Source organism: Variovorax sp. Soil_C_17 (assembly GCF_057657265.1).
Genome location: NZ_JBDGIT010000006.1, coordinates 109,355 through 164,965, shown reverse-complemented (window position 1 = coordinate 164,965; position 55,611 = coordinate 109,355). Strand labels below are relative to the sequence as shown.

General features: G+C 68.1%; 53 protein-coding genes and 1 other RNA gene (2 of these 54 only partly in view). 31 read left to right on the top strand and 23 right to left on the bottom strand.

All coding sequences use genetic code 11. The features are described from left to right. From AC3A6Y_RS25600 to ompA, 15 genes are all read right to left on the bottom strand, one after another. Positions 1-106: the beginning of a hypothetical protein gene (locus AC3A6Y_RS25600; RefSeq protein WP_487871047.1), read on the bottom strand. The gene continues 404 nt to the left of window position 1, outside the view; only the first 106 of its 510 coding nucleotides appear in the window; it begins with the start codon at positions 104-106; its stop codon lies beyond the left edge, outside the window. Positions 107-247: 141 nt separating this feature from the next. Then, positions 248-1,663 (bottom strand): type I glutamate--ammonia ligase, encoded by a 1,416-nt coding sequence (gene glnA / locus AC3A6Y_RS25595; RefSeq protein ID WP_487871046.1) that lies wholly within the window; start codon positions 1,661-1,663, stop codon positions 248-250. A gap of 152 nt (positions 1,664-1,815) precedes the next feature. Next, complete coding sequence (locus tag AC3A6Y_RS25590; RefSeq protein WP_487871045.1) at positions 1,816-2,616, bottom strand: competence/damage-inducible protein A; 801 nt, start codon at positions 2,614-2,616, stop codon at positions 1,816-1,818. Positions 2,617-2,731: 115 nt separating this feature from the next. After that, positions 2,732-3,604, bottom strand: a complete 873-nt coding sequence (locus AC3A6Y_RS25585) for an EI24 domain-containing protein (protein ID WP_487871044.1) — start codon at positions 3,602-3,604, stop codon at positions 2,732-2,734. 67 nt (positions 3,605-3,671) lie between these two features. After that, a complete protein-coding gene (locus tag AC3A6Y_RS25580; RefSeq protein ID WP_487871043.1) occupies positions 3,672-4,643 on the bottom strand; it encodes a sterol desaturase family protein in 972 nt (323 codons plus the stop codon). 19 nt (positions 4,644-4,662) lie between these two features. Then, a complete protein-coding gene (locus tag AC3A6Y_RS25575; RefSeq protein ID WP_487871042.1) occupies positions 4,663-5,463 on the bottom strand; it encodes a polysaccharide deacetylase family protein in 801 nt (266 codons plus the stop codon). Further along, positions 5,450-6,436 carry a YVTN family beta-propeller repeat protein gene (locus tag AC3A6Y_RS25570; protein ID WP_487871041.1) on the bottom strand — a complete coding sequence of 329 codons (987 nt, stop codon included), beginning with the start codon at positions 6,434-6,436 and terminating at the stop codon, positions 5,450-5,452. The genes AC3A6Y_RS25575 and AC3A6Y_RS25570 overlap by 14 nt, the downstream gene beginning before the upstream one ends. A 30-nt stretch (positions 6,437-6,466) precedes the next feature. Further along, positions 6,467-7,225 (bottom strand): pseudouridine synthase, encoded by a 759-nt coding sequence (locus AC3A6Y_RS25565; protein ID WP_487871040.1) that lies wholly within the window; start codon positions 7,223-7,225, stop codon positions 6,467-6,469. Next, on the bottom strand, positions 7,225-8,940 hold the full coding sequence (gene ggt / locus AC3A6Y_RS25560; RefSeq protein ID WP_487871185.1) for a gamma-glutamyltransferase: 1,716 nt from the start codon (positions 8,938-8,940) through the stop codon (positions 7,225-7,227). Before ggt ends, AC3A6Y_RS25565 begins: the two co-directional genes overlap by 1 nt. 49 nt (positions 8,941-8,989) lie before the next feature. Then, positions 8,990-10,585 carry a methyltransferase regulatory domain-containing protein gene (locus tag AC3A6Y_RS25555; protein WP_487871039.1) on the bottom strand — a complete coding sequence of 532 codons (1,596 nt, stop codon included), beginning with the start codon at positions 10,583-10,585 and terminating at the stop codon, positions 8,990-8,992. Between the two features lie 159 nt (positions 10,586-10,744). Further along, positions 10,745-11,674 carry a phytanoyl-CoA dioxygenase family protein gene (locus AC3A6Y_RS25550; RefSeq protein ID WP_487871038.1) on the bottom strand — a complete coding sequence of 310 codons (930 nt, stop codon included), beginning with the start codon at positions 11,672-11,674 and terminating at the stop codon, positions 10,745-10,747. A gap of 168 nt (positions 11,675-11,842) precedes the next feature. Continuing rightward, positions 11,843-12,228, bottom strand: a transfer-messenger RNA (tmRNA) gene (gene ssrA / locus AC3A6Y_RS25545). 13 nt (positions 12,229-12,241) lie between these two features. Next, positions 12,242-12,910 (bottom strand): HAD-IA family hydrolase, encoded by a 669-nt coding sequence (locus AC3A6Y_RS25540; protein WP_487871037.1) that lies wholly within the window; start codon positions 12,908-12,910, stop codon positions 12,242-12,244. Further along, entirely contained in the window at positions 12,907-13,629 is a 723-nt protein-coding gene (ubiG, locus tag AC3A6Y_RS25535; protein ID WP_487871184.1) for a bifunctional 2-polyprenyl-6-hydroxyphenol methylase/3-demethylubiquinol 3-O-methyltransferase UbiG, read from the bottom strand. Before ubiG ends, AC3A6Y_RS25540 begins: the two co-directional genes overlap by 4 nt. A 115-nt stretch (positions 13,630-13,744) precedes the next feature. Beyond that, positions 13,745-14,401: an outer membrane protein OmpA gene (gene ompA, locus AC3A6Y_RS25530; protein ID WP_487871036.1), complete on the bottom strand. Its 657-nt coding sequence runs from the start codon at positions 14,399-14,401 to the stop codon at positions 13,745-13,747. A 225-nt stretch (positions 14,402-14,626) separates the two neighbouring features. On the opposite strand from ompA, the gene gyrA reads away from it, so the two are divergent. From gyrA to mnhG, 21 genes are all read left to right on the top strand, one after another. Beyond that, positions 14,627-17,275, top strand: a complete 2,649-nt coding sequence (gene gyrA, locus AC3A6Y_RS25525; protein ID WP_487871035.1) for a DNA gyrase subunit A — start codon at positions 14,627-14,629, stop codon at positions 17,273-17,275. Next, positions 17,272-17,847: a DUF2059 domain-containing protein gene (locus AC3A6Y_RS25520; protein ID WP_487871034.1), complete on the top strand. Its 576-nt coding sequence runs from the start codon at positions 17,272-17,274 to the stop codon at positions 17,845-17,847. Before gyrA ends, AC3A6Y_RS25520 begins: the two co-directional genes overlap by 4 nt. Positions 17,848-17,849: 2 nt before the next feature. After that, complete coding sequence (gene serC, locus AC3A6Y_RS25515) at positions 17,850-18,965, top strand: 3-phosphoserine/phosphohydroxythreonine transaminase (protein ID WP_487871033.1); 1,116 nt, start codon at positions 17,850-17,852, stop codon at positions 18,963-18,965. A gap of 20 nt (positions 18,966-18,985) precedes the next feature. Next, positions 18,986-20,104, top strand: a complete 1,119-nt coding sequence (pheA, locus tag AC3A6Y_RS25510) for a prephenate dehydratase (RefSeq protein WP_487871032.1) — start codon at positions 18,986-18,988, stop codon at positions 20,102-20,104. An 8-nt stretch (positions 20,105-20,112) separates the two neighbouring features. Beyond that, on the top strand, positions 20,113-20,991 hold the full coding sequence (locus AC3A6Y_RS25505) for a prephenate dehydrogenase (protein WP_487871031.1): 879 nt from the start codon (positions 20,113-20,115) through the stop codon (positions 20,989-20,991). Between the two features lie 3 nt (positions 20,992-20,994). Beyond that, a complete protein-coding gene (locus tag AC3A6Y_RS25500; RefSeq protein ID WP_487871030.1) occupies positions 20,995-22,992 on the top strand; it encodes a bifunctional 3-phosphoshikimate 1-carboxyvinyltransferase/cytidylate kinase in 1,998 nt (665 codons plus the stop codon). Positions 22,993-23,161: 169 nt separating this feature from the next. Continuing rightward, positions 23,162-24,850: a 30S ribosomal protein S1 gene (gene rpsA, locus AC3A6Y_RS25495; RefSeq protein WP_068685144.1), complete on the top strand. Its 1,689-nt coding sequence runs from the start codon at positions 23,162-23,164 to the stop codon at positions 24,848-24,850. A gap of 56 nt (positions 24,851-24,906) precedes the next feature. Then, a complete protein-coding gene (locus tag AC3A6Y_RS25490; RefSeq protein ID WP_487871029.1) occupies positions 24,907-25,227 on the top strand; it encodes an integration host factor subunit beta in 321 nt (106 codons plus the stop codon). A 32-nt stretch (positions 25,228-25,259) separates the two neighbouring features. After that, positions 25,260-25,574 carry a LapA family protein gene (locus AC3A6Y_RS25485; RefSeq protein WP_487871028.1) on the top strand — a complete coding sequence of 105 codons (315 nt, stop codon included), beginning with the start codon at positions 25,260-25,262 and terminating at the stop codon, positions 25,572-25,574. After that, positions 25,564-26,748: a lipopolysaccharide assembly protein LapB gene (gene lapB, locus AC3A6Y_RS25480; RefSeq protein WP_487871027.1), complete on the top strand. Its 1,185-nt coding sequence runs from the start codon at positions 25,564-25,566 to the stop codon at positions 26,746-26,748. Before AC3A6Y_RS25485 ends, lapB begins: the two co-directional genes overlap by 11 nt. 130 nt (positions 26,749-26,878) lie before the next feature. Next, positions 26,879-27,235 carry a ComEA family DNA-binding protein gene (locus AC3A6Y_RS25475; protein ID WP_487871026.1) on the top strand — a complete coding sequence of 119 codons (357 nt, stop codon included), beginning with the start codon at positions 26,879-26,881 and terminating at the stop codon, positions 27,233-27,235. A 174-nt stretch (positions 27,236-27,409) separates the two neighbouring features. Then, positions 27,410-28,378 carry a TRAP transporter substrate-binding protein gene (locus AC3A6Y_RS25470; protein ID WP_487871025.1) on the top strand — a complete coding sequence of 323 codons (969 nt, stop codon included), beginning with the start codon at positions 27,410-27,412 and terminating at the stop codon, positions 28,376-28,378. Between the two features lie 6 nt (positions 28,379-28,384). After that, positions 28,385-28,918: a TRAP transporter small permease gene (locus AC3A6Y_RS25465; protein WP_487871024.1), complete on the top strand. Its 534-nt coding sequence runs from the start codon at positions 28,385-28,387 to the stop codon at positions 28,916-28,918. Between the two features lie 34 nt (positions 28,919-28,952). Continuing rightward, positions 28,953-30,248, top strand: coding sequence for a TRAP transporter large permease (locus AC3A6Y_RS25460; protein WP_487871183.1), 1,296 nt, complete (start codon positions 28,953-28,955; stop codon positions 30,246-30,248). 18 nt (positions 30,249-30,266) lie between these two features. After that, complete coding sequence (gene crcB, locus AC3A6Y_RS25455) at positions 30,267-30,638, top strand: fluoride efflux transporter CrcB (protein ID WP_487871023.1); 372 nt, start codon at positions 30,267-30,269, stop codon at positions 30,636-30,638. Between the two features lie 42 nt (positions 30,639-30,680). Next, a complete protein-coding gene (locus AC3A6Y_RS25450; RefSeq protein WP_487871022.1) occupies positions 30,681-33,623 on the top strand; it encodes a monovalent cation/H+ antiporter subunit A in 2,943 nt (980 codons plus the stop codon). Beyond that, complete coding sequence (locus AC3A6Y_RS25445) at positions 33,623-33,976, top strand: Na+/H+ antiporter subunit C (RefSeq protein ID WP_487871021.1); 354 nt, start codon at positions 33,623-33,625, stop codon at positions 33,974-33,976. Before AC3A6Y_RS25450 ends, AC3A6Y_RS25445 begins: the two co-directional genes overlap by 1 nt. Continuing rightward, positions 33,973-35,682 carry a monovalent cation/H+ antiporter subunit D gene (locus AC3A6Y_RS25440; protein WP_487871020.1) on the top strand — a complete coding sequence of 570 codons (1,710 nt, stop codon included), beginning with the start codon at positions 33,973-33,975 and terminating at the stop codon, positions 35,680-35,682. Before AC3A6Y_RS25445 ends, AC3A6Y_RS25440 begins: the two co-directional genes overlap by 4 nt. Further along, positions 35,682-36,173 carry a Na+/H+ antiporter subunit E gene (locus AC3A6Y_RS25435; RefSeq protein WP_487871182.1) on the top strand — a complete coding sequence of 164 codons (492 nt, stop codon included), beginning with the start codon at positions 35,682-35,684 and terminating at the stop codon, positions 36,171-36,173. Before AC3A6Y_RS25440 ends, AC3A6Y_RS25435 begins: the two co-directional genes overlap by 1 nt. Then, positions 36,170-36,448, top strand: a complete 279-nt coding sequence (locus tag AC3A6Y_RS25430) for a K+/H+ antiporter subunit F (protein WP_487871019.1) — start codon at positions 36,170-36,172, stop codon at positions 36,446-36,448. Before AC3A6Y_RS25435 ends, AC3A6Y_RS25430 begins: the two co-directional genes overlap by 4 nt. Next, the gene (mnhG, locus tag AC3A6Y_RS25425; RefSeq protein WP_487871018.1) at positions 36,445-36,798 is read left to right on the top strand and encodes a monovalent cation/H(+) antiporter subunit G; all 354 of its coding nucleotides are present in this window, start codon (positions 36,445-36,447) and stop codon (positions 36,796-36,798) included. The genes AC3A6Y_RS25430 and mnhG overlap by 4 nt, the downstream gene beginning before the upstream one ends. Before the next feature lie 87 nt (positions 36,799-36,885). Here the strand turns inward: mnhG and AC3A6Y_RS25420 are convergent, their stop codons facing one another. Next, positions 36,886-37,077, bottom strand: a complete 192-nt coding sequence (locus tag AC3A6Y_RS25420; protein WP_487871017.1) for a hypothetical protein — start codon at positions 37,075-37,077, stop codon at positions 36,886-36,888. A 167-nt stretch (positions 37,078-37,244) separates the two neighbouring features. On the opposite strand from AC3A6Y_RS25420, the gene AC3A6Y_RS25415 reads away from it, so the two are divergent. The 4 genes from AC3A6Y_RS25415 (at position 37,245) to AC3A6Y_RS25400 (ending at position 40,345) form a co-directional block, all read left to right on the top strand. Continuing rightward, on the top strand, positions 37,245-37,562 hold the full coding sequence (locus AC3A6Y_RS25415) for a hypothetical protein (RefSeq protein ID WP_487871016.1): 318 nt from the start codon (positions 37,245-37,247) through the stop codon (positions 37,560-37,562). A 175-nt stretch (positions 37,563-37,737) separates the two neighbouring features. Then, a complete protein-coding gene (locus AC3A6Y_RS25410) occupies positions 37,738-38,535 on the top strand; it encodes an SDR family NAD(P)-dependent oxidoreductase (protein WP_487871015.1) in 798 nt (265 codons plus the stop codon). A 22-nt stretch (positions 38,536-38,557) separates the two neighbouring features. After that, positions 38,558-40,036, top strand: coding sequence for a DHA2 family efflux MFS transporter permease subunit (locus AC3A6Y_RS25405; RefSeq protein WP_487871014.1), 1,479 nt, complete (start codon positions 38,558-38,560; stop codon positions 40,034-40,036). Positions 40,037-40,105: 69 nt separating this feature from the next. Continuing rightward, entirely contained in the window at positions 40,106-40,345 is a 240-nt protein-coding gene (locus AC3A6Y_RS25400; RefSeq protein ID WP_487871013.1) for a hypothetical protein, read from the top strand. On the opposite strand, the gene AC3A6Y_RS25395 is transcribed toward AC3A6Y_RS25400, so the two are convergent. Next, entirely contained in the window at positions 40,342-41,571 is a 1,230-nt protein-coding gene (locus AC3A6Y_RS25395) for an NAD(P)/FAD-dependent oxidoreductase (protein WP_487871012.1), read from the bottom strand. The two genes, AC3A6Y_RS25400 and AC3A6Y_RS25395, sit on opposite strands and share 4 nt — an antisense overlap. Positions 41,572-41,683: 112 nt before the next feature. Here AC3A6Y_RS25395 and AC3A6Y_RS25390 point away from each other — a divergent pair, with 112 nt between their 5' ends. From AC3A6Y_RS25390 to AC3A6Y_RS25370, 5 genes are all read left to right on the top strand, one after another. Then, the gene (locus tag AC3A6Y_RS25390) at positions 41,684-42,571 is read left to right on the top strand and encodes a LysR substrate-binding domain-containing protein (protein ID WP_487871011.1); all 888 of its coding nucleotides are present in this window, start codon (positions 41,684-41,686) and stop codon (positions 42,569-42,571) included. A gap of 79 nt (positions 42,572-42,650) precedes the next feature. After that, positions 42,651-44,648 carry an aconitase family protein gene (locus tag AC3A6Y_RS25385; RefSeq protein ID WP_487871010.1) on the top strand — a complete coding sequence of 666 codons (1,998 nt, stop codon included), beginning with the start codon at positions 42,651-42,653 and terminating at the stop codon, positions 44,646-44,648. Positions 44,649-44,730: 82 nt separating this feature from the next. Beyond that, entirely contained in the window at positions 44,731-45,402 is a 672-nt protein-coding gene (locus AC3A6Y_RS25380; RefSeq protein WP_487871009.1) for a glutathione S-transferase family protein, read from the top strand. 27 nt (positions 45,403-45,429) lie between these two features. Beyond that, positions 45,430-46,311, top strand: coding sequence for a hypothetical protein (locus tag AC3A6Y_RS25375; RefSeq protein ID WP_487871008.1), 882 nt, complete (start codon positions 45,430-45,432; stop codon positions 46,309-46,311). Between the two features lie 23 nt (positions 46,312-46,334). Further along, a complete protein-coding gene (locus AC3A6Y_RS25370) occupies positions 46,335-47,231 on the top strand; it encodes a RibD family protein (protein ID WP_487871007.1) in 897 nt (298 codons plus the stop codon). 50 nt (positions 47,232-47,281) lie between these two features. Here the strand turns inward: AC3A6Y_RS25370 and AC3A6Y_RS25365 are convergent, their stop codons facing one another. The 6 genes from AC3A6Y_RS25365 to AC3A6Y_RS25340 form a co-directional block, all read right to left on the bottom strand. Next, positions 47,282-49,162: a WD40/YVTN/BNR-like repeat-containing protein gene (locus AC3A6Y_RS25365; protein ID WP_487871006.1), complete on the bottom strand. Its 1,881-nt coding sequence runs from the start codon at positions 49,160-49,162 to the stop codon at positions 47,282-47,284. 85 nt (positions 49,163-49,247) lie between these two features. After that, on the bottom strand, positions 49,248-51,209 hold the full coding sequence (locus AC3A6Y_RS25360) for a WD40/YVTN/BNR-like repeat-containing protein (RefSeq protein WP_487871005.1): 1,962 nt from the start codon (positions 51,207-51,209) through the stop codon (positions 49,248-49,250). A gap of 252 nt (positions 51,210-51,461) precedes the next feature. Continuing rightward, positions 51,462-52,331: a class I SAM-dependent methyltransferase gene (locus tag AC3A6Y_RS25355; RefSeq protein ID WP_487871004.1), complete on the bottom strand. Its 870-nt coding sequence runs from the start codon at positions 52,329-52,331 to the stop codon at positions 51,462-51,464. Next, positions 52,328-53,401, bottom strand: coding sequence for a glycosyltransferase family 4 protein (locus tag AC3A6Y_RS25350; RefSeq protein WP_487871003.1), 1,074 nt, complete (start codon positions 53,399-53,401; stop codon positions 52,328-52,330). The genes AC3A6Y_RS25355 and AC3A6Y_RS25350 overlap by 4 nt, the downstream gene beginning before the upstream one ends. Next, positions 53,398-53,796: a 6-pyruvoyl trahydropterin synthase family protein gene (locus AC3A6Y_RS25345; protein WP_487871002.1), complete on the bottom strand. Its 399-nt coding sequence runs from the start codon at positions 53,794-53,796 to the stop codon at positions 53,398-53,400. Before AC3A6Y_RS25345 ends, AC3A6Y_RS25350 begins: the two co-directional genes overlap by 4 nt. Positions 53,797-53,826: 30 nt before the next feature. Beyond that, positions 53,827-54,825 carry a zinc-dependent alcohol dehydrogenase gene (locus tag AC3A6Y_RS25340; protein WP_487871001.1) on the bottom strand — a complete coding sequence of 333 codons (999 nt, stop codon included), beginning with the start codon at positions 54,823-54,825 and terminating at the stop codon, positions 53,827-53,829. Between the two features lie 45 nt (positions 54,826-54,870). On the opposite strand from AC3A6Y_RS25340, the gene AC3A6Y_RS25335 reads away from it, so the two are divergent. Then, positions 54,871-55,611, top strand: the 5' portion of a protein-coding gene (locus AC3A6Y_RS25335; protein ID WP_487871000.1) for a CDP-alcohol phosphatidyltransferase family protein. The gene runs 33 nt beyond the window's last position; the window shows 741 of its 774 coding nt (coding positions 1-741); it begins with the start codon at positions 54,871-54,873; its stop codon lies beyond the right edge, outside the window.

The window sequence follows — 55,611 nt, the reverse complement described above, 5'->3', positions numbered from 1 at the left end:
TGTATTCGTTGCCGCAGCGCCAGACGCGCTCCTGCTGCGCCTGGGCCTGCACATGGACGCCGGCCACTGCCAGTGCGGCCAGCAGGTAAACGAAAGAAGTCTTCATGATCGTCGTAGGAAAGTGGGCAACCGGATGGCATTTTCATGCAATTCGATGGTGCTGCCACAAGGGGCCGGCGCCCCAAGAAAAAAGGACGGCAAGCCGTCCTTTATTTCACTGAAAGGCGCCCCGTGAGGGCGAGAGCCCTTACAGGCTGTAGTACATGTCGAACTCGACCGGGTGGGTGGCCATGCGGAAGCGCGTGACTTCCTGCATCTTGAGGTCGATGTAGGCGTCGAGGTAGGCATCGGTGAACACGCCGCCCTTGGTCAGGAAGGCGCGGTCCTTGTCGAGGTAGTCGAGCGCCTGGTCGAGGCTGTGGCACACGGTCGGGATCAGCGCGTCTTCTTCCGGCGGCAGGTGGTAGAGGTCCTTGCTGGCGGCCTCGCCCGGATGGATCTTGTTCTCCACGCCGTCCAGGCCGGCCATCAGCATGGCGGCGAAGCCGAGGTAGGGGTTCATCATCGGATCGGGGAAGCGAGCCTCGACGCGGCGGCCCTTCGGGTTGGCCACGAAGGGGATACGGATCGAGGCCGAACGGTTCTTGGCCGAGTAGGCCAGCTTCACCGGGGCTTCGAAGCCGGGGACCAGGCGCTTGTAGCTGTTGGTGCCGGGGTTGGTGATGGCGTTGAGCGCACGGGCGTGCTTGATGATGCCGCCGATGTAGTGCAGTGCGAAGTCGCTCAGGCCCGCATAGCCGTCGCCGGCGAACAGGTTCTTGCCGTCCTTCCAGACCGACTGGTGCACGTGCATGCCGGAGCCGTTGTCGCCGACGATGGGCTTGGGCATGAAGGTCGCGGTCTTGCCATAGGCGTGGGCGACGTTGTGGATCACGTACTTCTGCAGCTGGACCCAGTCGGCGCGCTGGATCAGCGTGCTGAACTTGGTGCCGAGTTCCATCTGGCCGGCGTTCGCCACTTCGTGGTGATGCACCTCGACCGGGATGCCCAGGGATTCGAGCACCAGGCACATTTCGGAGCGCATGTCCTGGAAGCTGTCGACCGGCGGGACCGGGAAGTAGCCGCCCTTGACGGCCGGGCGATGGCCCGTGTTGCCGTGCTCGAATTCCTTGCCGGTGTTCCACGAGGCCTCTTCGGACTCGATCTTGACGTAGCAGCCGGACATGTCGTTCTGCCAGCGCACGCCATCGAACACGAAGAACTCGGGCTCCGGCCCGAAGAAGGCGGTGTCGCCCAGGCCGGAGGCCTTCATGTAGGCCTCGGCGCGCTTGGCCAGCGAACGCGGGTCGCGCTCATAGGGCTTGCCGTCGGTGGGGTCGACCACGTCGCAGGTGAGGATGAGGGTGGTCTCTTCGAAGAAGGGGTCGATGTTGGCCGTGTTGGGGTCGGGCATGAGCAGCATGTCCGAGGCCTCGATGCCCTTCCAACCGGCGATCGACGAGCCGTCGAAGGCGTGACCGTCGTTGAACTTGCCCTCGTCGAAGTGCGAGACCGGCACGGTCACGTGCTGCTCCTTGCCGCGGGTGTCGGTGAATCGGAAGTCGACGAACTTGACCTCGTTTTCCTTGACGAGTTTGAGTACATCGGCGACGGTCTTAGCCATCAGGCTTCTCCTTGGAATGGTTGGGGTGGGAAATACAACAGCGGGATCGGGAATGCAGTTTCTGTGCCATTGTCAGGGGCACGATGGGGCGTCCAGCCCGCCGCCGGGACCCCAAAAACAGGCAAGTTGTAACCAAATTGGTGCCCTGCGAATCAACGCACCAATTCGGGGCCGAGTGGCACACCAAAGCTGTGCAGCCCGTCCATCAACTGGGCATAGGCCGCGTCGACGCGCTCGGCATCGCCCTTGACGCCCAGCTCGATGTGGCGCCCATGCTCCACATGGTCGACGCTCGGCAGGCTGAACACCTTGATGCCCGGATGCGTGCGCTCGACGGCTTCCATCAGCGGCGTCAGCGTGGCCTCCATCGCACCATAGACGATCACGGACTTTTCGACCGACCGGCCGCGGGCGAAAAGATCGCCGTAGCGCTCGTCCAGCACCGATTCGATCATCGGCCAGGCCATGACCGGGAAGCCGGGGACGAAATGCACGTCGGCCACGCTGAAGCCGGGGATCTTGTTGTAGGGGTTGCGGATGATCTTGGCCCCCAGGGGGAACACGCCCATGTTCAGCCGATGCACGTTGTCCGGGTGATCGGGCTCGTAGGCCTTGCCCTGCTCGCGCGCCGTGTCCTGCATGCGCTCACGGATCAGCACCTCGGCCTCGGGATGCAGGGCCAGCGGCACGCCCAGGGCCGCGGCCGCGCACTGGCGCGTGTGGTCGTCCGGCGTGGCGCCGATGCCGCCGGTCGAGAACACGATGTCGCCCGAGGCGAAGGCGCGCCCCAGCGCGGCGGTGATGCGGGTCGGCTCGTCGCCGACGTATTCGGCCCAGCCCAACTGCATGCCGCGTGCGGCGAGCAGCTCGATGAGCTTGGGCATGTGCTTGTCGGCACGCTTGCCCGAGAGGATCTCGTCGCCGACGACGAGCAGACCGATGGAACGTGTCATCTAACAACCTCCGCGCTGCGCGCTGCGGTATTTGCCTTCGGAGCGGCCGTACGGCTCACTGGAGTACCTTCGCCTTCGGCTGCGGCGCTATGAGCCTTCGGAGCGGCCGTACGGCTCATGGCGCTCCCCATTGGGTTGCGACCGCGCGGGCATCCGCCGTCTCGGCCGTCGTGGCGGAAAGGGCCGCCGCCGCGCGTTGCGCCCGCAATTGCGCCAGCGCGTCCAGGCAGTAGTGCGAGAACCAGAGCGCCGAGAAGGCGAACACCAGCGTATAGATCCAGATGGCGAGCGGGGCCAGCACCAGGAAGGCGGCGACGAAGAGCATTCCCGAGGCCCACACGATGCTGGGGGCGGCGCCCAGGTAGCCGCACAACACGCCGATGCCGAGCAGCGGCAGGCGGTGGGCGCGCAGCAGGGCCGAGCGCTCCTCGGCATTCGCGTGCTCGGACAGGGCGTCGAAGCTCATCACGCGGTAGGTCAGCCAGCCCCAGATCAGCGGCGGCAGCACCAGCACCAGCGGCGGGATCAGCCACAGGGGCATCGACACCACCAACGCGAGCAGCGCCAGCACCGTGAGCCCCAGCGAACGGAACACGCTGCCGAGGAAGGAGGCGCCCTTCTTCTGTTCCAGCGCCGGGAAGCGCCGCTCGGCCACGAGGCGCGTGAGCGGCGGCGCCATCAAGCCGGAGACGACCAGCAGCGAGACCACCACGATCAGCGGGGTGGCGGCGATCACCACCACCATCGGCGCGACCACGGCGGTGACGTCGCCGGAGAACAGGCCGCCGATCCAGGCCCAGAAGCTGGCAAGGAGCGGCCAGGCGTCGAGCGCGTCGCGCGTCCAGGCCACGGTGGCATCCCAGTAGAAGTAGCCGAACAGCGCCGCCAGCAGCACCATGAGGCCGAGGGGCAGCAGCGACAGCACGATCACGCGCGGGTGCATGCAATAGGCGACCGAACGCCAGAAGGAATCGAGAAGGAGACGCATGGGGGGCCGAGGATAACGCCAGCGCGCGAACGCGGGTTCAGTCGGCACCCGACGTCGGGGGCCATATTCAGCCTCGGTTGGCCAGGCGCTTCAGCCCCAGCCACTGCTGCGCCCAGAAGCCGCGCCCGTACTCGCGCAGGCGCCCATGGGCATCGGGCTCGACCTGGTCGCGGATGCCGGTCTGGTCGTAGCGCTCCTCGAAATTGCCGGTGCGAAACAGCATGTCCCACCACGGCAGCAGCACGCCGAAGTTGTGGCCGCCGAGGGTGCGAGGGCCCTTCGATTCGTGCCCGATGCCGATGCTGTGGTGCAGGCGGTGAAATCGCGGGCTGATCCAGAGCCGGTCGCCGATCGCGCCGAAGCTCCAGCGCAGGTTGGCATGCTGCAGGCTCTCGCTGAGCTGGGTGAAGGCGACGATGGCGATGAACTGCCCCGGCGCCACGCCGATCAGCTGGGCGACCACCACGATGATCGTGTCGTGGATGACGTCGTCGAGCAGGTGGTTGCGGTTGTCGCTCCACATCGTCATCTGGCGCTGCGAATGGTGCAGCGAATGCAGCGCCCACCACCAGTTGAACTGGTGCTGCCCGCGATGGATGAGGTACTCGACGAAGTCCAGCACCACCAGGTAGATGGCGAAGGCGAACCAGGCGATGTCGGTCACGCCGGGCCAGAGCTGGTCGAGGTGGAGCGAGCCCCAGCCGGCTCCCCGCAGCGCGCCCAGCGCCTCGTCGAACAGCGGATCGAGGGCGAAGAACATGGCCAGGCGGAACAGGCCCAGCCGGTGGATCAGGGTGTAGAGGATGTCGATGCGGATGGCCGGCCGGTCGACCACCGGCTCGACCGGCCGCCAGCGCTGCAGCGGGCCGATGAGGGCGACCAGGATCGCGATCTGGATCAGCCCGACCAGCAGCCAGCCGGTGGCGTCGAAGGCGTCCTCGACCCAGCCGCCGAGGCCGACGGCGTAGACCAGCGGCTGCACCGCGGCTTCGAACAGCCACTGTTGCACGTTGGCGAAGATATCGGTCAGCCAGTCCATCTGCACATCACCACGCGATTCAGGAATGCGATGCGATCCAGGCCCGATACGCCGGGTGCTGGCGCAGTGTCTCGAAGCAGAAGCCCTTGGCCTTGAGCCCGGCGATCAGGGGCTCCAGAACCGCCGGCGCCCACGGATCCTTGCGCGACCAGATGCCCAGGTGCGCGACCAGAATGTCGCCGGGCCGGATGCGTTCGAGGGCCTGCTGCAGCAGCTTCTCGTTGCTGAACTGCTCGCTCGGCAGTTCGTCGCCGAGAAAGCCGGCGGGCGACCAGCCCACGTGCTCATAGCCGCAGGCCTTGGCCGCGGCCAGCAGCTTGGGCGAGGTCTTGCCGCCCGGGGCCCGGAACAGCGGCAGCGGCTTCTTGCCGGTGACGTGCTGCAGGCGCTCCGAGGCCTTGGCGATGTTGGCGCAGTACTGCTCGGCGTCCCAGGTGAACTGCCGTCCGGCGAAGGCCCCGGCTGAAGGCTCGATGCGGAAGCGAGGCGCGATGCCCTTGAGGTCGCCGCGCCAGTAGGCATGGTCGTAGGTGTGGGAGGCGAACTCGTGGCCTTCGGCCGCCCTCGCCTTCCACCAGGGCGCCCACTGGCTGTCCAGGCTGTCGCCGCCGCTCACGGTGCGCTCGGCCGCGGCGAAGAAGGTGACACGCACGTCCTGGCGCTTGAGCACCTCGGCCACCAGAGGCGCCACGCCCATGTGGCCGGTGTCGAAGCTGAGGTAGAGCGGCTTGGCGCAGCTGCCCTGCGCGATCGCGCCCGTCGACAGGGCGCCCGCAGCGACGAGCAGGATGGAAGCGGCCGCAGCCTTAACGCCGGGCATGGTCCAGCGTCCAGACACCGTGCGGCGAACGGCCGACGGGCACTTGCCTCACCACCTTGTGGGCCACCAGGTCGACCACGCTGAGCTTCTTGGCCCAGCGCGAGGTCACGTAGAGCGTCTTGCCGTCGGCCGAGACGTCCATGCAGTCGGGCCCGCCGGGCACCGGGTAGGTGTCGACCACCTGCAGGGTTTGAAGGTCGATGCGGCTGATGCTGTTGGCCACGCGGTTGCTGACGAACACGTTGCGCCCATCGCCGGCCGCGCGGAATGCGTGGGCGCCCTTGCCGGTCAGGATCTTGCCGACCGGCTTGGGCTGTGGGGCCGCAACGTCGAAGACCTGCACGCCGTCGCTGCCCGTCAGGCCGACCAGCAAGGTCCTGCCGTCGTGGATGCCGAATATGTCGGCCGGCATCGGCCCCGTGGGGACGCGCCATCGGATGGTCTGGGTGGCCAGGTCGATGGCGACCAGCTCGTCGCTGTCCTGCATCGTCACGTAGGCAGTGGTGCTCTTGCCGTCGATCCAGATGTGGCTCGGCGTCTTGCCCGAGGGGATGCGCTTGACCAGCTTGGGCTCCTTGCCGTCCCAGCGGTAGATGTCGACGTGGTTGAGCCGGTTGCCGGCGGTGACGAACCATTTCATGTCCGGCGAGAAGCGCAGGTGGTACGGATCGATGATGCCGTAGACCACGCGCTGGACTTCGGCCGTGCGCGGATTCAGGAAGGTCAGCGAGTCGCCGGCCGAGTTGGCGACGATCAGCGAGCTCTCGTCGGGCGAGAGGTAAAGGTGGTGCGGCTCCTTGCCCGTCGGGATGCGCTGCTTCTCGCTCCAGTCGGCCGGATCGACCACGCTCACCGTGGCGTCGAGCGAATTGAGCACGAAGACCGGGGGCGGCTCGGCGGCCAGCGCAGGCAGTGCCGCGCAGGCAAACAAAAAGGCCGCGAGGCGGCCTGGGACGGAGAGCTTGAAGCGCAAGGGGGACGTTCCGGAAGAAGGCTTGGAATTCTAACGATCCACCCTGTACGCTGGCTGACCGGCGCGCGCGTTTCGCAGGGCGTCGACCTGCTCCGCCTCCAGCCACCGCCACTGGCCGGGCGCCAGGTCCTCCGGCAGCACCAAAGGGCCGATGCGGGAGCGATGCAGGGTTTCGACCCGGTTGCCCACGGCCGCGAGCATGCGTTTGACCTGGTGATACTTGCCTTCGGTCAGCGTCAGTCGCAGGTGCAGATCAGCAACCGCCTCGCAGGCCGCCGCCCGCACCGGCTTGGGGTCATCGTCGAGCACCACGCCGGCCAGGAGGCGGTCGACCTGGCTGCGGTCGATCGGATGCTTCGTGCCCACCTCGTAGACCTTGGGGACATGGTGCTTCGGCGAGCCCATGCGGTGGATGAACTGGCCGTCGTCGGTCAGCAGGAGCAGGCCCGTCGTGTCCTGGTCGAGGCGGCCGATGGCCTGCACGCCCTGCACCGCGCCCTTGTTGGGCCGCTGGCGCAGAGGCGGGGGCAGCAGCGTGTAGATGCTCGGATAGGTCGAGGGCTTCTGGGAGCACTCGGTGCCGGCCGGCTTGTGCAGCATCAGGTAGGCCTTCTCGTGGTAGGCCCACTCGGTGCCCTGGACGGTGAAGCGCAGGCCCTGCACCTCGAATTGCTCCCCGGGATCGTCGACGGTGGCCCCGCCCACCCGAACGAAGCCCTGCTGCACCAGCCCGGCGCAGACGCGCCGGGTGCCGAAGCCCTGGGTGTAGAGGATCTCCTCGATCCGCATCAATAGCCGAGCGCCAGGCCGGTATTGCGCCGCGGGTCGTTGGCGCCGTAGAAGCGGTTCTTGCCCACCGGCTTGCCGCCCAGCGAAGGCGCGCCGACGATGATTGCCGCGACGTGGTTGGCCGGCTGGGGCACGCCGAGGTTGTGGCCCATGTCGGTCAGGATCTTGCGGGTGTCGGGGCTGAGCGCGAAGGTCTCGACATTGGTCACGTCGGGCAACCACTGCTGGTGAAAGCGCGGCGCATCCACCGCCTCCTGCACGTTCATGCCGTAGTCCACGACGTTGAGAATGGTGTGCAGCACGACCGTGATGATGCGGCTGCCGCCCGGTGTGCCGACCACGAAGACGGGCTTGCCGTCCTTGGTGAGGATGGTCGGGCTCATCGATGACAGCGGCCGCTTGCCCGGAGCGATGGCATTGGCCTCGCCCTGCACCAGGCCGTAGAGGTTGGGCACGCCCACCTTCGAGGTGAAATCGTCCATCTCGTTGTTGAGCAGCACGCCGGTCCCGGCGGCCGTGACCTTGGCGCCGAACCAGTCGTTGAGCGTATAGGTCACCGAGACCGCGTTGCCCCACTGGTCGACGATCGAGTAATGCGTGGTATTGCTGCCCTCGTGCGGCGCGACGCCGGGCTTGATGTCCTTGGAGACGCCAGCCTTCTTCGGATCGATCACCGCGCGGATCTTCTCGGCATATCCCTTGTCGAGCAGGCGGTCCAGCGGGTTCTTCACGAAATCGGGATCGCCGAGGTAGCTGTTGCGGTCCATGTAGGCGTGCCGCATGGCCTCGATCTGGTAATGCACCGCCTGCGCCGAACGGAAGCCCAGGTCCTTGAGCGGATAGCCCTCGAGGACGTTCAGCATCTCGCAGATCACCACCCCGCCCGAGCTCGGCGGTGGCGCCGAGATCACGTGGTAGCCGCGGTAGTCGCATTCGACGGGCGCCAGCTCGCGTGTCGTGTACTGGTCGAGATCGGCCTGGGTGATGATGCCCTTGCCCTCCTGGCTCGATTTCACGATGGCGGCGCCGACCGGGCCCTTGTAGAAGCCATCGGGGCCTTTTTGGCTGACGGCCTTGAGCGTCTTTGCCAGGTCCTTCTGCACCAGCTTCTGGCCGACCGCGAAGGGCTCGCCCTTGTTGAGGAAGATGGCGCCGCTGGCCGAGTCCTTCTTGAAATCGGCGGTGGCGGTGGCGAGCATGTCGACATCCCCCTGCTCCAGCGCGAAGCCGCGTTCGGCCAGCGTGATCGCCGGCGCGATCAGCGCGGCGCGCTGCATGGTGCCGTATTTCTGGCGCGCCATTTCAAGGCCGGACACGGTGCCCGGCACACCGACGGCCAAGTGGCCGTGGGTGCTCAAGCCCTTGACGACGTTGCCTTCCTTGTCGAGGTACATGTTGGCGGTTGCCGCCAGCGGGGCCTTCTCCCGAAAATCGAGGAAGGTCTTGCGGCCGTCGGCCAGCTGCACGGTCATGAAGCCGCCGCCGCCCAGATTGCCGGCCGCCGGATAGACCACCGCAAGCGCGTAGCCCACCGCCACCGCAGAGTCGATGGCGTTGCCGCCGCGCTTGAGCACATCCACGCCGACCTTGGTCGCCAGGTGCTGGGCGCTCACCACCATGCCGTTTTCTGCCGCCGCGGGCGCTCGCGAAGCCGCGTGCAGCTGGGGCGCGCCGGCGAGCGCCATTGCGACCACGACCGCGCTGCGCGCAGCCATGGTCCACACGAGTTGTTTCACTGCGATCTCCTTCTTGCAAAGGAGTGCATCATGCCTCTATCAGCGCCTTTCGACGAAGGTCGCGCAGGGCCAGCGCCACCTGCTGCTGTGTGAATTCGCGCAGCGCCGCTTCGTCGGTCAGCGGCTTCTCGTCCTTGATGAAGCGCAGGCGGCCGGCGCGGGCCTCGGTGGCCAGGTGCTGGGCCAGGGCCTCGTGCGAATGCTTGCCATCGAGAAGGGGCAGCAGGCAGCGTTCGAGCAGCGAAAGGCCCACCAGTTCATGCCACTGGTTGCAGGCGACGGCCGTCGGTCCCGCGCTCAGTGCAAGGCCTGGGGCATTGCGCGCCACGGCCGGTGCGCGCGGGAAGGCCGACACCGAGACGCTGGCCTGCGGCGGCGTGCGCCGGATGCGCACCGCGCCGAGGATCAGCAGTTCCTCCAGCATCGCCATCACCGGCGGCTCGACGGCGGCACGCGGCTCGCCGGTGCGGGCGGAGACTGCAGCCATCAGCGCATCGGTCGGCGTGCTCGCCGGATAGCGCTCGTCGAGCACCTGGGCCACCGCCTTGTGGACCGGCAGGCGCAACGTGACCTTGAGGTTGCGTATCGCACGGCAGACCTGCTCCCGTGCATCGAGCGTCAGCACCTCGCCATCCTCGGACGAGAACACGCCTGCGTATTCGAGCGCGCGGATGCGCGCCATGTCGAGGCGGTAACGGATGCCCGAAGCGCGCTCCTGCTTGACCAGCAGCGTCTGCCGGAAAGTCCTGTTCACCAGGAAGTCCAGGTACTGCTCCATCATGATCTGGCTGCCGCCGCATTCGCGCAGGAGCGGATCGCGCACCTTCTCGCCGTAGTTCTGCACGAACATGGTCGAGGGCTCGGCGTCCGCCAGGTAAGTGAGGCCCTGGGCGCCGGCGCGCGCGGCGAATTCCTTGAAATAGCAAGGGGCGTTGTGCGGCTCCAGGAACTCGTGCAGGAGGTAGTACGCGCCGGAATTGCGCACGATCGGCATGTTCTCTTCCAGCGTCTTCTTGAGTACGCTGTCCGGCCGCGCGGACTGCTCCAGGAATTCGAGCATGCCGCGCGCGTAGGAAAGCTTTTCGCCGGGCTCGTCGCGCGGGGCGCCGCGCAGGATCATGGCATCGCGCACGATCTCGCGGGCCTTCCAGCCCGGGTACACGTTGTAGCTCACGTAGGCCACGCCCTCCGGCGCCAGGTTCTGGGAGCAGATGCGCAGGATGGCGTCTTGCACCGGCGCCGGGACCCAGCTGTAGACGCCGTGGCAGATGATGTAGTCGAATTGGCCGAAAGAAGCGTCGATGCCCGTGATGTCCAGGGCCCGCAGCTGAATGTTCTTGAGTTGAGCCTTGTCGATGGCCGCCTGGCCCTGGCGGATCTGGACCGAGGACAGGTCCACGCCCACCATCGATGCGCCCGGATGACGGGCGGCCATGGGGATCAGGTTGCCGCCCGCCGCGCAGCCCAGTTCGAGCACACGCGCCTGCTTGAGAGGCGGCGCTGCGAGGTTGAAAAGGAAGGCCAGAGCCTCGAGATGCTCGGCCGTCGATTGCGGAAAGGGATGAGACTCGTACGGAACGACATCGTAGTAATTCGAAGTCGCGGGCGTCGTCGATGATTCCATGGGTGTCCTCCAGCGCGCTGTTCACCGGTGTCTCCGGCACCAGCCGGAAGGCCAGATCTGTCCGGCGGGGGCGCGAGCGAGCGGACTATAGCCCGCGTGCGACAAGCTGCGAGGAACGCGAAAGAAAGAATCAGAATTTGCGGCCTGGATGCCGCACTGCTAGGCGTCGCGCGTGGGCGCCGTGAGCAGATACGCCGCGAGATCGGCGAGGCCCTGCGACAAACCATACATGTGCTGGTACTGAAGGATCTGCCGAGCGACGAGTTGCAGGCGGACGTCGAAGCCTGGACAGGCCTTCTGCTCCAGCCATGGCGGCATGGGCGGAAGATGCTCCCCCCGGTGGAACGGCTGCATGATGGGCCGAACATCGCCGCGCTGAAACTCGAGTGCCATGCTCATGCGCGGATGCTCTGCGAACTCGCTGGTCGGGCCGCCCCAATGCATGACGCACTGGTCCCAGATCAAGTAGTCGCCAGGCTTCGCCGGCAAGGCACGCGCGGCGAAGACGGGCATCGGAGGTTCGGGCGTGCCCGCGGGCTTGCTATAGCCGGGATCCATGTGCTTTGGCACGATGTACATGCAGCTGTTGAGCGGGTTCGCGTCGGACAGCGGGATCCAGCAGGTGAGCGAAAGCGGCGATCCATCCGCGGCAAGCGAGTTATGGCGATTGTCCCTGTGAGGTTTCCAGCCGGTCTCTCCCTTCTTCGGATCGACATGCCATGCCCAGAACGCCGGCAAGGGCTTGAATTCGGCACCCAGGAAATGTGCGAACACGGACCGGAGGCGCGCGTAGCAAGCCCACGGCTCGTCGTAGACCCACGCGAACACGGCGGGCAGCCCGACAGCGACGCAGCGCTTCACGGCTTCGCCGACAAGCGATGCCAGTCGCTCGATTGCTTCGTCGCTGTCGCCGAAATAGCCGTCCTTCGACATCCGTTGCGCGAGCCGTTCATAGCTCTGCCGCGGCGCGGCCTCGGCATCCGACTGCATGCCACCGATGCAAAGCTGCGGCGCGAGCGAGCGCCAGAAGGTGGCGCTGCAGAGGTCAGCCCAGGTGACCGGTAGCGTCGAAGGCGAGGTGATTGTCATTTTGCGTCTCCCAAATTTGCGCGCCGAGTCGACAAGGCCGATTCAGCCTGCCTTTCCTCCGGCGCGGCATCCTACTTGAAGGGAGGACGGAAACAATGGACGATGCCGTGTCGCCCACGGGCAAACCGCGACATCGTGAACGCAAAGAGAGAGTCTTTGCAGTTTGAATGGTGGAGCTGGGGGGATTTGAACCCCCGTCCGCAAGCCTTCTTCGCGCAGATCTACATGTTTAGCGATCTGTTTTGAGTCTCGCCACCGGTGTCGCGCAGTCGCACGCTACACCGGCCGCCAGTACCCTTGGTTCTCGCCTCGACCCAAGGTACCCGGATCGAGGCCAGCCGATGTAGATTATCTTTGCAGCCGGGAGGCGCGAATTGCTCCGTGCCCCCTTGCCCAGCCCATCGGCCTGCTGTTGCAAAGCTCACCGGCAATTAAGCGGCGAGTGCGAAACGTTCGTCGTTTGCAGTTAGTTTGTTTGAATCTGTTTTACGAGCGCATTCAGCTCGACATGCCCCGCTGCGATTCCGAACCCACGTCGAAACCAGTGCAGCCCCAGGAACACCTATTTTAGGCCGGTTCCAGTAGTTGCAAGAGCTCCATGGGTGATGCGATTGCGGCGTCGGCCTCCCAGAGCGTCACATCGGCATCGGCGCCCATGTAGCCATAGGCCGCAGCCACGGTCCGCATGCCGGCTGCGCGGCCGGCCGCCATGTCGCGCTCATCGTCGCCGACGTAGATACAGCGCTCGGGTGGCACGCCCAGTTGCCGGGCTGCCTCGAACAGCGGTTCCGGATGCGGCTTGGCATAAGGGGTGGTGTCACCGCTGACGATCGCGCGCGCTGTGCCGAACAGCGGCAATGCCCGCGTGAGCGGTCCGGTGAAGCGCACCGACTTGTTGGTGACCACGCCCCAATGCAGCCCGCGCGCACAGAGTGCCGCCACGAGTTCGGCCACGCCGTCGAACACCCGGGTGCGCAGCATCCGCGCCTCATAGTTGAGGAAAAACTCCTCGCGCATCGGCGCAAATTCCGGTGCGTCGGGCGTGATGCCGAAGGCCACGCCCAGCATCCCGCGCGCGCCGGAGCCGGCCATGGGGCGGTATCGATCCAACGGCAGCGAGGCCAGGCCACGGTCAGTACGCATCTGATCGGCTGCGGCACCCAGGTCGGGCGCGCTGTCAATCAGCGTGCCGTCCAGGTCGAACAGGACGGCTCGGGTCGCATCGGAAAGGATCATGACTGGGCTGGCGCCGGCTTGCGCGTGGCGAACATGTAGTTGACGCTGGTGTCGTCGCTGAGCCAATACCGCCGCGTGATGGGGTTGTGCTGCAGGCCGCGGGTCTGCCGCAGATCGAGCCCGGCAGCGCGGCAGTGGGCGGCCAGCTCGCTCGGCCGAATCAATTTCCGGTACTCGTGCGTGCCGCGCGGCAACATGCCCAGCACGTACTCGGCACCGACGATCGCGAGCAGGAACGACTTCAGGTTGCGGTGGATGGTCGAGAAGAAAACCCAGCCACCCGGCTTGGCCAGTCGGGCGCAAGCCTGCACGACCGAGGCCGGCTGCGGGACGTGCTCCAGCATCTCCATGCAGGTCACGACGTCGAAGCTCTCGGGCTGCTCGGCGGCCAGCGCTTCGACGCTGATCCCCCTGTATTTCACGCCGCGCGTCGCGGCCTCGAGGGCATGGAGTTGGGCGACCTTGAGCGCCTTGTCGGCCAGGTCGATGCCGAGCACGTCGCCACCGCGTCGCGCCATCGCATCGGCAAGGATTCCGCCGCCGCAACCCACGTCCAGCACCTTGCGCCCGGCGATGGGCGCAATACTTTCGATCCACTCGAGCCGCAGCGGATTAATTTCGTGGAGCGGTCGGAATTCGCTTTCCAGATCCCACCAGCGATGGGCCAGCTCCGAGAATTTGGCGAGTTCCGCCGGATCAGCATTCACGGTTTCAGTCATATGCGGGATTATGAAACGACGCGAATTGCCTTCAAGCCGCCGTGCCGAATCTCCAATGCGTTCGCCCATTAAAAAACCCCGCCGGGGCGGGGTTTGTTTTGAAGATTCTTCCGAATCAACGGTTGGCGCGGGTACCGACCACTTCGATTTCCACGCGGCGGTTCTTGGCGCGGCCTTCCTTGGTGCGGTTGTCAGCGACCGGCTGCTTCTCGCCCTTGCCTTCGGTGTAGACGCGGTTGCGTTCAATGCCCTTCGACACCAGGTAAGCCTTGACGGCTTCGGCGCGGCGAACCGACAGGCGTTGGTTGTACGCGTCAGTGCCGATCGAGTCGGTGTGGCCGACGGCGATGATCACTTCGAGGTTCACGTCGCGGATCTTCGAGACGAGGTCGTCCAGCTTGGCGCGGCCTTCGGGCTTGAGCACGGACTTGTCGAAATCGAAGAATGCGTCGGCAGCGAAGGTGACCTTCGAGGCTGCAACGGCCGGAGGAGCCGGCGGCGCAGCGGGCGCGGGAGCGGGCGGGGTCACAGCGGCGGGAGGCGGCGGAACCAGGGCCCCATCGCAGCCGGCGGCAGCGGTGGCAGGCGTCCAGTTCGCATTGCGCCAGCACAGTTCGTTCGTGCCGTTCTTCCACACCAATTCGCCGGTACCGTTTTGCCAGTTATCGATGACGGGTCCACCGTTCGCGGCGGTAACACGGGTCTGCGCGCCGGCGGCAGTGGCGAGCGCAGCGACTGCAAACATCATCGCCACTTTATTCAGTTTCTTCATGGTTCTCCTCTTGGGGAAAAAGCCGCAGCCGCGCTGCGAATCAAGGACGCTTTAAGTGACCACCACCCAAAACGTTGAGGCGATTGTGCCATGGGATCTTTGGCAAACCGCCCGGGAGGCGCCCCGGAAACGTAGGACGGAGGCGGAATCCCGGCCTTGTGTTGCGGCGGTGCGACATCCTCCGCGGCGTAAAATTTCGGGTTCTCCGCCGCCAGCCTGCCGCCCATGACCTCGTTCGCCAAAGAAACTCTGCCCATCAGCCTCGAAGAGGAAATGCGCCGCAGCTATCTCGATTACGCCATGAGCGTGATCGTGGGACGCGCGCTCCCCGACGCACGGGACGGCCTCAAGCCGGTCCACCGGCGAGTGTTGTATGCAATGCACGAGCTCAACAACGACTGGAACCGCCCGTACAAGAAGTCGGCCCGTATCGTCGGCGACGTCATCGGCAAGTACCACCCGCACGGCGACCAGTCGGTGTACGACACCATCGTGCGGCTGGCGCAGGACTTCTCGATGCGCCACATGCTGGTCGACGGCCAGGGCAATTTCGGATCGGTCGATGGCGACAACGCGGCCGCGATGCGCTACACGGAAATTCGGCTCGCAAAGATTGCGCATGAAATGCTGGCCGACATCGACAAGGAGACCGTCGATTTCGGTCCCAATTACGACGGCAGCGAAAAAGAACCGCTGGTATTGCCCAGCAAGCTTCCGAATTTGCTCGTCAATGGCTCGGGCGGCATCGCGGTCGGCATGGCGACCAACATTCCCCCTCACAACCTGAACGAGGTCGTCGACGGCTGCCTGCACCTGCTGCGCCACCCGGACGCAGGCATCGACGATCTGATGGAGATCATCCCGGCGCCCGACTTCCCAACGGCCGGGATCATCTACGGCATCAATGGCATCAAGGACGGCTATCGCACCGGCCGCGGCAAGGTGGTGATGCGCGCCAAGTGCCACTTCGAGGACATCGACCGCGGCCAGCGCCAGGCGATCATCGTCGACGAGCTGCCCTACCAGGTCAACAAGAAGACGCTGCAGGAGCGCATGGCCGAGCTGGTGCACGAGAAGAAGATCGAAGGCATCAGCCACATCCAGGACGAGTCCGACAAATCCGGCATGCGGCTGGTGATCGAGCTCAAGCGCGGCGAAGTGCCGGAGGTGGTGCTCAACAATCTCTACAAGCAGACACAGCTGCAGGACACCTTCGGCATCAACATGGTGGCGCTGGTGGACGGCCAGCCCAAGCTGTGCAGCCTCAAGGATCTGATCGAGGTCTTCCTGCAACACCGCCGCGAAGTGGTGACGCGTCGCACGGTGTTCAACCTGCGCAAGGCGCGCGAACGCGGCCATGTGCTCGAAGGCCTGGCCGTTGCGCTGGCCAACATCGACGACTTCATCGCCATCATCCGCAACGCGCCCACACCGCCGGTGGCCAAGGCCGAACTGATGGCCCGCCCGTGGGACAGCAAGCTGGTGCGCGAGATGCTCACCCGCACGCGCGCCGATGGCGGCGTCATCAATGCCGATGATTACCGGCCGGATGGGCTCGAGCGCGACTACGGCATGGGCGCCGATGGCCTCTACCGGCTCTCGGACACGCAGGCCCAGGAAATCCTGCAGATGCGCCTGCAGCGCCTGACCGGCTTGGAGCAGGACAAGATCGTCGCCGAGTACAAGGAAGTCATGGCCGAGATCGATGACCTGCTGGACATCCTGGCCAAGCCCGAGCGCGTATCGACCATCATCGGCGACGAGCTGGCCACCCTCAAGCACGAGTTCGGGCAGACCAAGCTCGGCGCGCGCCGCAGCCAGGTCGAGCACAGCGCCTTCGATCTTTCGACGGAAGACCTGATCACCCCCACCGACATGGTCGTGACGCTCTCCCACGCCGGCTACATCAAGAGCCAGCCGCTGGGCGAATACCGGGCACAGAAGCGCGGCGGGCGCGGCAAGCAGGCGACCGCGACCAAGGAAGACGACTGGATCGACCAGCTTTTCATCGCCAACACGCACGATTACATCCTGTGCTTCTCCAACCGCGGGCGGCTGTACTGGCTCAAGGTATGGGAGGTGCCTGCCGGCTCGCGCGGCTCCCGTGGGCGGCCGATCGTCAACATGTTCCCGCTGCAGGAGGGCGAGAAGATCAACGTCGTGCTGCCGCTCACGGGCGAGAAGCGCACCTTCCCGGCCAACCAGTACGTCTTCATGGCGACTTCCATGGGCACGGTCAAGAAGACCGCACTCGACGAGTTCAGCAACCCCCGCAAGGCCGGCATCATCGCGGTCGACCTGGACCCGGGCGACTACCTCATCGGTGCTGCGCTGACCGACGGCGCGCACGACGTGATGCTGTTCTCCGATGGCGGCAAGGCCGTGCGCTTCGATGAGAACGACGTGCGCCCCATGGGCCGCAACGCACGCGGCGTTCGCGGCATGACGCTGGAAGACGGCCAGGGCGTGATCGCCATGCTGGTCGCCGAGGACGAAGAGCAGAGCGTGCTCACCGCCACCGAAAATGGTTACGGAAAACGCACAAGCATTACCGAGTACACCCGTCACGGGCGCGGAACCAAAGGCATGATTGCCATTCAACAGAGTGAGCGCAACGGCAAGGTCGTGGCTGCCACTCTGGTGCACGCCGATGACGAGATCATGCTCATCACCGACAAGGGCGTGCTGGTGCGCACCCGCGTCTCCGAAATCCGCGAACTCGGCCGCGCGACGCAAGGCGTCACGCTGATCGGACTCGACGAAGGCGCCAAGCTCAGTGGCCTGCAGCGCATCGTCGAGAACGACGCGAATGTGGAGAGCGACAACGGCGCCGACGACACTTCCTCATCATCTTCAATGGAGAACCCTCAGTGAAAAAATTCAAGTTCGCGCTCGTCGTGGTCGCGCTCGCCGGCAGCTCGATGGCCATGGCCCAGGACAAGTCGGCCATGGTCAAGCAGTTCCTCGACCTGCAGCGCCCCGGCATCGAAGCGCTGGCGCGCGGACTGGTCGAGCAGTCGAGCGCGCCCATCGCGCAGGCCGGCTCTCAGTACCTGCAGACGCAGGTTCCGGCCGAGAAGCGCGAGGCCGCCGCCAAGGCTGCCGATGCCGAGCTCAAGAAGTACTTCGACGATGCCTATCCCCTCGTGCGCGACAAGGCCGTGGCGCTGGCACCGGACGCCCTGGGCCCGATCCTGCGCGACAACTTCAGCGAGGAAGAGTTGCGCCAGCTGCTGGCCTGGATCAACTCGCCCCTGAGCAAGAAGTACCAGGAGCTCAACCCGAAGATGCAGACCGCGCTGACGGAAAAGCTGGTGGCCGAGACCCGCTCCAGCATCGAGCCCAAGATGCGCACGCTCGACGCCAACGTCGCCAAGGCCCTCGGGGCCCCGACCGAAGGCGCAACGCCGGCCAAGTCCGCGCCCAAGGCGCCCGCCAAGAAGTGACGATGGGCTCGGGTCGACGCCCATACAACTTCTCCGCCGGCCCGGCTGCGATGCCGGAGGCGGTGCTGCAGCGGGCTGCCGCCGAGATGCTGGACTGGCAAGGCAGCGGCATGAGCGTGATGGAGATGAGCCATCGCGGCAAGGAGTTCGGCGCGATCTGCGCGCAGGCCGAGGCGGACTTTCGTGCGCTGCTGGCAGTGCCCGAGCATTTTCATATCCTCTTCATGCAGGGCGGCGGCCTGGGCGAGAACGCAATCGTGCCGATGAACCTGTCGCGCGGCGGCAAGGTCGACTTCGTGATCACGGGCAGCTGGAGCGCCAAGTCCCAGAAAGAGGCGCTGCGCTACTGCCATTCGCACATCGCTGCCTCCAATGGCGACAGCCAGCACACGCGGATGCCCGCGCCCTCGAGCTGGCAGCTCTCGGACGATGCCTCGTACGTGCACCTGTGCTCCAACGAGACCATCCACGGTGTCGAGTTCCAGGAGCTCCCCGACCTGGCTGCGCTGGGCAGCAAGGCCCCGCTCGTCATCGACTTCTCTTCGCACGTCGCCTCGCGCCCGGTCGACTGGAGCCGCGTCGGCCTCGCTTTCGGCGGCGCCCAGAAGAACCTCGGCCCGGCCGGCCTCACGCTCGTGATCGTGCGCGACGACCTGCTGGGCCATGCGCTCGAAATCTGCCCCAGTGCTTTCAACTACCGGATCGTGGCGGACAACAAGTCGATGTACAACACGCCGCCGACCTGGGGCATCTACATCGCCGGACTCACCTTCCAGTGGCTGCGGCAGCAGACCGAGGGCGCGCTCACCGGCGTTGCGGCCATGGAGCAACGCAACGTCGACAAGGCGCGGCTGCTGTACGACTTCATCGACGCTTCGCCCTTTTACGAGAACCGGGTCGCGCCCGATTGCCGCTCGCGCATGAACGTCCCCTTCTTTCTCAAGGACGAGAGCCGTAACGAGGCCTTCCTCGCAGGCGCCCGCGAGGCCGGCCTGCTGCAGCTCAAGGGCCACAAGTCCGTCGGCGGCATGCGGGCCAGCATCTACAACGCGATGCCGCTCGAGGGTGTGCAGGCGCTGGTGGGCTACATGCGAGAATTCGAGCGGTCGCACGCGTAGAACGGCATGCGATCCGACCGATGACCGCTTCCACCCCACAGCCTCCCGCCTCCGACCCCTCCGCCAGCCTCGCCGATCTGCGAGTGCAGATCGATTCGCTCGACCAGCAACTGCTCGACCTCCTCAACCGCCGTGCCCACGTGGCCGAGCTGGTGGGCGAGGTCAAGAAGCGCGAGGGCACGCCCTACTTCCGTCCGGATCGCGTCGCCCAGGTGATCGAGAAGATGCAGCAGAGCAACCACGGCCCGCTCAAGTCGCTGCACGTGGCGGCCATTTGGCGCGAGATCATGTCGGCCTGCCTGGCGCTCGAGTCGCCCCAGCGCGTTGCCGTGCTCGGCCCCGAGGGCACCTTCTGCGAGCAGGCCGCCGTCGAGTACTTCGGCGGCGCCGCCGACCTGATCTACTGCGCCAGCTTCGACGAGGTCTTCCATGCCACGGCAGCCGGCAGCGCCCAGTACGGCGTGGTCGGCGTCGAGAACACCACCGAAGGCGTGGTCACGCGCTCGCTCGACCTGTTCCTGCACTCCCCGACCCACGTGGTGGGCGAGGTCAGCCTGCTGGTGCGCCATCACCTGCTGCGCACGGTCAATTCGCTCGAGGGCATCGAGGCCGTTCTGGCCCACCCGCAGGCCCTCGCGCAGTGCCAGACCTGGCTGTCCAAGCACCTGCCGCACGCCGAACGGCGCGCCGTCTCCAGCAACGCCGAAGGCGCCAGGCTCGCCGCCGGCAACCCGGCCTGGGCCGGCCTGGCCAGCGAGCGCGCCGCCACGCGCTTCGGGCTGCACATCGTCTCGCATGCGATCCAGGACGATTCGTACAACCGCACCCGCTTCGCCGTCATCTGCCTGCCCCAGACCCTGTCCATGCCGCCGGCATCGGGCAAGGACTGCACCAGCCTGGTGGTCTCCGTGCCCAACCGGCCCGGCGCCGTGCACGACCTGCTGGTGCCACTGAAGGTCAATGACGTCTCGATGACGCGCTTCGAGTCGCGCCCCGCGCGCACCGGCCAGTGGGAGTACTACTTCTACATCGATCTCGACGGTCATCCCTCGCAGCCCAACGTGGCCGCCGCCCTCGCCGAACTGCGCAAGCTCTGCGCGTTCTACAAGGTCATCGGCGCCTACCCCGTCACCGCCTGAGGCCGCGCATGTTCGAACAGCTCGGCTTGATCGGCTGCGGCCTGATGGGCGGCTCCTTCGCGCTGGCGCTCAAGCGCGCCAAGCTGGTCAAGCGCGTGGTCGGCTACAGCAAATCGCCCTCCACCACCGAGCGCGCGCGGCAGCTTGGCGTGATCGACGTCGCGGCGCCCTCCGCCTTGCTTGCCATCTCCGGCGCCGACCTGGTGCTGATCGCGGTGCCCGTCGGCGCCTCCGAGGCCACCTTCAAGGCGATTCGCCATGGCATCTCCGAGCAGATGCTGGTGATGGACGTGGGCTCGACCAAGGGTGACGTGCTGGAGGCCGCGCGGCGCGGCCTTCACGACCACTTCGCCAGCTTCGTTCCCGCGCATCCGATCGCCGGCAAGGAAGTCGCCGGCGTCGAGCATGCCGATGCCGGCCTCTACGTCGGGCGCCAGGTCGTCCTGACGCCCGTCAAGGCCACGCTGCGCTCCAACGTGCAGCGCGCGACGCAGGTCTGGTCCGCGATCGGCGCCAAGGTGGTGAACATGACGCCGGAGGCTCACGACAAGGCCTTTGCGGCCGTGAGCCACCTGCCGCACCTGCTCGCCTTCGCCTTCACCAACGCGTTGACGTCCCAGCCCGAGGGATCGCGCTTTCTGGAGCTGGCCGGCCCCGGCTTCCGCGATTTCACACGCATCGCAGCTGCCGATCCCGCCATGTGGCGCGACGTGCTGCTGGCCAACCGAGAGCAGGTGCTGCAGCAGTCACGTGCCTTCCGCGCGGCGCTGTCGCAGTTCGAAGCCCTGATGGGCTCGGGCGACTCGCAGGCCCTCGAGGACGCGATCGCCGCAGCGAGCCGCGCGCGCGCCCAATGGCAGCCCGGTGCCGGCGTATCGCCCGACTGAGCCATGTTCTCCACGCCTTTTCTCGACCTTCCGCCGCTCGCGGGCGCCTCCGGCACCGTGCGCCTTCCGGGCTCCAAGAGCATCTCCAATCGCGTGCTGCTGCTGGCGGCGCTTGCCGGCGGCACGACCACCGTGCATGACCTCCTGGATTCGGACGACACGCGCGTGATGCTCGACGCCCTGGCCGCGCTCGGCTGCCGCGTCGAGCGCGCAGGCGCCACGCTGCGCATCGAAGGTCTGGATGGGCGGCTGCGCCATTCCGGCGCCAAGCTCTTCCTGGGCAATGCCGGCACCGCGATGCGGCCGTTGACGGCGGCACTGGCCCTGCTCGGCGGCGAATTCGAGCTCTCCGGCGTGCCGCGCATGCACGAGCGGCCGATCGGCGATCTGGTCGATGCGCTGGTGCAGCTCGGCTGCCGCATCGACTACCTCGGCAATCCCGGCTATCCCCCGCTGGCCGTCCATCCGGTGCCGCCAGACACGCTCCATCTGGCCTCGCCGATCCGTGTGCGCGGCGATGTCTCGAGCCAGTTCCTGACTGCCCTGCTGCTCGCCTTGCCGCTGGCCGCAAAGCAGCGCGACATCACCATCGACGTGATCGGCGAGCTGATTTCCAAGCCCTACATCGAGATCACGCTCAACCTGCTGTCGCGCTTCGGCATCGAGGTCCGGCGCGAGGGCTGGAAACGCTTCGTCATCCCGGCCGGCAGCCGCTACCGCTCGCCGGGCGACATTCACGTCGAAGCCGATGCCTCCTCGGCCAGCTACTTCATCGCGCTCGGCGCAATCGCCACAGGCGCGGGCATCCGCATCGAGGGCGTCGGCGCCGATTCGATCCAGGGCGACATCCGCTTCGTCGACGCGGCGCGGCAGATGGGCGCGCACGTCGACAGCGGCCCCAACTGGCTGGCCATCTCGCGCGGCGCCTGGCCGCTCAAGGCGATCGACCTCGACGCCAACCACATTCCCGATGCCGCGATGACGCTGGCGGTGATGGCGCTCTACGCCGACGGCCCCTGCCTGCTGCGCAACATTGCGAGCTGGCGCGTCAAGGAGACCGATCGCATCGACGCGATGGCGAAGGAGCTGCGCAAGCTGGGCGCCACCGTCGAGGACGGCCCCGACTTCATCCGCGTGCATCCGCTACGGCCGGCCGATTGGCGTGCCGCGAGCATCCGCACCTACGACGATCACCGGGTGGCAATGTGCTTCTCGCTGGCCGCCTTCAACCCGGCCGGGCTGCCCGTGCGCATCCTCGAGCCGCATTGCGTGGCCAAGACCTTCCCCGACTACTTCGAGACTCTGTTCTCCGTGGCCGAGGCCGCCGAGGTGCCGGTGCTCTGCATCGATGGCCCCACCGCCTCCGGCAAAGGCACGCTGGCCGTGGCCGTGGCGTACCAACTGGGCTACCACTATCTCGACTCGGGCACGCTTTATCGCGTCGCCGGGCTGACGATGCGCCGCAACGGCCTCGAGGCGGACGCCGCCCACGAAGCCCGGATCGCCGAGCTCGCACGCACGCTGCCCCTGCGCTTCGCCGATGGCAAGGTGCTGCTGGCCGGCGAAGACGTCAGCGACGCCATCCGCACCGAGGCCGCCGGAATGGACGCCTCCCGCGTCTCCGCACTGCCTGCCGTTCGCGAGGCCCTGCTGGCGCTGCAGAAGAGCTTCCGCCGCCTGCCCGGCCTGGTGGCTGACGGTCGCGACATGGGCACGGTGGTCTTCCCCGATGCCGACCTCAAGGTGTACCTGACGGCCAGCGCCGCCCAGCGCGCCGACAGGCGGCATAAGCAATTGATTTCAAAGGGTATTTCGACTACACTCGACAGTCTTCGCGCCGATCTGGAAGCGCGCGACCTTCGGGACTCCTCCCGCAGCGTCGCCCCTTTGAAGCCGGCGCCTGATGCCCGCCTCCTGGACAACTCCTCTCTCTCGGTCGAGCAATCGGTCGAGCAAGTGATCGCCTGGTGGCAGGAAGTACAGCCCTTCGGGTCCGCCTGAAGGGTGTTTTCGGTCCAGCAGGTCCCCGCCGCGCGACAGCGCACCGGCTTGCTGGTTGTTCAACTCAACCCGGGCTCCCAGCCCACCAACCGCCGTCTCCAGACCCAGCCAGCCGCCCCGCGATCCTGCATTTGCGGCTGCAACCCTGCGTGACGGAAGGAAACGACACATGTCTGAATCTTTTGCCGACCTCTTCGAAGAATCCCTGAAGCGCTCCGAAATGCGCAGCGGCGAGGTCATCACCGCCGAAGTCGTGCGCGTCGAGCACAACCACGTCGTGGTCAACGCCGGCCTCAAGTCCGAAGCCTACGTGCCGATCGAGGAGTTCAAGAACGACAAGGGCGAACTCGAAGTCCAGGCCGGCGATTTCGTCTCCGTGGCCATCGGCAGCGTCGAGAACGGCTACGGCGACACCATCCTCTCGCGCGATACCGCCAAGCGCCTGGCTTCGTGGCTGGCGCTTGAGAAGGCGCTCGAATCCGGCGACTTCGTCACCGGCACCACCAGCGGCAAGGTCAAGGGCGGCCTCACCGTGCTGGTCAATGGCATCCGCGCCTTCCTGCCCGGCTCGCTGATCGACACCCGTCCGATCAAGGACCTGACCCCCTACGAGAACAAGACGCTCGAATTCAAGGTCATCAAGCTCGACCGCAAGCGCAACAACGTGGTGCTCTCGCGCCGCGCCGTGGTCGAGGCCAGCATGGGCGAAGAGCGCGCCAAGCTGATGGAAACCCTGAAGGAAGGCGCAGTCGTGCGCGGCGTCGTCAAGAACATCACCGAGTACGGTGCCTTCGTCGACCTCGGCGGCATCGACGGCCTGCTGCACATCACCGACATGGCCTGGCGCCGTGTCCGCCATCCGAGCGAGGTGGTGCAGGCCGGCCAGGAAATCACGGCCAAGATCCTCAAGTTCGACACCGAGAAGAACCGCGTGTCGCTGGGCCTCAAGCAGATGGGCGACGACCCGTGGATGGGCGTCTCGCGCCGCTACCCGCAGGGCACGCGCCTGTTCGGCAAGGTCACGAACATCGCCGACTACGGCGCCTTCGTCGAACTCGAGCCCGGCATCGAAGGCCTGGTGCACGTGTCCGAGATGGACTGGACCAACAAGAACATCGCCCCCAACAAGATCGTCTCGCTGGGCGACGAAGTCGAAGTCATGGTCCTCGAGATCGACGAGGACAAGCGCCGCATCAGCCTGGGCATGAAGCAGTGCAAGGCCAACCCGTGGCAGGAATTCGCGCAGAACACCAAGCGCGGCGACCGCGTCAAGGGCCCGATCAAGTCGATCACCGACTTCGGCGTGTTCGTGGGCCTGGCTGCCGGCATCGACGGCCTGGTGCACCTGTCCGACCTCTCGTGGAACGAGCCCGGCGAAACCGCCGTGCGCAACTACAAGAAGGGCCAGGAAGTCGAGGCGATCGTGCTGGCCGTCGACGTCGACCGCGAGCGCATCAGCCTGGGTATCAAGCAGCTCGACAGCGACCCCTTCACCACCTTCACCACGGTGAATGACAAGGGCCAGATCGTGACCGGCAAGGTCAAGACCGTCGACCCGCGCGGCGCCGAGATCGACCTGGGCGACGACATCATCGGCTATCTGCGCGCCAGCGAGATCTCCCGCGATCGCGTGGAGGATGCCCGCAACGTGCTCAAGGAAGGCGACGAAGTCACGGCCGTGGTGGTCAACGTGGATCGCAAGACCCGCAACATCCAGCTGTCGATCAAGCAGAAGGACCTGGCCGACGAGCAAGGCGCGATGGCCAACCTGAGCCAGCAGTCGGCACGCGAGAACGCGGGCACGACCAGCCTGGGCGCCCTGCTGCGCGCGAAGCTCGACAGCAACAACGAGAAGTAAAAAATAGACAGACGAAAACACGGTGAGCTCTGGCTCACCGTGTCCTTCTGTGGTTTATGACTCGTTCGGACCTTGTTGAAGAATTGGCGGCCCGCTTCGCGCAGCTCACGCACCGCGACGCCGAATACGCCGTCAAGACCATTCTTGACGCCATGAGCGACGCGCTGGTGCGCGGGCACCGCATCGAGATCCGCGGCTTCGGCAGCTTCACGGTGAACCGGCGCCCGCCGCGCATCGGACGCAATCCGCGTTCGGGCGAAAGCGTGCAGATCCCCGAGAAGCGCGTGCCTCACTTCAAGCCGGGCAAGGCCCTGCGCGAAGCGGTCGACGCGCGCACGGCGGAGCTGGATGCCGAGCAGCGTCAGCACGAAGGCTGAAGCATAGAATTCCCCCGCCAACGGGGACGCGCATGAAATATCTCCTGTGGCTGCTCAAGGCAGCCATTTTTTTTACCCTCTTCGCTTTCGCGCTGAACAACCAGCACGACGCCACCGTCTACTTCTTCTTCGGCACCTCCTGGCGCGCCCCGCTGGTGCTTGTCGTGCTCGCCGCCTTTGCCGGTGGACTGGTGGTGGGCGCGCTCGGCATGCTGCCGGGCTGGTGGAAGCACCGCAGCGCCGCGGCCCAGCTGCCCGCCTCGCCCGCCCCGCCTGCAGCAAGCGCCGCGGCCACGCCACCGGCAGCCGCCACCGACCTTCCCGCCGTGCGCCAACATGGACTTTGATTTCAGCTGGCTGCTGCTCGGCCTGCCCCTCGCATTCATCCTGGGCTGGCTGGCCTCTCGCTTCGACCTTCGGCAGCTGCGCATCGAGAACCGCCAGGCGCCCAAGGCCTACTTTCGCGGTCTCAATTTTTTGCTCAACGAGCAGCAGGACCAGGCCATCGATGCCTTCATCGAGGCCGTGCAGAACGACCCCGACACCCAGGAGCTGCACTTCGCGCTCGGCAACCTGTTCCGCCGCCGCGGCGAATACCAGCGCGCCGTCCGCGTGCACGAGCACCTGCTCGGCCGCGGCGACCTGAGCCGTGCCGATCGCGACCGGGCACAGCATGCGCTGGCGCAGGACTTCCTGCGGGCCGGCCTGCTCGACCGGGCCGAGGCCGCTCTGCAGAAGCTCGAAGGCACCCGGTACGAGAACGAGTCACGGCTGGCGCTGCTGGCCATCTACGAGCGCTCGCGCGAGTGGACCCAGGCCGCCGCGGTGGCACAGAAGCTCGACGAGGCCGAGCAGGCCAGCTACAGCGTGCGCCGCGCCCACCACCTCTGTGAGCAAGCTGCGGAACAGGTGGCCGCCGGCGATCTCCAAGGCGCGGCCCAGCTGCTGCAACAGGCCGTCATCCTGGCTCCGCAGGCGCCGCGGCCGGCCATCGACACCGCCGCGCTGCAGTTGCGCAACGGCGACGCCGCCGGCGCCTACGACACGCTCGCAGCCCTGTGCGAGACCGCCCCGCTGGCGCTGCCGCTCTATGCCGCCATGCTGCAGCAGGCCGCGGTCGCATCGCAGCGCGGCGGAGAGGCGTTGCTGATGCTGCAGCGCCGCTATGCCGAGTCGCCCTCGATCGACGTGCTCGAAGCCATCATGGCGCTGGGCGGCACCCCGATGCTCCCCGACGATGTCGCGGCCGAAGCCTCGAGCCCGCCCGAGCCGCGCGACGGCTACATCGCCCACCTGAGCCATCAGCCCTCGCTGGTGGCCGCCTCGCGCTGGCTGGCCGGCGAGCGCTTCGCGCACGAGCAGTACCGCCAGCCCGTGCAGCGGACCCTGGACCAGGCCACGCGGCCGCTGATGCGCTACCGGTGCGCCGCCTGCGGTTTCGAGGCCCACCAGCATTTCTGGCATTGCCCGGGCTGCCAGGCCTGGGACAGCTATCCGCCGCGCCGCGTCGAAGAACTCTGAAATCCCTCAAATTGTCGCAACGGCAACACCGTTCGCGATCTTCTCGGTCAAATCCATCGCCGCATGCAATTCGCATGCGGCGGGACGCGAGGAGCGTCCCTTTCACAACGTTGACAGGGAAATTTCAAGAATGTTGAAGAAGATTCTGGCCGTCATGGCCATGCTGTTTGCCGCTGCTTCGTGGGCGGCCGTCGATGCCAACAAGGCGAGCGATGCCGAGCTCGATGCGATCCGGGGCGTGGGCCCGTCGCTCTCCAAGCGCATCATCGACGAGCGGAAGAAGGGTGGAGACTTCAAGGACTGGCCCGACCTCATGAGCCGGGTCAAGGGCGTCAAGGAAAAGGCGGCCGCCAAGCTGTCGTCCGAGGGCCTGACGGTCAACGGTCAGAGCTTCGGCGGCGCGGCGACGGCGGCCAAGGTCGCCAAGGCCGAGTCGAAGAAGGAAAAGGCCGAAGGCTCGGCAAAGAAGGCTGACGCGAAGCCCTGAACACGGACTGCGGCCGCGCCGCACCGCCAACCGAAAGCCGCCCTCGGGCGGCTTTTTTGCGAGCGGCTGCTGCGAGCGCCGGGGTTCGCCGTCAGGGGAAAGCCCCACGCGGTGGTCCGATATTTGCACGTATGCTCCCCGACGCCTTTTCACATCCGTACGTTTGGAGAGCCCATGAATCGCAAGTTCGGCATTGCCCTCGCCGGCCTCACCCTCGGCGCAGCGGCCTTCGCGCAAACCAAGTGGGACCTGCCCACGGCCTATCCGGCCACCAACTACCACACCGAGAACATCGTCCAGTTCTCAAAGGACGTGGACGCCGCCACCGGCGGCAAGCTCAAGATCACCGTGCACGCCAACGCCTCGCTCTTCAAGGCGCCCGAGATCAAGCGCGCCGTGCAGAGCGGCCAGGCCCAGGCCGGCGAGATCCTGCTGGCCAACTTCGCCAATGAAAACCCGATCTACGCGCTGGACGGCGTGCCCTTCCTCGCCACCACCTACCCCGAGGCGAAGAAGCTGTACGAGGCCTCCAAGCCTGCGATGGAGAAGCTGCTCGCTGCTCAGGGCATCAAGGTGCTGTTCATGGTGCCCTGGGCGCCGCAGGGCATCTACGTGAAGAAAGAGATCGGCTCGGTGGCCGACCTGCGCGGCATCAAGTGGCGCGCCTACAGCCCGGCCACGGCCAAGATCGCCGAGCTGATCGGCGCTCAGCCGGTGCAGATCCAGCAGGCCGAGCTGAGCGCCGCGATGGCGACGGGCGTGATCGAGAGCTACATGAGCTCCGGCTCGACCGGCTACGACACCAAGACCTACGAGCACATCAAGAACTTCTACGACACGCGGGCCTGGATCCCCAAGAACGCGATCCTGGTCAACGCCAAGGCTTTCGATGCCCTCGATCCCGCCACCAAGGCCGCGGTCACCAAAGCAGCGGCGGATGCGGAAGCACGCGGCTGGAAAGTCGCGCAGGAAAAGAACGACGAGTACAAGCGCCTCCTGGCCGAACGCGGCATGAAGATCCACCAGCCCTCGGCCAAGCTCGACGCCGACATGCGCCAGGTCGGCGGCATCATGCAGGCCGACTGGCTCAAGGCCGCCGGCGCCGACGGGCAAGCCATCGTCGAAGCCTACAAGAAGAAGTAGACCACCATGCGCCGCTGGCTGGACCGCCTGTACCTGGCCGCAGGCGCGCTCGGCGCGTTCTGCGTGTTCCTGATCTTCGTGCTGATGGTCGCGGCCGGCGTCGGCCGCCAGGTGAACTGGCACGTGAGCGGCATGAACGATGCCGTCTCATGGCTGTGCGCCGCGGCCTCCTTCTTCGCGATGGCGCATGCCTTCCGGCACGGCGACTTCGTGCGCGTGACGCTGCTGCTGGACTCGGTGCGCCCCAATGTGCGGCGCGCGCTCGACGTCGCCTGCCTGCTGATCGCCGCCGTCTCGGTGGCCTACCTCACGTACTGGGCCACCAGCTTCACCTGGGAAAGCTACGAGTTCGCCGAGATGGCGACCGGCCTGCTGGTGATCCCGATCTGGATTCCGCAGTCGACCTTCGTCATCGGCTGCTGGCTGCTGCTCATCGCGATGGTCGACGAGCTCGTCGGCGTGGTGCGCGGCGAGAAGCCGAGCTACCAGCGCGCGGTCGAAGAGCGCCACGCCGCCGGCGACTTCTCGTCCGACATCTAGAACAACAAGGACTCCCGTGCTCGACACCCTCCTCATGGGCGCACTGCTGCTCGCCATCATGCTCGTGCTGCTGGCGGGCGGCGTCTGGATCGCGATGACGCTGGCCATCGTCGGCTGGGTCGGCCAGGCCTTCTTCACCAACACGCTGCCCGGCAAGAACCTGTTCTCGGCCTTCTGGGAAAGCAACGCCAGCTGGGAGCTCGCGGCGCTGCCGCTGTTCATCTGGATGGGCGAGATCCTGTTTCGCACCAAGCTGAGCGAAGAGATGTTCGAAGGCCTCAGGCCCTGGCTCAATCGCGTGCCCGGGCGGCTGATGCACACCACCATCCTCGGCTGCGGCGTGTTCGGCTCGGTCTCGGGCTCCTCGGCCGCGACCTGCGCCACCATCGCCAAGGTCGCGCTGCCCGAGCTCAAGCGCCGCGGCTACAACGAGAAGCTCGCCATCGGCTCGCTTGCCACCGCCGGCACGCTGGGCATCCTCATCCCGCCTTCCATCACGATGGTGGTGTACGCGGTGGCGGCGGACGCGTCGATCATCCGCATCTTCCTGGCCGGGTTCCTGCCGGGGTTCCTGTTGATGCTGCTGTTCTCGGGCTATATCGGCTGGTGGAGCCTGCGCCACGCCGACCAGGTGCCGCCGGCCGATCCGCCGACGAGCTTCCGCGAGAAGATCCGCCTCTCCGGCAACCTGATCCCCTGCGGACTGCTGATCGTCTTCATCGTCTGGGTGCTGGTCGCCGGCTGGGCCACGGCGACCGAGTGCGCGGCCTTCGGCGTGCTGGGCTCGCTGGCCATCGCGGCCTGGGGCCGCAGCCTCACCTGGCAGAACTTCAAGGACGGCATCATGGGCGCCACGCGCACCAGCTGCATGATCATGTTCATCCTGGCCGGCGCCGCCTTCCTGACCAAGACCATGGCCTTCACCGGCATCCCGCGCGAGCTGGCCGAGTGGGTGGACAGCATGCACCTGTCGCCCTACGCGCTGATCGGCGCGCTGGTGCTGGTGTACCTGGTGCTCGGCACCGCGCTCGACGGCATCTCGATGATCGTGCTGACCAGCGCAGTGGTGCTGCCCATGATCCAGAAGGCCGGCTTCGACCTCATCTGGTTCGGCATCTTCGTGGTGCTGCTGGTCGAGATCGCGGAGGTCACCCCGCCGGTGGGCTTCAACCTCTTCGTGCTGCAGAACATGACAGGCAAGGACAGCAACGTGATCGCCAAGGCCGCGATCCCCTTCTTTGTCTGCCTGGTGCTGTGCATCGCGTTGATCACGGTGTTTCCGGGCATCGTGACGGTGCTGCCCAATGCGGTGATGGGCGTCGAGAAGTGAGCACCTAGAATCCGCGCCGTGCTGCCTGTACTTGCCATCTGCTTCGGCGCCTCGCTGGGTGCGCTGGCCCGCTGGGGCCTCGGCCTCTGGCTCACGACCACCGCCTTCCCCTATGGCACGCTCGCATCCAACCTCATCGGCGGCTACCTGATCGGCATCGCCGTGGCCACCTTCCAGACGATGCCGCAACTCGATCCGGTCTGGCGCCTGCTGCTGATCACCGGCTTCCTCGGTGGCCTCACCACCTTCTCCAGCTTCTCGGCCGAGGTCGTTGCGATGCTGATGAACGAGCGCTTGGTTCTGGCACTCGGCACTGCCGCATTGCACGTCGCGGGGTCGCTGGTCCTCACCTGGCTCGGCATCCGCACGGTGCATCAGTTCACCGCCTGAACGCAGGGGCCGCGCGGGGGGCGGTCGATAGAATCGATCGCAATGCCCCTTGCCCTCCTCGTCGCACTTCCCTTCGTTGCCAGTGTGATCGCGGCCCTGCTGCCGTCGAACGCGCGCAACCGGGAATCGACACTGGCAGGCCTGGTCGCGCTGGGCTGCGCGGTGCAGGCAGCATGGTTCTTTCCCCGGCTCGCCGCGGGCGAGGTGATCCGCCAAGAGATCCGCTGGATTCCGTCATTGGGCCTCGAGCTGGTGTTCCGCATGGACGGCTTCGCCTGGCTGTTCTGCATGCTGGTGCTCGGCATCGGCGCGCTGGTGGTGCTCTATGCGCGCTACTACATGTCGTCCTCCGACCCGGTGCCGCGCTTCTTCTCCTTCTTCCTCGCCTTCATGGGGTCGATGGTGGGCGTGGTGCTCGCGGGCAACCTGATCCAGATGGTGCTGTTCTGGGAGCTCACCAGCCTGTTCTCTTTCCTGCTGATCGGCTACTGGCACCACCGGCGCGACGCGCGGCGCGGCGCGCGCATGGCGCTCACGGTGACCGGCGCCGGCGGCCTGTGCCTGCTGGCCGGCGTGCTGGTGCTCGGCCGCATCGTCGGCAGCTACGAGCTCGACACGGTGCTGGCCTCGGGCGTTCAGATCCGCGCCCACCGGCTCTACCCGCTGGTGCTGGTGCTGGTCCTGCTCGGCGCCTTCACCAAGAGCGCGCAGTTCCCTTTCCACTTCTGGCTGCCGCGCGCGATGGCGGCACCCACGCCGGTCTCGGCCTACCTGCATTCGGCCACCATGGTGAAGCTCGGCGTCTTTCTCATGGCGCGGCTGTGGCCGGTGCTCTCGGGCACCGAGGCCTGGTTCTGGCTGGTGGGCGGCGCCGGCGCGGCCACGCTGCTGCTGGGCGGCTACGTCGCCATGTTCCAGCGCGACCTCAAGGCGCTCCTGGCCTACTCGACCATCTCGCACCTCGGGCTCATCACGCTGCTGCTCGGGCTCAACAGCCCGCTGGCCGCGGTCGCGGCCGTTTTCCACGTGATGAACCATGCGACCTTCAAGGCGTCGCTCTTCATGGCGGCCGGCATCATCGACCACGAGAGCGGCACACGCGACATCCGCAAGCTCAGCGGCCTGCTCAAGCTGATGCCCGTCACCGGCACGCTGGCCATCATCGCCAGCGCCTCGATGGCGGGCGTGCCGCTGCTCAACGGCTTTCTCTCGAAGGAGATGTTCTTCGCCGAGACGGTCTTCATCCACGCGACGCCGTGGGTCAACCGCGGCCTGCCGGTGATCGCAACGCTGGCCGGCATCTTCAGCGTGGCCTACTCGGCCCGCTTCGTGTTCGACGTCTTCTTCGGCCCGCCCCCCGGTCCCGAGGTGCCCAAGCGCCCGCACGAGCCGCCGCGCTGGATGAGCGTGCCGGCCGAACTGCTGGTGCTGATCTGCCTGGTGGTCGGCGTCGCGCCGGCATGGTCGGTGGGCGCCTTCCTCGCTACCGCAGCGATGCCGGTGGTCGGCGGCGTACTGCCCGAATACAGCCTGGCTTTGTGGCATGGCTTCAACCTGCCGCTGGCGATGAGCGTCGTTGCGCTGGCCGGCGGCGCCGCGCTGTACCTGTTGCATCGTCGCAGTCGCGCGCGCGGCGCGCTCCGATTCACCCCGTTCCTGCATCGCATCGACGGACAGCGGCTGTTCGAGAACCTGCTGGCCCGCCTCAGCGAGAGCGGCCGGCGCAGCCGGCGCCTGCTGGGCACGCGGCGCCTGCAGACGCAGTTGCTGCTATTGATCGCGGTGGCGCTGAGCGGGGCCGGTGCCTCGCTGTGGCTTGCGCCGGCGGCGCCCGGCGCGCGCGAGCTGCTGCCCTTCTCGCCGATGTTCGCCATGACCTGGGTGATCGGCGGCACCTGCGCGCTGGCGGCCGCCTGGCAGGCCAAGTTCCACCGCCTGGCCTCGCTGATGCTGGCTTCGGGCGCAGGCCTCGTGTGCTGCATCACGTACATCTGGTTCTCGGCGCCCGACCTCGCGCTGACGCAGCTGGTGGTCGAGACCGTGACCACCGTGCTGATCCTGCTCGGCCTGCGCTGGCTGCCGATGCGCACCGCCAAGCCGCAGCCGATGCGCGCGCGTCTCAGGCCCTGGGGCAGGCGCGGGCGCGACCTGCTGGTGGCTGCCGCGGCCGGCGGCGGCATGGCGGCGCTCGCCTGGACCCTGATGACGCGGCCTTTCCCGCAAAGCATCTCGCCCTTCTTTCTCGAGCACGCCCTGCCGCAGGGCGGCGGCACCAACGTGGTCAATGTGATGCTGGTCGACTTCCGCGGCTTCGACACCTTCGGCGAGATCACGGTGCTCGGCATCGTGGCGCTGGCGGTCTATGCGCTGCTGCGGCGCTTCCGCCCCGCGCCCGAATCCATGGCCCTGCCCGCACAGCAGCGGGCGCAGCCGGACGACGGCAGCAGCGACCTGCTGAACCCGCGCCGCGCTCCGGACGCCGCCGTCGGCTACCTGATGGTGCCGGCCGTGCTGGTGCGCTTCCTGCTGCCGCTCGCGGTGCTCGTGTCAGTCTACTTTTTCATGCGCGGCCACAACCAGCCCGGTGGCGGCTTCGTCGCCGGGCTGGTGATGTCGGTGGCGCTGCTGCTGCAGTTCATCGTCTCGGGCGCCGAATGGGTGGAGGAGCATCTGCGCATCTACCCGCGCCGCTGGATCGCCACCGGCCTGCTGCTGTCGCTGGCAACCGGCTCCGGCGCACTGCTCTTCGGCTACCCCTTTCTCACCACGCACACCGCGCACCTGCACCTGCCGGTGCTGGGCGAGGTGCATGTGCCGAGCGCGCTGTTCTTCGACATCGGCGTGTTCGCGCTGGTGCTGGGGGCGACGATGCTGATCCTCACCGCGCTGGCGCACCAGTCCATCCGCAGCCACCGCTGGGCCGACGAGCAAGCCGAAAAAGAGGCCGAGCGCATTGCCGCCCTCGAGGCGAAGAGCACCGCCTGATGGAAGCCGTGCTCGCCATCGCCATCGGCATCCTCACCGGCTCGGGCGTCTACCTGCTGCTGCGCCCGCGCACCTTCCAGGTGATCATGGGCCTCACGCTGATCTCCTACGGGGTCAACCTCTTCATCTTCAGCATGGGCCGCGTCCAGATCGACAGCGAGCCGGTGCTGATTCCCGGCGTCGCCGCCACCCTGGCCAACACCGCCGACCCCATGCCGCAGGCGCTGGTGCTGACCGCCATCGTGATCGGCTTCGCAATGACGGCGCTGTTCCTGGTCGTGCTGCTGGCCTCCCGCGGGCTCAGCGGCACCGATCATGTGGACGGCGAGGAGAAGAAGGAGCTCGCGGAATGACGCGGCTGTTCGCCTTGCTCGACCGCCTGCTCGAGTTCGGCATGCCGCACCTGGTCGCGGTGCCGATCCTGCTGCCGCTGCTGACGGCCGCGCTGATGCTGCTGATGGGGGAGCAGCGCCGCCGCGCCAAGTCCTTCCTGAGCGTGCTCTCGGGGCTGCTGGGCCTCATCGCCGCGCTCGCGCTGCTGCGCTGGGTCAATGCCGCCGGGACCGGCGGTGGGCCGGGCTCGGTCGGCGTCTACCTGCCCGGCAACTGGCGCGCGCCCTTCGGCATCGTGCTGGTGGCCGACCGGCTTTCGACCCTGATGGTCGCGCTCACCGGCGTCATCGCCTTCTGCGCCTCCATCTATTCCACCTCGCGCTGGGACCGCGCCGGCGTGCACTTCCATCCGCTGCTGCAGCTGCAGCTCATGGGCCTCAACGGCGCCTTCCTGACCGGCGACCTCTTCAACCTCTTCGTGTTCTTCGAGGTGATGCTGGCGGCCTCCTACGGCCTGCTGCTGCACGGCTCCGGCCGGCTGCGGGTGCAGGCCGGGCTGCACTACGTGGCGATCAACCTCGCGGCCTCCTCGCTGTTCCTGGTGGGCGCGGCCCTGCTCTACGGCGTGACCGGCACCCTCAACATGGCCGACCTCGGCCTGCGCATCGCCCAGCTGCCGCAGGCCGATCGCGGCCTGGTGCATGCCGCCGCGGCCATTCTCGCGACTGCCTTCTTCGCCAAGGCCGGCGCCTGGCCGCTCAACTTCTGGCTGGTGCCGGCCTACAGCGCCGCGGTATCGCCGGTGGGCGCGGTGTTCGCGCTGCTGACCAAGCTGGGCGTCTACACGGTGCTGCGGCTGTGGAGCCTGCTGTTCGCACCCGATGCCGGCAGCTCGGCCCTCTTCGGCCAGGGCGCGCTGGTCGCGATCGGACTCGCCACCCTTTTCTGCGGCGCGCTCGGCATCGTCGGCACGCAGCGGCTGTCCAACCTCGCGGGTTTCAGCGTGCTGGTGTCGGCCGGCACGCTGCTGGCGGCCATCGGGCTGGGACAGCCGGCCGTGTGGGCGGGCGCGCTTTATTACCTGTTGAGCTCCACGCTGGCGGTGAGCGCCTTTTTCCTGCTGATCGACATGATCGAGCGCTGGCGCAACGCGGGCCTGAGCATCGCGCCGCACGAGGCGGCCGGCGGCGCGCCCTTTCTTGCCGAAGACCTGCGCCACCTCGACGACGTGAACCTCGACGACGACGCGCAGGCGCTGTATGGCCGCGCCATCCCGGCCGGCATCGCCTTCCTCGGCCTCAGCTTCCTGGGCTGCACGTTGCTGCTGGCCGGCCTGCCGCCGCTGTCGGGCTTCGTCGGCAAGTTCGCCATGCTCTCGGGCCTGCTCGGCGACGCACGCGGCCTCACGCCGGCCGACTGGGCCTTCACGGCGCTGCTGTTCGTCTCCGGCTTTCTCACGCTGATCGCGTTGAGCCGCACCGGCATCCGGCATTTCTGGACCCAGCCGCACCAGACGCTGCCCGCGCTGCGCGCGCTCGAGGTGCTGCCGGTGGCGGCGCTGCTGGCCGCCTGCCTGGCCCTCACGCTGATGGCCGAGCCCGTGATGCAGCACGCCAGCGCCACCGCGCAAGGGCTGCGCTCCCCCGGCGCCTACCGCGAGGCCGTGCTGGGCGCGCGCCAGCGGCCCGGCCCCACCACCGAAGCTGCGGGAGACACGGCACCATGATCAAACGCTGGCTTCCCTCTCCGGCGCTGTCGCTGGCGCTGTTCGCCGTCTGGCTGCTCCTGAACCAGTCGCTGGAACCGGCCACGCTGCTGCTGGCCGCCTTGCTCGCGATCGCGGTCCCGCTGCTGACGCAGGCGTTGCGGCCGGCCCGGGCGAAGATCCGCAAGCCCATGCTGGTCCTCAGGCTGTGCGGCCTGGTGGCCCACGACGTCTTCGTTTCGGCGTTCACCGTGGCCCGCCTGCTCCTCACCCGGCGCAGCCGCGGCCTGGCGCCGCGCTTCGTGCGCGTGCCGCTCGCGATCCGCGACCCCAACGCGCTCGCCACGCTGGCCATGATCCTCTGCCTGACCCCCGGCACCGCCTGGGGCGAGATCGCGCTGGACCGCTCGACCCTGCTGATCCACGTCTTCCACGAGGACGATGAGGCAGCCTTCATCGACATGATCAAGAGGCGCTACGAGCGTGCGCTGATGGAGATCTTCGAATCATGACGCCGGTACTTCTGTGGGCCCTCAAGCTGGCGCTGCTGCTGCTCGCCGTGGCCATGCTCTGCGCGCTGGCGCGCCTGCTCATCGGTCCCACCGCGCAGGACCGCGTGATGGCGCTGGACTGCCTCTACATCAACGGCATGCTGATGATGCTGGTGCTCGGCATCGTCTATGCGAGCAGCGTGTACTTCGAGGCCGCGATGCTGGTCGCGCTGTTCGGCTTCGTCGGCTCCACGGCGCTCGCCAAGTTCCTGCTGCGCGGCGAGGTGATCGAATGACCGACATCATCATCGGCGGCCCGCTCCCGCTGTGGGCCGAGATCCTGACCGCGGTCTTCGCCGTCGCCGGCGCTGCCTTCGCCGCCATCGGCTCCTTCGGGCTGGTGCGCTTGCCCAGCTTCTTCATGCGCATCCATGCGCCCACGCTGGGCTCCACGCTGGGCGCGTGGTGCATCACGGTGGCGACCACCGTCTACTTCTCGGTCCAGGGCGCGCACCTGTTCCTGCATGCGGTGCTCATTGCCTTCTTCGTCGCCCTCAGCGCGCCGGTGACGACCATCTTCCTGATGCGCGCCGCGCTCTTCCGGGAGCGCCAGAAGGGCGAAAACGTGCCGCCCGAGCGCGGCTGAGGGCTTGGTGGAAGAAGCAGGCGCCACCCACCTCGGTGCGGCGCCGGGTGACTTCGGAGTGCGTGCCGGAGGGAAGGAAAAGCCCGGTCAGAGGCCGGCGAACCACTTGAAACCCAGGACCAAGGCCACGCCGAGCAGTCCGAGAAGGGCCAGACGTCCCCAGCAAATGGCCGCCTCGTGGCGCGACTCCCGAATGGGCGCAGGCCGGCTGGCGGAGTCGAAGCTGGTATCGGGCTTGTCCCGTGCCCAGTCGTGGAAATTGTCACGATCCGTGTTCATGTAATACATTTTAACTACATGTAAACAAATACTGCAACGGCGGCGTTTACTTTCGCGCAGGCGCTGGAAGGGTCACACGGCTATACAAGATTTCGCTTCCCGCTTACCGCTGCTTCACAGAGGCGGCGCACGATGTAGCCACTTCGTTCCACCCTGAGGAGCTTCGCATGATGAAGACCACCTTCGCCCTCGGCGCCGCTGCGCTGCTCTCCCTCGGCGCCCTCGCCACGGCACCGGCCCAGGCGCATGACGGCCGCTACGACAACCGTGTGATCGTCGTGCCGTCGCCGCCCCCGCCGCCACGCGCCTATTACGCGCCGCCACCGCGCTACTACGGCCACGACGATCGCCGCTACTACCACCGCGAACGCGGCTGGGGCGACCGCGACCGCGATGGCGTGCCCAACCGCTACGACCGCGATCGTGATGGCGACGGCGTGCCCAACTACTACGACCGCCGTCCGAACAACCCCTACCGCTACTGAACCCTGCGCCGCAGGCCTGCGAACGCAGGCCGCGGCCGTGCGGCACCAGTACTAGCCCCCATGGGGCCAAGGCCGCGGCGTGCCCCGCGGCTACGAATCTCCGTAGGCTATGTGGACGGCGTCCAGTATCTTTGCTATGGTTTTGTGTACGCCATCCACAAACCAGGAGATTCCCATGCTGCTCGCCCGGCAGAACGCGCTGATCCACGGCGCCGGAGGCGCCATCGGCGGCGCGGTGGCCCGCGCCTTCGCACGTGAAGGCGCGAAGGTCTTTCTGGCGGGCCGCACGCTGGCCCACCTGCAGGCTGTCGCCGCCGACATCGAGGCCGCAGGCGGCAGCGCCGAAGCCGCGGAGGTCGATGCCCTCTCCGCCGCCTCGGTCGACCGGCATGCCGACGCCGTGGCGCAGAAAGCGGGCGGCATCGATATCGCGCTGAACGCCATCGGCGTGCCGCATGTTCAGGGCCGGCCCTTCGCCGAGCTCTCGCTGGCGGACTACGAATATCCGATCAGCGTCTACACGCGCAGCAATTTCATCACCGCCCAGGCGGTCGCGCGGCACATGGCCCGGCAAGGCTCGGGTGTGATCCTCACCTTGTCCACGCCGGGAGCCCGCCTGCCGGGCCCGGGCTACATGGGGAACGGCGTCTCCAGCGCAGCGGTGGAAGCCCTGTCGCGCCACCTGGCGGGCGAGCTCGGCGCCCAGGGCATCCGCGTGGTCTGCATCCGGCCGCATGCCATTCCCGAGGCAGCCGCCGGCGGCTCGCACAGCCGGGAGGTGTTCCGGCCGACGGCGGAACGCGCCGGCGTGACGGTGGAGCAGATGCTGGAAGGCGCTGCAGCCGGCACGCTGCTGAAGCGGCTGCCGACACTGGACCACATTGCGAACACCGCCGTGTTCCTGGCGTCCGGCCACGCAGGCGCCATCACCGGCACCGTCGCCAATCTGAGCTGCGGCTTTCTCGTCGATTGACCCCAAGAACAAAATCCCGCATATGAGCCACGGAAAACACATCGAAGGGCGCCGCCGCTGGCTGGCGCTGATGGTCCTGTGCCTGGGCGTGCTCATGATCGTGCTCGACACCACGATCGTGAACGTCGCCCTTCCCTCGATCCGCACCGACCTCGGCTTCAGCGAGACCTCGCTGGTCTGGGTGGTCAATGCCTACATGCTCACCTTCGGCGGCTTCCTGCTGCTGGGCGGCCGGCTGGGCGACCTGTTCGGGCACCGCCGGCTGTTCCTGGCGGGCATCACGCTGTTCACCTTGGCTTCGCTGGCCTGCGGCCTGTCGAACTCGCAGGCCCTGCTGATCGCGGCGCGCGCGGTGCAGGGCCTGGGCGGCGCGGTGGTCTCGGCGGTGGCGCTCTCGCTGATCATGAATCTGTTCACCGAGCCGGCCGAGCGCGCCAAGGCGATGGGCGTCTATGGCTTCGTCTGCGCCGGCGGCGGCAGCATCGGCGTGCTGCTCGGCGGCCTGCTGACGCATGCGCTGAGCTGGCACTGGATCTTCCTGGTCAATCTGCCGATCGGCGTGGCGGTCTATGCGCTGTGCCTGTCGCTGCTGCCCCACCTGCCGGGCCATGCTGCCGGCGAGCGCCTGGATGCCGGTGGTGCGCTCACGGTCACGCTGTCGCTGATGCTGGCGGTCTATGCCATCGTCAACGGCAACGAAGCCGGCTGGGCCTCCGCACGCACGCTGGGCCTGCTCGGCACCGCGGCGCTGCTGCTGGCCGTCTTCATCGCCATCGAGGCGCGGGTGCGCCATCCCCTGATGCCGCTGCGCCTGTTCGCCCTGCGCAACGTCGCGGTCGCCAACGTGATGGGCGTGCTCTGGGCCGCCGCGATGTTCGCCTGGTTCTTCATTTCCGCGCTCTACCTGCAGCTGGTGCTGGGCTACACCCCGATGCAGGTGGGACTGGCCTTCCTGCCGGCCAACCTGATCATGGCCGCCTTCTCGCTGGGGCTGTCGGCCAAGCTGGTGATGCGCTTCGGCAACCGCGGGCCGCTGGCCTTCGGGCTGCTGCTGGCGGCGGCGGGGCTGCTGCTCTTTGCCGGCGCGCCGGTGGAAGGCAGCTTCCTGCTGCACGTCATGCCCGGGATGACGCTGCTCGGCCTGGGCGCCGGCATCGCCCTCAACCCGATGCTCCTGGTTGCGATGAGCGACGTGGCGCCCAGCGAATCGGGCCTGGCCTCGGGCATCGTCAACACCGCCTTCATGATGGGCGGCGCACTGGGCCTCGCGGTGCTGGCGAGCCTGGCGTCGGCGCGCACCGAGGGCCTGCAGGCCGCCGGCGCCGGGCCGCTCGTCGCGCTGGTGGGCGGCTATCAGCTGGCCTTCGTCGTCGGTGCCGTCTTCGCGGCGGCAGCGGCCTTGCTGGGTGCGCTGCTGCTGCGCGCCGGGTCGCAGGTGCCGGTGGACACCGGCGATCGGCCGGCCGAGGCGGGCCGCGCCGGCGGCGCCATGAACTCATGATGTAACCGCCGCGACGATGGAACTTCGCCTACAGAAATCGGGGGCTGCGCCGCCCACCATGAGTGGGCCATGAAACATCCTCCGATCAAGCTCACCATCGACGAGGCGGCGCCGGGATCCTTCATCTGGACGCTGCTGCAGACCGACGACAACGGCGCACCGCAGAAGGTGCTGAAGGCCGCCGAGTACGAAGCCGACACCTACGAGGCCGCACTCGCGGCCGGGACGCGCGCCATGGATGCCGAGCTGCGCAAGAGCGCAGCGGCCGAGCAGCGCAGCAGCAAACGCACCGCAGCCGCCAGCAGCTAAGCCAGGTGTGTCTTCAGCGGGACGGCGGGGTCCGCAGCCACCGCCGGGTCCGGGCTGCGGCCGGCTTCCAGCAGCTTGCGGCTCATCATGTGGTCGACCGGCGCATTGACCGATTCGACGCAGCGCAGCACACCGCCCACGTAGTGCAGCAGCGAGAAAGCCGCTGCATTCGCGCCGGGGCGGCGCACCATGCTCGCGCCCGGCGTGCCCTCGGCCGGCACCAGTCCCGCCATCTGCAGCCGCAGGCTGCCCTGGTCTGACCAGAACCACGGCACCGCATCGTGCGGGCGCGCCGTCCCCATCAGCGTCGCCACGGCGGTGCGCGCCTGGTCGTTGGCGTTCTGCACCGATTCCAGCCGCAGCGCCTGCCCGGCGCGACGGTCCGGGAAGCGGGTGCAATCGCCCACCGCCAGCACGGCCTCGTCGCTGGTCTGCATGTAGGCATCGACCACGATGCCATCCGCGCACTCCAGGCCGGCCGCCTGCGCCAGCGCGGTCTCGGGCACGGCGCCGATGCCGACCATCAGCAGATCGACGGGCAGCGCCTCGCCGTCGACCTCGATCGCCGCGAGGCGCTGGCCTTCGGTCTGCCAGGCGCCGGTCTTGGCACCGACGCGGATGTCCATGCCCCCGGCGCGATGGGTGGCGAGCACATGCGCGGACAAGGCCGGCGACACGGCCCGGCTCAGCAGCCGCGGCGCGCTTTCCAGCACGGTGACGCGCTTGCCCAGCCCCAGCGCCGTGGCCGCCACCTCCAGCCCGATGAAGCCGCCGCCCAGCACCGTGACCTGCTGCGCCGCAGAAAGCATGGAGCGCAGTTGCGCCGCCTCGTCGGCCGCGCGCAGCAGCGCCACGTTCGACAGCCCCACCAGCGCAGGCAGCCGGCGCGCACGCGTGCCGGTGGCCAGCACCAGCCGCTCCCAGCCCAGCACCGCGCCGGAGCGCAAGGTGACGGTGCGTGCCACGCGATCGATCGCCAGCGCCGGATCGCCCAGGTGCAGCGTGATGCCGGCTTCGGCATACCAGGTCTCGGCGCGATGCAATTGCGGCGCCTCCTCGGGGCTCCTCAGAAAAGTCTTGGAGAGCGGCGGGCGGTGGTAGGGAATGCTGTCTTCCTCGCACACCAGGTGCACGCGGGCGCCCTGCCCCGCCTCGGCCAGGCCGGCGCACAGCTGCGCGGCGGCGTGGCCCCCGCCGATGATCACGATGTCTTGGCTTGAACTCATGGATGGATTGTCCTTCAGCGTTTCGCCCTTCCCGTCCCCTTCGGCGCCTACGTGTTTTCCCCTGCACCGCGGCCCGAACCCTGCGGAAGGGTCCGCCCGTAGGATGCGCCCCATGACCCGCCGCATCGATGCCTACAGCCTGCGCCTCTTCGTCTCGACCGCGCGGGCCGGTTCCATCGTGCGCGGCGCCGAGCTCGAGCACATTGCGCCCTCGGCCCTGAGCCGGCGCATCGCCGATCTGGAGCACGCCTTCGGCACCGCCCTCTTCGTGCGCTCGCCCCGCGGCATCGCCCTCACAGATGCCGGCCGCCTGGTGCTGGCGCGCGGCGAGCGCATCGACGAGGACCTGCAGTCGCTGGTGCGCGAGGTGCAGCTCGAAGGCGGCGAGATGCGCGGCACGGTCCGCCTCTACGCCAACATGTCGGCCGTGATCGGCTTCCTGCCCGAACGACTGCGCGCCTTCATGGCAGCGCATCCGCGCGTGGAAGTCTCGCTGCACGAAGAAGACACGCGCGACGTGATCCGCGCCTGCCTCGACGACCGCGCCGACGTGGGGGTGGGCGTCGAGACGCCCGTGCCCGCCGGCCTCGACGCCTGGCGCTTCGCGCTCGATCCCCTGCAGGTGGTGCTGCCGGTCGGCCATGCGCTCGCGCGGCGCAAGACGCTGGCCTTCGCCGAGCTGCTGGTGCATCCGCTGATCGGCATCCACCGCGGCGGCTCGCTCGATCGCGCGCTGCACGAGCGCGCACAGGCGCTGCAGCAAAGCTTCACCCCCGCCGTGTGGGTCAGCAGCTTCGACGCGGTGTGCCGCATGGTCGAAGCGGGCCTGGGCATCGCGGTGGTTCCGCAGAGCGCCGCCGCGGCCTACGCAGGGAGCCCGCGCTTCGTGCGCCGGCCGCTGGCAGAGACCTGGGCGCAGCGCGAACTGCATCTCTATGCGCTGCGCAAGACGCCGCGGCCGAGGCCGGTGGCCGCGCTGATCGACGCATTGCGCGGCTGAGGGCAGCTCTCGCATTTCGCGAGACCCGGTCTGCCGTCTTGGCGCTTCCCGCCGCGCGGGCCGGCCGCGAAGATGCCGCATGCCAGCCGTTCAGCCAGCCACCACCGAACACCCCGCCGCGCTTCGTTTCGCGCCCCGCATCCTGTTCCTCGGCGTGGCGCCCCGGACGGCCGAACGCTGCCTGGCGGGCGACGCGCCAGCGCTCGCCGAGGCCCTGCCCCTGCGCGACGACGTCTCCACCGACGAGATCACGCCGCTGCCCATCCTCACGCACTACGACGACACGCTCGGGCGTCATCCCTACACCGGCTTCAAGGCCGGCGGCAGGCTGCCGGTCGGCACGGATGCGATCCGCACGAGCGGCATCGAGGTCGTGGTCGCCGGCAAGCGCTATGGCAAGGGGTCGTCCCGCGAGCACAGCCCGGCGGCAGAGAAACTGGCCGGCGTGCGCCTGGTGATTGCCGAGAGCTTCGAGCGGATCTACCGCCAGAACGCCGACAACATCGGTCTCTTCACCTCCACCGATTTCGGTCTGGTTCCGCGCATCCGCGCCGGCGAGTCGATCCCGCTGCACGAATTGCTCGCCGGCCGCGATGCGCTGGCGGCAGCCATCCTGGAAAGCGGCGGCCTGCTCCGCTTCGGCCAGCGCTGCCTGCGCGACGTGCGAAGCGCCCCGGACGCCGGTGCCGGAGGGCCACGCACCCTGTTCGAGAAGATCGTCGCGCGCCACGCCCTCGCCACCGATTTCAGCGCTGCGCATCCGGCGCGCGGCGATGGCGCCTTCGTGCGCGCCGACTGGCGCTTCATCCACGAGTACTACACCGGCATGGCGGCCCACATGCTGCACGCCAACTTCGGCCGGCCGCTGCATCTCCACGAGCCGGCGTCGATCGTCGTCTTCGAGGACCACACCTCCTACGTGGAGGAAAGCCCCGCCCACGTGCGCGGGGGCCTGGTGCCCAACGTGCATCGCATGGTGGAGGCGCAGCGCGCCTTCGCCGCCGAGCACGGCCTGCGCTCGCACCGCACGCTGACCGAGGACGAAGCCCGCGCCGACGACGGCAGCAATGTCGCCGGCATTTCGCACGCGATGATGGCCGAGCACTACGCGTTGCCGGGCCAGCTGGTGGTGGGCACCGACTCGCACACGCCGCACTGCGGCGCGCTGGGCTGCGTGGCCTTTGGCGTCGGCACCACCGACATGGCCAACGCCTTCATGACGGGCGCGGTGCGCCTCACCGTGCCGGACTCGGTCCGGATCGTGCTCGAGGGCGCGCTGCGTCCCGGCGTCACCGCCAAGGACATCGTGCTGCACCTGCTGGCCGAGCCGCGCCTGCGCGCCGGCAGCGGCCTGGGCAAGGTCTTCGAATTCTGCGGCGAGGCCGTCGCGCAGCTGTCGACCGACGAGCGCGCCACGCTCACCAACATGACCGCCGAGATGGGCGGCTTCACCGGCATCGTCGCACCCGATGCGGAAACGGTTCGCTTCCTGCGCGAGCGGCGCGGCATTGCGTTCGCACTCGAGGACTGGATGAAGAGCGACGCCGGCGCACACTATGCCGACACCCTGCGCATCGACTGCAGCGCAGTGCCGCCGATGGTCGCCCGCCCCGGCGACCCCGGCAACGGCGTGCCGCTGGCCGAGGTGAAGGAACCGGTGCGCATCGACATCGCCTACGGCGGCTCCTGCACGGCCGGCAAGCGCGAGGACTTCGACCACTACCACGCGGTGCTGCGCTGGGCCGCGGACCGCGGCCTGCGGGTTCCGGCGCACGTGTCGCTCTACCTCCAGTTCGGCACGACGGCGGTGCGCGACCACTGCATGGCGCGCGGCTACCTCGACGCCTTCGAGCAAGTCGGCGCACGCATCCTGCAGCCCTCCTGCGGGGCCTGCGGCAACTGCGGACCGGGCACCTCGGAGCGCGCCGAGCAGGTGACGGTGAGCGCGATCAACCGCAACTTTCCCGGCCGCGGCGGGCCGGGCCAGGTCTGGCTCGCGAGCCCGCCCACCGTCGCGGCCAGTGCCATCGCCGGCGAGCTGCTGTCCTTCGAGGCACTGCAGCGGCGCTACGCGTGACTTGCACATCCAAGGAGACCGCTGGTCAAGCAATCGGGCGCGACCCTCGATGGAGATGCCGGGCGCACAGGTAGAGTGGCGCATGGTCGTCCTCTATCACTGCGTCAGCGCCCGCTCGTTCCGCCCCCTCTGGATGCTCGAGGAGCTGGGTGCGCCCTATGAGCTGCGCATGCTGCCCTTCCCGCCCCGCCTGCACCAGCGCAGCTACCTCGAGCTCAATCCGCTGGGCACCATCCCCCTGCTGATCGACGGCGACACGCGCATGACCGAGTCGGCCGCGATCTGCCAGTACCTGGCCGAGCGCTTCGATCCGCAGAACACCAAGGGCCTGGCCGTGCGCCCGCACGAGCCCGGATTCGGCGCCTGGCTCAACGGCCTGCACCAGGGCGAAGCGACGCTGACCTTTCCGCAGACCATCGTGCTGCGCTATGGCCACTTCGAGCCCGACGAGCGCAAGCTGCCGCAGGCGGCCGCCGACTACACGAAGTGGTTCCTGTCGCGGCTGCGCTGGATCGACGCCGTGCTGCAAGACAACGAGTTCCTCTGCGCCGGCCGCTTCACCGCCGCCGACATCTCGGTCGCCTATGCGCTGATGCTCGCCGGGCAGCTGGGGCTGCAGGCGCAGATGCCGGATGCCGTCAACGCTTACTGGGCACGGCTGCAGCAGCGCGAAGGTTTCCGCCGCGCGCTCGCTTCCCAGCACGAGGCGGCGCTGGCCCAGGGCATCTCGCCCCAGGCCGCCGCCATTGACTGATGCGGCGCGGCAGCTCATAACCCGACGATGGATCTCCACCATCCGCTGTTCCAGGCCCTCGCGCTGCCGCTCGTCGTCGCGTTCATGGTGACGGGCATGCTGCGCGGCGCGCTGGGACCGGTGCAGGGCCGGCGCTGGGCCGCAGCGGGCGTCGCGCTGGCCATCGTCGGCACCGCCGCGTGGATCCTGGGCTGGCGCCTGCCGCCCGGCTCGCTCACCGAGAGGCTGCCGTGGATCTATGCCGTCGTGGCGCTGGCCGGCCTCGGCCTGGAGGCCGTGCATGCCGGGCGCCGAACCGAGTGGCTCACGGCCAGCATCCTGTGGGCGCTCGCGTTGGCGAGCCTGGCCGCGCAAGCGCTGCCGCTCATGATCGGCCTCTGGGTGCTCGGCACCGCCGTGATCCGCGCCGTGCTGCGGGAACACGCGGCCCGCGCCAACGCGGCCGCGATCCTCGTCGTGGCCAGCCTGGGCCTGGCGGCGGTCGCAATGACATCCGGCTCGGCGCTGCTCTTCGAGCTGAGCCTGGCGCTGGCCGCTGCGGTGGCAGGGTGTGCGCTGTGGCTCTGGCCCTTTGTGCGCATCGCCTTCGGCGCGAGCGGCGCCGTCATTTCGACCCTGGCGTGGCTGGCCTTGATGCTCGCCACGGCGCTGCTGACCGAGGCCCGGCCTCTGACGCTGCTGCTGCTCGCCGGCGCCTTCACCGCGGGCCCGCTCGTGCACTGGGGACGCCGCCGCCTGCAACGCACGGCACCGCCCCCCAGCGCCAGCGCCCGCAGCTGGGTCGAGCCGCTGATCGTGGCCGCGGTCGCCGCCGCCTGGGTGGCGGCTGCATTGGCGTTCTCGCAGTGGGGCGGCACCGGCGCACCGGATGCTGCGATGGACGACCCCTACTACAAGCCAAGGTGGTGAATGCCCGCGACCTGCGCCCCCTCATGACCCCGACCCTCCGCGCGCGGCCCGGCGTGGAAGCGCTGTGGCCCCTTTGCCTCGCCATCGTGCGCCATCGCAGGGACATCGGCCCGCCACCGGCGCCCGATGCGCTGCTGCAGCCCTTCACCCGTCATCCGACGCAAGGCCTCATGCTCGACGAGAACGCATGGGACGAAGAAGCCCTCGAGCTCTTCGCGCTGCTCAAGCCCGTGCTCGATCGCCCGGCCGAAGGCCCCGCCTGGGTGATCGGCCAGTTGGGCCAGAGCCTCGACGGCTGCATCGCCACGCGCGGGGGCGATTCCAACTTCGTGAACGGGCCGCAGGTGCTGCTGCACCTGCACCGGCTGCGCGCGCTGTGCGACGCCGTGATCGTGGGCGCCGGTACCGCCGCCATCGACAACCCGCAGCTCACCACGCGCCATGTGACGGGCGAGCACCCGGTGCGGGTGCTGATCGACCCTTCGCTGCGGCTGGCGCCGACGCTGCGGGTGCTGTCGGACCGGCAGGCGCCGACGCTGCTGGTCTGCGATGCGGCGCGCGAGCACGAGGCGGCGCGGCGCGTGGGCGCCGATCAGGTGCTGGGCGTGCCCGGCTTGATGTCGAATGCCGACGGCACGCCCGATCTGCGCGCGCTGCTGCCTGCGTTGCAGCAGCGTGGCCTGCGGGTGCTCTTTGTCGAAGGCGGCGGAATCACGGTCTCGCGCTTCATCGCACAAGGGTGCATGGACCGGCTGCACCTCAGCGTCGCACCGGTGCTGATCGGCAGCGGTCGGCCGGGGCTGTCGCTGCCGGGCGGCGCGGCAATGCGCGATTGCCCGCGGCCGGCGTCGCGCGTGTTCCGCATGGGGGCGGATGTGTTATGGGATCTGGATTTGCGGGCGGCGAGTTGGCCGCCTTGAGCGCGCAATCGTGACCCCCAACAAGCGGCGCGCAGGCCGGCGTGCGACCGCTATTGAATGGTCAAGCTGCCTTCGTGGCTCAAAACGCTGAACATGCCGTCGCCCACGTACCGCAGTTCAATGGCGTCGGTCGACGTGCCGCTGATCGAACCACTGGTACCTGGAGTAGTCGAGGCGATGGAGGTGTAGATCTGGCCGTTGGAGACCAACGCCACCAGCTTGCTTCCATCGGCCGAGGACGCCACGGACCACCAAAGCCGGTCGGACTCCCGCGGGGTCCAACTCAAGCCGCTGTCGATTGACGTGTAGATCCGGCCGCCGTACGTCGACGCAAGTAGCTTACTGCCGTCGAAAGAGGAGGCCACCTCCGCCCAGTATCGATTGGACTCCCGTGCCGTCCAGTTTGCGCCGCCGTCGTTCGAGGTGTAGACCTGGCCATGACGTACCACCGCTACGAGCTTGCTGCCGTCGGCCGAGGAGGCCACCTTCTGCCAATCTCGCTTGGACTCGCGCGCCGTCCAGGTCACCCCGCTGTCTGACGAGATGTAGATCTGGCCGTTCCAGACCACCGCTACTAGGCTGCTGCCATCGGCGGACGAGGTCACCGCAAACCATTCGCGATTGGACTCATGCGCCGTCCAGTTAGCGCCACTGTCGATCGAGGTATAAATCTGGCCGCCATACACGAGTGCCACCAGTTTGCTGCCATCCGCCGACGAGGCCACCGCCTGCCATTCTCGATCGGACTCATGCGCCGTCCAACTCACGCCGCTGTCGATCGACGTGTAAATCCGGCCGCCGTACTCTGCCGCCACTAGCTTGCTGCCATCGGCCGACGAGGCAACCGACCACCAATAGCGATTGGACTCCCGCGGCGTCCAGGTCGCGCCGCTGTCAGTCGAGGTGTAGATCTGGCTGCCATACGCCACCGCTACCAGCTTGCTGCCGTCCGCCGACGAGGCCACGGAAAACCAATCTCGACGTGGCTCGTGCGCCGTCCAACTCGCACCCGCCATGCCGCCCAGACTCTTTGTGTCCACCGCCTGCCCAGGGTTCTGCGCAATCGTCCATCCGCCCAGGCCTGCGCCCTTGACGCGCACCACATCGCCGACCGCCGGACTGGCCGGCAAGGTCACCACCACCTGCGCCGCATCGTTGCGTGCGATGTACCCCGTATTGGGCTGCGCCTGCACCGCCGTTCCGGTCACGTCGACCCAAGGGAAGGTGGCCGCAGGCGGACTGTTGCAGACGTAGTTCGTAGCGCTGACTTCACCTGCATCGAGCACGCCGTTGGCGTTGCTGTCCAGCCCCTTGTCGACCCTGCTGCCGCCATGGACGCAGTTCGCTCCCGCGCCTTCGCTCACGATGCTCACCAGCGTGTTCAGCTCGTCCACGACAGGGCTGCCGTCCGTGCTGTTGCACACGTAGCGGGTGCTGCCGATCTCGGACGCTTCGAGCAGGCCGTTGGCGTTGCCGTCTGCGCCCACGCTGATCGCCTTGCCGCCGGCCGCGCAGTTCGCGCCGCTCGGTTCGCTGCGCATCTGCACCAGCGAGCCGGATGCGCCAGCAGCGTCACGGCACGCGTACTGGGTGCTGCTGACTTCATCGGCCGCGAGCATGCCGTTGCCATCGCCGTCCGGCCCGGCGTCGATGCGCACGCCGCCGTCGGCGCAGTTGGCGCCCGGCGCTTCGGTACTCACCGACACCAATGTCTTGATATTCGCAGGGCCCGTGCCGGTCCCGTCGCCTTCGCTGCCGGTGCCAGTCCCGTTGCCGTCGGTGCCGGTGCCGGTGCCAGTCCCGTTGCCATCGGTGCCGGTGCTCGTTCCTGCAGCGCTGAGCGCGGCCAATGCAGCCCATCCGCTTGCGTCGCCACCACCGCCCCCGCCGCAGGCCCCCAGCAGCAGGGACAACATCAGGGCTGGAATCAAGTTGCAGGTTGTTCGCATGTGAAAACTCTCCAATTGGCCGCCACAACGCAGCAATCAGCGTGCATGTGCTGCAATGCGACGTGGTTCATCGAATGGTCAGGCTGCCCTGATGGCTGAGCGCGGCGAACATGCCGTTGCCGACGTATTGCAGTTCGATGGCATCGGACGACGCGCCGCTGATCGAACCGCCGGTGCCCAAGCTGGTCGAGGCGGTCGAGGTGTAGATCTGACCTCCTGTCACCAACGCCGCCAGCTTGCTGCCATCGGCCGAGGAGGCCACGGCAAGCCAATCCCTCGGGGACTCGTGCGCCGTCCAGCTCGCACCGCTGTCGTCCGAGGTGTAGATCTGACCGGGGAAAACCAGCGCCACCAGCTTGACGCCGTCGGCGGAGGAGGCCACCGACCACCATTCCCGATCGGATTCGTGCGCCGTCCAGCTCGCGCCACCGTCGCCGGAGGTGTAGATCTGTCCGAAGGTGTCCGCCGCCACCAGTTTTCCGCCATCGGCCGAGGAGGCCACCGACATCCAGGATCGATTGGACTCGCGCGGTGTCCAGCTCACGCCGCTGTCGGTCGAGGTGTAGATCTGTCCGGAGAAAGCCACCGCCACGAGCTTGCTGCCGTCGGCCGACGAGGCTATTGCACGCCAGGATCGATTGGACTCGCGCACCGTCCAAGTCGCGCCGCTGTCGGTCGAGGTGTAGATCTGGCCGCCGTCCACCACCGCCACCAGCTTGCTGCCGTCGGCCGACGAGGCTATTGCATGCCAGGATCGATCGGACTCGCGCGCCGTCCAAGTCGCGCCGCTGTCGCTCGACGTGTAGATCTGGCCGGTGTACACCGCCGCCGCCAAACGGGTGCCGTCAGCCGAGGAAGCAACCGAGCGCCATTCTCGATTGGACTCGCGCGGTGTCCAGTTCACGCCGCTGTCGGTCGAGGTGTAGATCTGTCCGGAGTAAGCCACCGCCGCCAGCTTGCTGCCGTCGGCCGACGAGGCCACGGCAATCCAGTATCTGTTGGACTCGCGAGCCGTCCAAGTCGCGCCCGCCATGCCGCCCAGGTTCTTCGTGTACACCGACTGCCCGGCATTCTGCGCAATCCGCCAACCGCCCAGACCGGCACCGCTGACGCGCACCACGTCGCCGATGGCTGGATTGGACGGCAAGGTCACGACAACCTGCGCCGCGTCGTTGCGCGCCACGTAGCCGGTATTCGACTCTGCCTGGACGGACGTGCCGGTGACATCGACCCAGGCGAAAGCGCCGCCGGGCGCACTGCTGCAGATGTAGTTCGAGGTGCCGATTTCGCTCGCATCGAGCACACCGTTGCGGTTGCTGTCCAGGCCGGTCTCGACCTTGCTGCCGCCATGGACGCAGCTTGCGCCCGCAGCCTCGCTGACGATGTTTACCAGTGTGTTCAGCCCGTTGGTGCCGTCCGCCCCGTCGGCGCCATTGGTGCCGTCGGTGCCGCTCGTGCCGTCGACACCGTTGGCGCCATCGCTGCCGTTCGCGCCCGGTGTGCCGTTGCACACATAGCCGGTGCTGCTGATCTCTGCCGCTTCCAGCAACCCGCTGGCATTGCCGTCCAAGCCCGCACCGATCGCCTTGCCGCCGGCTGCGCAGTTCGCCCCGCTCGGTTCGTCGCGCATCTGCACCAGCGTGCTCAGGCCATTGCCGCCCGCCGCTCCAGCGAGACCGGTGGCGCCCGGGCTGCCGGAGGCGCCCGCTGCACCGTGACACACGTACTGGGTGCTGCCGACTTCGCTGGCCGCAAGGACACCGTCGCCTTCGCTGTCCGGACCTGCGTCGATACGGACGCCACCGCTCGCGCAGTTCGCGCCGGGCTCTTCGGCGCTTACCGTCACCAATGTCTTGATGCTGGCGTTGCCGGTGCTCGTTCCGGCGCTGGTGCCCGCATCCGCACCCGCACCCGCAATTGCGAGGGTGGCCAGGGCAGTGGACCCGCCTCCGTCGCCGCCACCGCCGCAGGCGCTCAGCAGCAGCAATGACAGCATCAGGGTCTCAATGAGAAGGTAAGAAGTTCGCATGACTCGATTCGGAAAAAAGGAGCACGCGGCACTTCAGCCCATGACTGCCCCACCACTTCCGGCCCCCTCGTACGGAGGTCCAGTCGAGGCAACGGCGATTCTTACGATTGCCCGGCGCTTTGCATTTTTTTCGCGATAAAAAGCGAGATTCCGCGGTGCAAGGCTCGTGCAATCGGTGGTGCATTTCGCACCTGACCCGGTGCCCTGCGGGGGAGACGCGCCGCTTTGCTTCAGCGCCGTCGGGGGGCGTCGCTATGCTGGCAGCGCCAGGAGGTCCATGTGCCCCACGTGCAGGCAACTGCGCGGCACTGACGCCCGCCGTTGCTTCTGCCACGCCCGAACGAGCGCGCGTGCGCCCGGGCCCTGCTCCAGCGCCGCGGCGGCCATGCCGTCGATCATGGCCTGCAGCAGGGTCATGTCCTCGATGTGCCAGTCGCTGCGTGACCGACTCACGCCGTAACCCATGGCGGCCAGTCGAGCGGCCGCCATCGCCGGGGCTTCGCCGCCGAGCGCCGGCCCGAAGCCCTTGTCGCGCCGCTGGTGCGCCGCGAACAGCCGGTGTACGGCTTCGTCCTCTTCGAGCACCGGCTCCCAGCTCACGCGCCCATCGACGCTGAGCGCGAACAACACCGCCGCCTTCGCCTTTTGCACGTGCTCGAGCAGCGCTTCGAGCCACGATGCGGACACCAGATCCAGCAGCGCCGCGGCGGTCACGAGCTGCGCGTCCGCGAAGGGCACGGCCTCCAGCCCGCTCGCAAGGTCAGCACAGCGCCATCGAACATCTGCATTCCAATCCGGTCCCTCGATGCGAAGGGAATCGGCCTCGGCGCGCAAGGCCAGGCCTTGCGCGCTCGACCACGCCGCGAAGGCGCTGGGCAGCGCAGCCAGCAGCCGAGGATCATGGTCGATGAGCAGCCAGCGCTGCGCGCCGCCCAGCCTCGGCGCGAGCGCGCGCAAATTGGCGCCGGTGCCGCAAGCCAGGTCCAGGACGCCGAGCACCTGGGCTTCGCGGCGCATCCGCGTCGCCATGCCGCGCAAATCCAGTGTCGCGGCAGCTTCCGCTCGCGCTGCAAGATCGCAAGGCTCGCGCAGCGCAAGCCAATCGGCGCTGAATCCCGTCATGGCGAAATCGCCGAGCGTCCGAAGCCCGCGAGCGCAGACGCGAAGCGCGCGCTGCTTTGCGCCCAGCTCGGCAGCCGGCCGCGCGCGGCGCGCGCACCGGCGCCAAGCTGCGCACGCCAGGCCGCATCGTCCATCAGGCGCTGCAGTGCGGCGCGCAACTCGACGACATCGCCGGGCGTCACGAGCATGCCGGCTGTGTCCGGCACGGTGTCGGGGATGGCCCCGGCGCGCGTGCTGATCACGGGCAGCCCATGCGCCAGCGCCTCGGCCAGCGCCATGCCGTAGCCCTCGTGGAAGGAGGGCAGCACGAAGGCATCGGCCTTGGCATAGAGCGCGCGCAGGCCCGTCTCGTCCTGTTCGCCGTGCAGCAGCACACGCTCGCGCAGGCCGTGGGCATCGATGGCCCGCGCGAGCGCGCCGGCGCAGGCGGCATCCATCGTGAGGCTGCCGGCGCAATGCAGCACCCAGAGCCGGTCCTTCAATCCGGCGAGCGCCTCGACCAGCAATGCATGGCCCTTGCGCGGCGTCAGCGTGGCGACGCACAGCAGCGACAAGGCATCCCCGCCCGAGCCCGAGGCCAGCGGCGCCGGCTCGGTGCCCGGCTCGACCACGACGATGCGCGAGGCTTCGACTTCGAAGTCCGCGAGCGCGCGTGCCGTGGCGTGGCTGGTGACGATCACGCCCCGCGCATGGGCGAGCGCGCGCCGCTCGCTGTCGGCGAGCGCCTGCCGCCGGGCCGCGTCCAGCCCCGTTTCCAGCGCCAGCGGATGGTGGACCAGCGCAACCCAGTTCAGCCGCTGCGCGTGCTGCCGCGCGAGTTCGGGCAGCACGCCGAAGGCCAGCCCATCGACGACGGCGAGCGCCTCGTCGGGCAGCCCCTCGACCACGCGCGCAGCACGCGCCAGCGCGGCCGCATCGGGGGCCGGATAGCCTTCGCCCAGCGGCAGCACGTCGACCGTCCACTGCCGCGCACGCAAGCCCTCGATGATGTGCCGGTCGTAGGTGTAGCCGCCGGTGCGCGTGTGCAGGTCGCCCGGCACCAGGAAGCTGCAGCGGCCTTCGCCCGTCAAAGCGCCGCCTCGTAGGCCGCCCACGCCACATGCGATTCGTTGAGCCGCACGCGCATGCCCGCGAGCCCGCCGGCATGCGGGCCGAGTTCGCCGGCCGCGATGCGCACGGCGACGCGGTCGAAGATCACGCGCGCCATGAACTCGGTGGTGGTGTTGCGGCCCTCGAAGGCCGGGTCCTCGTCGAGGTTGCGCAGGTTGAACTCGGCCAGCACGCTGCGCAGGACTTCCGTGGCGCGCGCGATGTCGACCACCATGCCGTCGGCATCGAGCTCGGCGCGGCGCAGCTCCAGGTCGACCACGTAGGTGGCGCCATGCAGGCGCTGCGCCGGACCGAAGGCTGCGCCGCGGAAGCTGTGGGCAATCATGAAGTGGTCGCGGACATTGACGCTGTACATGGGTTCCTCGCGAATGAGTCGGTGAAGCGTTCAGGGGTAGTCGATGCGATGGCACAGCGTCTGCGGCGCGCCCGCAGCCAGGCGCGCCAGCACGGCCGGCAGCTCGTCGAAGGGCGCGGCGTCGGTCAGCAGCGCATCGAGCGCCGGATCGCGCAGCAGCGCCAGCGCCAATGCCAGGCGGCGGCCATGGCTCCAGCGCGCGCGCTGCGACGGCGCGACATGCCCGACCTGCGAGCTCCTGAGCGTGAGCCGCCGCGAGTGGAAGGCCTCGCCCAGCGGCAGCGAAACGGCCCGGCGGCCGTGCCAGCTCATCTCGAGCACCGTGGCCTCGAAAGCGGCGAGCCGCAGCGCCGTGGCCAGGCCTTCGGCCTTGCCGCTGGCGTGGATGACGAGGTCCGCATCGGCGCGTGCGGCCTGCGGGCTGGCGAAGCCCAGGCCCAGCTGCTCGGCCACCGCACGGCGCCCGGGATCGGTGTCGATGACCTCGACCTCGCTGCCCGGCATGCGGCCGGCCAGCCAGGCCGCCAGCAGCCCCACCACGCCCGCACCCACCACCGCGATGCGATCGCCGATGTGCGGCGCCGCATCCCACAGCGCGTTGACGGCGGTCTCCATGTTCGCTGCGAGCACCGCGCGCGCCGGTGGCAGGCCCTCGGGCAGGGGATGCACCGCCTCGGCCGGCACGACGTAGTGGGTCTGGTGCGGATAGAGGCAGAAGACCGTGCGCCCCAGCAGTGCCGGCGGCCCCTGCTCGACCACGCCCACGCTCGAATAACCGTACTTGAGCGGCCCCGGAAAATCACCCTCCTGGAAGGGCGCGCGCATGCGCTCGTACTCGCTCTCGGGCACCTCGCCGCGAAACACCAGCAGCTCGGTGCCGCGGCTGATGCCGCTGTGCAGCGTGCGCACCCGTACCTCCCCGGGGCCGGGCACGGCCGGCGCGCACGGCCGCAGTCCGGCGCGCCCCGGCCCCTCGACCCAGCAGGCCCGGGGCTCGCCCGGGGCGACGCGAAATGGATTTGCTGGCATGCTCCTTGGACCGTCGATTCGTGTTCGGCAACCGATCTTAAGACCATGCTCACGCGATCCTCCGATGTGCCCGCGGCCGGCGCCGAACGGCTGGCCGCGCTGCGGCGCGACGCCTGGCGCGAGGCCCTGCCCTGCTTCCTGCTGCTGGCCGCGCTGGCCGCCCTGGTGGGTCGCCTGGGCGAGTTCGGGCCGTGGTTCCAGCTCAAGGCGCTGGCCGTGTTCGCGGCGGCCTTCGCGCTGGTGCTCGGAGGTCTCGCCGCCCACGCACCGAACGCGCGCTTCGGCGCCGCCAATCGCGTGACGCTGGGGCGCCTGGCGCTGATTGCGCTGCTGGCCGCCCTGGTCGGCGAGGTCGTCGCCGATGCCGTCGCCTGGGGCTGCATCACGGTCGCCACCGGCGCCGCGCTGCTCGATGCACTCGACGGCCCGCTCGCGCGCCGCGGCGGCCTCGCCAGCGATTTCGGCGCGCGCTTCGACATGGAGACCGACGCGCTGCTGGTGCTGGTGCTGTCGCTGCTGGTGCTTCATTTCGGCAAGGCCGGCGCATGGGTCCTGGCCGCGGGCCTGATGCGCTATCTCTTCGTGCTGGCCGCGCTGCCCTGGCCGTGGCTGGGGCGCGCACTGCCGCCCAGCCAGCGCCGCAAGACGGTGTGCGTGGTGCAGATCGCCAGCCTGATCGTGTGCCTGTGCCCGATCATCGCGCTGCCCTGGAGCCGAGGCCTCGCGGCCGCGAGCCTGGCGCTGCTGGCGGCGTCGTTCGCGATCGACATCGCTTGGCTGGTGCGC

Coding starts and splice junctions, on each gene's coding strand:
- glnA (WP_487871046.1), bottom strand. CDS start 1,663: ATGGCTAAGACCGTCGCCGATGTACTCAAACTCGTCAAGGAAAACGAG.
- AC3A6Y_RS25590 (WP_487871045.1), bottom strand. CDS start 2,616: ATGACACGTTCCATCGGTCTGCTCGTCGTCGGCGACGAGATCCTCTCG.
- AC3A6Y_RS25585 (WP_487871044.1), bottom strand. CDS start 3,604: ATGCGTCTCCTTCTCGATTCCTTCTGGCGTTCGGTCGCCTATTGCATG.
- AC3A6Y_RS25580 (WP_487871043.1), bottom strand. CDS start 4,643: ATGGACTGGCTGACCGATATCTTCGCCAACGTGCAACAGTGGCTGTTC.
- AC3A6Y_RS25575 (WP_487871042.1), bottom strand. CDS start 5,463: ATGCCCGGCGTTAAGGCTGCGGCCGCTTCCATCCTGCTCGTCGCTGCG.
- AC3A6Y_RS25565 (WP_487871040.1), bottom strand. CDS start 7,225: ATGCGGATCGAGGAGATCCTCTACACCCAGGGCTTCGGCACCCGGCGC.
- ggt (WP_487871185.1), bottom strand. CDS start 8,940: ATGGCTGCGCGCAGCGCGGTCGTGGTCGCAATGGCGCTCGCCGGCGCG.
- AC3A6Y_RS25555 (WP_487871039.1), bottom strand. CDS start 10,585: ATGGAATCATCGACGACGCCCGCGACTTCGAATTACTACGATGTCGTT.
- AC3A6Y_RS25550 (WP_487871038.1), bottom strand. CDS start 11,674: ATGACAATCACCTCGCCTTCGACGCTACCGGTCACCTGGGCTGACCTC.
- AC3A6Y_RS25540 (WP_487871037.1), bottom strand. CDS start 12,910: ATGATCCTTTCCGATGCGACCCGAGCCGTCCTGTTCGACCTGGACGGC.
- ubiG (WP_487871184.1), bottom strand. CDS start 13,629: ATGACTGAAACCGTGAATGCTGATCCGGCGGAACTCGCCAAATTCTCG.
- ompA (WP_487871036.1), bottom strand. CDS start 14,401: ATGAAGAAACTGAATAAAGTGGCGATGATGTTTGCAGTCGCTGCGCTC.
- gyrA (WP_487871035.1), top strand. CDS start 14,627: ATGACCTCGTTCGCCAAAGAAACTCTGCCCATCAGCCTCGAAGAGGAA.
- serC (WP_487871033.1), top strand. CDS start 17,850: ATGGGCTCGGGTCGACGCCCATACAACTTCTCCGCCGGCCCGGCTGCG.
- pheA (WP_487871032.1), top strand. CDS start 18,986: ATGACCGCTTCCACCCCACAGCCTCCCGCCTCCGACCCCTCCGCCAGC.
- AC3A6Y_RS25505 (WP_487871031.1), top strand. CDS start 20,113: ATGTTCGAACAGCTCGGCTTGATCGGCTGCGGCCTGATGGGCGGCTCC.
- AC3A6Y_RS25500 (WP_487871030.1), top strand. CDS start 20,995: ATGTTCTCCACGCCTTTTCTCGACCTTCCGCCGCTCGCGGGCGCCTCC.
- rpsA (WP_068685144.1), top strand. CDS start 23,162: ATGTCTGAATCTTTTGCCGACCTCTTCGAAGAATCCCTGAAGCGCTCC.
- AC3A6Y_RS25490 (WP_487871029.1), top strand. CDS start 24,907: ATGACTCGTTCGGACCTTGTTGAAGAATTGGCGGCCCGCTTCGCGCAG.
- AC3A6Y_RS25485 (WP_487871028.1), top strand. CDS start 25,260: ATGAAATATCTCCTGTGGCTGCTCAAGGCAGCCATTTTTTTTACCCTC.
- lapB (WP_487871027.1), top strand. CDS start 25,564: ATGGACTTTGATTTCAGCTGGCTGCTGCTCGGCCTGCCCCTCGCATTC.
- AC3A6Y_RS25475 (WP_487871026.1), top strand. CDS start 26,879: ATGTTGAAGAAGATTCTGGCCGTCATGGCCATGCTGTTTGCCGCTGCT.
- AC3A6Y_RS25470 (WP_487871025.1), top strand. CDS start 27,410: ATGAATCGCAAGTTCGGCATTGCCCTCGCCGGCCTCACCCTCGGCGCA.
- AC3A6Y_RS25465 (WP_487871024.1), top strand. CDS start 28,385: ATGCGCCGCTGGCTGGACCGCCTGTACCTGGCCGCAGGCGCGCTCGGC.
- AC3A6Y_RS25460 (WP_487871183.1), top strand. CDS start 28,953: ATGGGCGCACTGCTGCTCGCCATCATGCTCGTGCTGCTGGCGGGCGGC.
- AC3A6Y_RS25450 (WP_487871022.1), top strand. CDS start 30,681: ATGCCCCTTGCCCTCCTCGTCGCACTTCCCTTCGTTGCCAGTGTGATC.
- AC3A6Y_RS25445 (WP_487871021.1), top strand. CDS start 33,623: ATGGAAGCCGTGCTCGCCATCGCCATCGGCATCCTCACCGGCTCGGGC.
- AC3A6Y_RS25440 (WP_487871020.1), top strand. CDS start 33,973: ATGACGCGGCTGTTCGCCTTGCTCGACCGCCTGCTCGAGTTCGGCATG.
- AC3A6Y_RS25430 (WP_487871019.1), top strand. CDS start 36,170: ATGACGCCGGTACTTCTGTGGGCCCTCAAGCTGGCGCTGCTGCTGCTC.
- mnhG (WP_487871018.1), top strand. CDS start 36,445: ATGACCGACATCATCATCGGCGGCCCGCTCCCGCTGTGGGCCGAGATC.
- AC3A6Y_RS25420 (WP_487871017.1), bottom strand. CDS start 37,077: ATGAACACGGATCGTGACAATTTCCACGACTGGGCACGGGACAAGCCC.
- AC3A6Y_RS25415 (WP_487871016.1), top strand. CDS start 37,245: ATGATGAAGACCACCTTCGCCCTCGGCGCCGCTGCGCTGCTCTCCCTC.
- AC3A6Y_RS25410 (WP_487871015.1), top strand. CDS start 37,738: ATGCTGCTCGCCCGGCAGAACGCGCTGATCCACGGCGCCGGAGGCGCC.
- AC3A6Y_RS25405 (WP_487871014.1), top strand. CDS start 38,558: ATGAGCCACGGAAAACACATCGAAGGGCGCCGCCGCTGGCTGGCGCTG.
- AC3A6Y_RS25400 (WP_487871013.1), top strand. CDS start 40,106: ATGAAACATCCTCCGATCAAGCTCACCATCGACGAGGCGGCGCCGGGA.
- AC3A6Y_RS25395 (WP_487871012.1), bottom strand. CDS start 41,571: ATGAGTTCAAGCCAAGACATCGTGATCATCGGCGGGGGCCACGCCGCC.
- AC3A6Y_RS25390 (WP_487871011.1), top strand. CDS start 41,684: ATGACCCGCCGCATCGATGCCTACAGCCTGCGCCTCTTCGTCTCGACC.
- AC3A6Y_RS25385 (WP_487871010.1), top strand. CDS start 42,651: ATGCCAGCCGTTCAGCCAGCCACCACCGAACACCCCGCCGCGCTTCGT.
- AC3A6Y_RS25380 (WP_487871009.1), top strand. CDS start 44,731: ATGGTCGTCCTCTATCACTGCGTCAGCGCCCGCTCGTTCCGCCCCCTC.
- AC3A6Y_RS25375 (WP_487871008.1), top strand. CDS start 45,430: ATGGATCTCCACCATCCGCTGTTCCAGGCCCTCGCGCTGCCGCTCGTC.
- AC3A6Y_RS25370 (WP_487871007.1), top strand. CDS start 46,335: ATGACCCCGACCCTCCGCGCGCGGCCCGGCGTGGAAGCGCTGTGGCCC.
- AC3A6Y_RS25360 (WP_487871005.1), bottom strand. CDS start 51,209: ATGCGAACTTCTTACCTTCTCATTGAGACCCTGATGCTGTCATTGCTG.
- AC3A6Y_RS25355 (WP_487871004.1), bottom strand. CDS start 52,331: ATGACGGGATTCAGCGCCGATTGGCTTGCGCTGCGCGAGCCTTGCGAT.
- AC3A6Y_RS25345 (WP_487871002.1), bottom strand. CDS start 53,796: ATGTACAGCGTCAATGTCCGCGACCACTTCATGATTGCCCACAGCTTC.
- AC3A6Y_RS25340 (WP_487871001.1), bottom strand. CDS start 54,825: ATGCCAGCAAATCCATTTCGCGTCGCCCCGGGCGAGCCCCGGGCCTGC.